Origin of the sequence: Dellaglioa algida DSM 15638 (assembly GCF_001434695.1) — a bacterium.
Lineage (GTDB): Bacteria > Bacillota > Bacilli > Lactobacillales > Lactobacillaceae > Dellaglioa > Dellaglioa algida.
Genome location: NZ_AZDI01000003.1, coordinates 57,672 through 115,342 on the forward strand (window position 1 = coordinate 57,672; position 57,671 = coordinate 115,342).

At 36.1% G+C, this 57,671-nt stretch carries 49 protein-coding genes and 1 pseudogene (2 of these 50 cut by a window edge); 11 read left to right on the top strand and 39 right to left on the bottom strand.

The window, feature by feature from the left end; genetic code table 11:
- Positions 1 to 8: the 5' portion of a nickel-dependent lactate racemase gene (larA, locus tag FC66_RS03495; protein WP_057974075.1), read on the bottom strand. The gene continues 1,267 nt to the left of window position 1, outside the view; only the first 8 of its 1,275 coding nucleotides appear in the window; its start codon is at positions 6 to 8; its stop codon lies beyond the left edge, outside the window.
- A gap of 303 nt (positions 9 to 311) precedes the next feature.
- Between larA and FC66_RS03500 the strand changes: the two genes are divergently transcribed.
- The 4 genes from FC66_RS03500 to FC66_RS03515 are packed head-to-tail and all read left to right on the top strand — an operon-like array spanning position 312 to position 3,524.
- Complete coding sequence (locus tag FC66_RS03500) at positions 312 to 977, top strand: Crp/Fnr family transcriptional regulator (protein ID WP_057973999.1); 666 nt, start codon at positions 312 to 314, stop codon at positions 975 to 977.
- Positions 978 to 991: 14 nt separating this feature from the next.
- On the top strand, positions 992 to 1,993 hold the full coding sequence (cbiM, locus tag FC66_RS03505) for a cobalt transporter CbiM (RefSeq protein ID WP_057974000.1): 1,002 nt from the start codon (positions 992 to 994) through the stop codon (positions 1,991 to 1,993).
- On the top strand, positions 1,971 to 2,783 hold the full coding sequence (locus FC66_RS03510; protein WP_057974001.1) for a CbiQ family ECF transporter T component: 813 nt from the start codon (positions 1,971 to 1,973) through the stop codon (positions 2,781 to 2,783). Before cbiM ends, FC66_RS03510 begins: the two co-directional genes overlap by 23 nt.
- A 15-nt stretch (positions 2,784 to 2,798) precedes the next feature.
- Positions 2,799 to 3,524 carry an energy-coupling factor ABC transporter ATP-binding protein gene (locus tag FC66_RS03515; RefSeq protein ID WP_057974002.1) on the top strand — a complete coding sequence of 242 codons (726 nt, stop codon included), beginning with the start codon at positions 2,799 to 2,801 and terminating at the stop codon, positions 3,522 to 3,524.
- A gap of 48 nt (positions 3,525 to 3,572) precedes the next feature.
- Here the strand turns inward: FC66_RS03515 and FC66_RS03520 are convergent, their stop codons facing one another.
- Entirely contained in the window at positions 3,573 to 3,938 is a 366-nt protein-coding gene (locus FC66_RS03520) for a winged helix-turn-helix transcriptional regulator (protein ID WP_057974003.1), read from the bottom strand.
- A 131-nt stretch (positions 3,939 to 4,069) separates the two neighbouring features.
- Between FC66_RS03520 and FC66_RS03525 the strand changes: the two genes are divergently transcribed.
- The gene (locus FC66_RS03525) at positions 4,070 to 5,251 is read left to right on the top strand and encodes an MFS transporter (protein ID WP_057974004.1); all 1,182 of its coding nucleotides are present in this window, start codon (positions 4,070 to 4,072) and stop codon (positions 5,249 to 5,251) included.
- A gap of 51 nt (positions 5,252 to 5,302) precedes the next feature.
- Here the strand turns inward: FC66_RS03525 and nhaC are convergent, their stop codons facing one another.
- From nhaC to FC66_RS03565, 8 genes are all read right to left on the bottom strand, one after another.
- The gene (gene nhaC, locus FC66_RS03530; protein ID WP_057974005.1) at positions 5,303 to 6,673 is read right to left on the bottom strand and encodes a Na+/H+ antiporter NhaC; all 1,371 of its coding nucleotides are present in this window, start codon (positions 6,671 to 6,673) and stop codon (positions 5,303 to 5,305) included.
- A gap of 396 nt (positions 6,674 to 7,069) precedes the next feature.
- Positions 7,070 to 8,686, bottom strand: coding sequence for a SulP family inorganic anion transporter (locus FC66_RS03535; protein WP_057974006.1), 1,617 nt, complete (start codon positions 8,684 to 8,686; stop codon positions 7,070 to 7,072).
- Between the two features lie 132 nt (positions 8,687 to 8,818).
- Complete coding sequence (locus FC66_RS03540; RefSeq protein WP_057974007.1) at positions 8,819 to 9,265, bottom strand: universal stress protein; 447 nt, start codon at positions 9,263 to 9,265, stop codon at positions 8,819 to 8,821.
- 18 nt (positions 9,266 to 9,283) lie between these two features.
- Positions 9,284 to 10,660 carry an Nramp family divalent metal transporter gene (locus FC66_RS03545; protein ID WP_057974008.1) on the bottom strand — a complete coding sequence of 459 codons (1,377 nt, stop codon included), beginning with the start codon at positions 10,658 to 10,660 and terminating at the stop codon, positions 9,284 to 9,286.
- A gap of 200 nt (positions 10,661 to 10,860) precedes the next feature.
- A complete protein-coding gene (locus FC66_RS03550; protein WP_057974076.1) occupies positions 10,861 to 11,508 on the bottom strand; it encodes a metal-dependent transcriptional regulator in 648 nt (215 codons plus the stop codon).
- Positions 11,509 to 12,864: 1,356 nt separating this feature from the next.
- Complete coding sequence (locus FC66_RS03555; RefSeq protein WP_057974009.1) at positions 12,865 to 13,293, bottom strand: MerR family transcriptional regulator; 429 nt, start codon at positions 13,291 to 13,293, stop codon at positions 12,865 to 12,867.
- 18 nt (positions 13,294 to 13,311) lie between these two features.
- Positions 13,312 to 13,521: a hypothetical protein gene (locus tag FC66_RS03560; RefSeq protein ID WP_057974010.1), complete on the bottom strand. Its 210-nt coding sequence runs from the start codon at positions 13,519 to 13,521 to the stop codon at positions 13,312 to 13,314.
- Positions 13,522 to 13,962, bottom strand: coding sequence for a GNAT family N-acetyltransferase (locus tag FC66_RS03565; protein ID WP_057974011.1), 441 nt, complete (start codon positions 13,960 to 13,962; stop codon positions 13,522 to 13,524).
- 125 nt (positions 13,963 to 14,087) lie between these two features.
- On the opposite strand from FC66_RS03565, the gene FC66_RS03570 reads away from it, so the two are divergent.
- A complete protein-coding gene (locus FC66_RS03570; RefSeq protein ID WP_057974012.1) occupies positions 14,088 to 14,936 on the top strand; it encodes an alpha/beta hydrolase in 849 nt (282 codons plus the stop codon).
- 280 nt (positions 14,937 to 15,216) lie between these two features.
- Here FC66_RS03570 and FC66_RS03575 read toward each other — a convergent pair whose 3' ends face one another.
- The 6 genes from FC66_RS03575 to FC66_RS03600 all read right to left on the bottom strand — a co-directional run bounded on the left by FC66_RS03575 (position 15,217) and on the right by FC66_RS03600 (position 25,118).
- Positions 15,217 to 16,761, bottom strand: coding sequence for an ABC-F family ATP-binding cassette domain-containing protein (locus FC66_RS03575; protein ID WP_057974013.1), 1,545 nt, complete (start codon positions 16,759 to 16,761; stop codon positions 15,217 to 15,219).
- Positions 16,762 to 16,782: 21 nt separating this feature from the next.
- Positions 16,783 to 18,576: a translation elongation factor 4 gene (gene lepA / locus FC66_RS03580; protein WP_057974014.1), complete on the bottom strand. Its 1,794-nt coding sequence runs from the start codon at positions 18,574 to 18,576 to the stop codon at positions 16,783 to 16,785.
- 176 nt (positions 18,577 to 18,752) lie between these two features.
- Entirely contained in the window at positions 18,753 to 20,648 is a 1,896-nt protein-coding gene (locus FC66_RS03585) for an ABC transporter ATP-binding protein (protein WP_057974015.1), read from the bottom strand.
- Positions 20,648 to 22,387 carry an ABC transporter ATP-binding protein gene (locus tag FC66_RS03590; protein ID WP_057974016.1) on the bottom strand — a complete coding sequence of 580 codons (1,740 nt, stop codon included), beginning with the start codon at positions 22,385 to 22,387 and terminating at the stop codon, positions 20,648 to 20,650. The genes FC66_RS03585 and FC66_RS03590 overlap by 1 nt, the downstream gene beginning before the upstream one ends.
- Positions 22,388 to 23,065, bottom strand: a complete 678-nt coding sequence (locus tag FC66_RS03595) for a TetR/AcrR family transcriptional regulator (RefSeq protein WP_057974017.1) — start codon at positions 23,063 to 23,065, stop codon at positions 22,388 to 22,390.
- A gap of 88 nt (positions 23,066 to 23,153) precedes the next feature.
- Entirely contained in the window at positions 23,154 to 25,118 is a 1,965-nt protein-coding gene (locus tag FC66_RS03600) for an ABC transporter ATP-binding protein/permease (RefSeq protein WP_057974077.1), read from the bottom strand.
- Between the two features lie 267 nt (positions 25,119 to 25,385).
- Between FC66_RS03600 and FC66_RS03605 the strand changes: the two genes are divergently transcribed.
- On the top strand, positions 25,386 to 26,270 hold the full coding sequence (locus FC66_RS03605; RefSeq protein WP_057974018.1) for a phosphate ABC transporter substrate-binding protein PstS family protein: 885 nt from the start codon (positions 25,386 to 25,388) through the stop codon (positions 26,268 to 26,270).
- A gap of 53 nt (positions 26,271 to 26,323) precedes the next feature.
- Here the strand turns inward: FC66_RS03605 and FC66_RS03610 are convergent, their stop codons facing one another.
- The gene (locus tag FC66_RS03610; RefSeq protein WP_057974019.1) at positions 26,324 to 27,742 is read right to left on the bottom strand and encodes a C69 family dipeptidase; all 1,419 of its coding nucleotides are present in this window, start codon (positions 27,740 to 27,742) and stop codon (positions 26,324 to 26,326) included.
- Positions 27,743 to 27,904: 162 nt separating this feature from the next.
- Between FC66_RS03610 and FC66_RS03615 the strand changes: the two genes are divergently transcribed.
- Both FC66_RS03615 and FC66_RS03620 read left to right on the top strand, forming a co-directional pair.
- Entirely contained in the window at positions 27,905 to 28,432 is a 528-nt protein-coding gene (locus FC66_RS03615) for a DUF1836 domain-containing protein (RefSeq protein WP_057974020.1), read from the top strand.
- On the top strand, positions 28,429 to 29,283 hold the full coding sequence (locus tag FC66_RS03620) for a DegV family protein (RefSeq protein ID WP_057974021.1): 855 nt from the start codon (positions 28,429 to 28,431) through the stop codon (positions 29,281 to 29,283). Before FC66_RS03615 ends, FC66_RS03620 begins: the two co-directional genes overlap by 4 nt.
- Before the next feature lie 119 nt (positions 29,284 to 29,402).
- Here the strand turns inward: FC66_RS03620 and FC66_RS03625 are convergent, their stop codons facing one another.
- The 7 genes and pseudogenes from FC66_RS03625 to FC66_RS03650 all read right to left on the bottom strand — a co-directional run bounded on the left by FC66_RS03625 (position 29,403) and on the right by FC66_RS03650 (position 36,855).
- Entirely contained in the window at positions 29,403 to 29,996 is a 594-nt protein-coding gene (locus FC66_RS03625) for a hypothetical protein (protein ID WP_057974022.1), read from the bottom strand.
- Between the two features lie 133 nt (positions 29,997 to 30,129).
- Positions 30,130 to 30,551 (bottom strand): annotated as a pseudogene (locus FC66_RS07870) (DUF3284 domain-containing protein).
- A 19-nt stretch (positions 30,552 to 30,570) separates the two neighbouring features.
- Positions 30,571 to 31,977, bottom strand: coding sequence for a glycoside hydrolase family 1 protein (locus FC66_RS03630; protein WP_057974023.1), 1,407 nt, complete (start codon positions 31,975 to 31,977; stop codon positions 30,571 to 30,573).
- Between the two features lie 66 nt (positions 31,978 to 32,043).
- Entirely contained in the window at positions 32,044 to 33,327 is a 1,284-nt protein-coding gene (locus FC66_RS03635; RefSeq protein WP_057974024.1) for a PTS sugar transporter subunit IIC, read from the bottom strand.
- Positions 33,328 to 33,354: 27 nt separating this feature from the next.
- A complete protein-coding gene (locus tag FC66_RS03640; RefSeq protein ID WP_057974025.1) occupies positions 33,355 to 33,672 on the bottom strand; it encodes a PTS lactose/cellobiose transporter subunit IIA in 318 nt (105 codons plus the stop codon).
- 18 nt (positions 33,673 to 33,690) lie between these two features.
- Positions 33,691 to 34,002: a PTS sugar transporter subunit IIB gene (locus FC66_RS03645; RefSeq protein WP_057974026.1), complete on the bottom strand. Its 312-nt coding sequence runs from the start codon at positions 34,000 to 34,002 to the stop codon at positions 33,691 to 33,693.
- Between the two features lie 132 nt (positions 34,003 to 34,134).
- Positions 34,135 to 36,855 (bottom strand): sigma-54-dependent transcriptional regulator, encoded by a 2,721-nt coding sequence (locus FC66_RS03650; RefSeq protein ID WP_057974078.1) that lies wholly within the window; start codon positions 36,853 to 36,855, stop codon positions 34,135 to 34,137.
- A 186-nt stretch (positions 36,856 to 37,041) separates the two neighbouring features.
- Here FC66_RS03650 and FC66_RS03655 point away from each other — a divergent pair, with 186 nt between their 5' ends.
- Positions 37,042 to 37,695 (top strand): TMEM175 family protein, encoded by a 654-nt coding sequence (locus FC66_RS03655; protein WP_057974027.1) that lies wholly within the window; start codon positions 37,042 to 37,044, stop codon positions 37,693 to 37,695.
- 7 nt (positions 37,696 to 37,702) lie between these two features.
- On the opposite strand, the gene FC66_RS03660 is transcribed toward FC66_RS03655, so the two are convergent.
- The 8 genes from FC66_RS03660 to FC66_RS03695 all read right to left on the bottom strand — a co-directional run bounded on the left by FC66_RS03660 (position 37,703) and on the right by FC66_RS03695 (position 49,310).
- Complete coding sequence (locus FC66_RS03660; protein ID WP_057974028.1) at positions 37,703 to 39,622, bottom strand: fructose-bisphosphatase class III; 1,920 nt, start codon at positions 39,620 to 39,622, stop codon at positions 37,703 to 37,705.
- 174 nt (positions 39,623 to 39,796) lie between these two features.
- Positions 39,797 to 41,779 (bottom strand): N-acetylglucosamine-specific PTS transporter subunit IIBC, encoded by a 1,983-nt coding sequence (gene nagE, locus FC66_RS03665; protein ID WP_057974029.1) that lies wholly within the window; start codon positions 41,777 to 41,779, stop codon positions 39,797 to 39,799.
- A 352-nt stretch (positions 41,780 to 42,131) separates the two neighbouring features.
- A complete protein-coding gene (locus tag FC66_RS03670; protein ID WP_057974030.1) occupies positions 42,132 to 43,505 on the bottom strand; it encodes an FAD-dependent oxidoreductase in 1,374 nt (457 codons plus the stop codon).
- A complete protein-coding gene (locus FC66_RS03675; RefSeq protein WP_057974031.1) occupies positions 43,502 to 45,022 on the bottom strand; it encodes an AcpB/EbpR/MafR family transcriptional regulator in 1,521 nt (506 codons plus the stop codon). The genes FC66_RS03670 and FC66_RS03675 overlap by 4 nt, the downstream gene beginning before the upstream one ends.
- Before the next feature lie 992 nt (positions 45,023 to 46,014).
- Positions 46,015 to 46,500 carry a methylated-DNA--[protein]-cysteine S-methyltransferase gene (locus tag FC66_RS03680; protein WP_057974032.1) on the bottom strand — a complete coding sequence of 162 codons (486 nt, stop codon included), beginning with the start codon at positions 46,498 to 46,500 and terminating at the stop codon, positions 46,015 to 46,017.
- A gap of 11 nt (positions 46,501 to 46,511) precedes the next feature.
- Positions 46,512 to 47,360 carry a YitT family protein gene (locus FC66_RS03685; RefSeq protein WP_057974033.1) on the bottom strand — a complete coding sequence of 283 codons (849 nt, stop codon included), beginning with the start codon at positions 47,358 to 47,360 and terminating at the stop codon, positions 46,512 to 46,514.
- A gap of 135 nt (positions 47,361 to 47,495) precedes the next feature.
- Positions 47,496 to 48,683 (bottom strand): iron-containing alcohol dehydrogenase, encoded by a 1,188-nt coding sequence (locus FC66_RS03690; protein ID WP_057974034.1) that lies wholly within the window; start codon positions 48,681 to 48,683, stop codon positions 47,496 to 47,498.
- Positions 48,684 to 48,845: 162 nt separating this feature from the next.
- Positions 48,846 to 49,310, bottom strand: coding sequence for a DUF2798 domain-containing protein (locus tag FC66_RS03695; protein ID WP_057974035.1), 465 nt, complete (start codon positions 49,308 to 49,310; stop codon positions 48,846 to 48,848).
- 173 nt (positions 49,311 to 49,483) lie between these two features.
- On the opposite strand from FC66_RS03695, the gene FC66_RS03700 reads away from it, so the two are divergent.
- Positions 49,484 to 49,852 (top strand): DUF1304 domain-containing protein, encoded by a 369-nt coding sequence (locus FC66_RS03700; protein WP_057974036.1) that lies wholly within the window; start codon positions 49,484 to 49,486, stop codon positions 49,850 to 49,852.
- 51 nt (positions 49,853 to 49,903) lie between these two features.
- Here the strand turns inward: FC66_RS03700 and dhaM are convergent, their stop codons facing one another.
- From dhaM to FC66_RS03735, 7 genes are all read right to left on the bottom strand, one after another.
- Positions 49,904 to 50,272, bottom strand: coding sequence for a dihydroxyacetone kinase phosphoryl donor subunit DhaM (gene dhaM / locus FC66_RS03705; protein WP_057974037.1), 369 nt, complete (start codon positions 50,270 to 50,272; stop codon positions 49,904 to 49,906).
- On the bottom strand, positions 50,269 to 50,853 hold the full coding sequence (dhaL, locus tag FC66_RS03710; protein WP_057974038.1) for a dihydroxyacetone kinase subunit DhaL: 585 nt from the start codon (positions 50,851 to 50,853) through the stop codon (positions 50,269 to 50,271). The genes dhaM and dhaL overlap by 4 nt, the downstream gene beginning before the upstream one ends.
- A 15-nt stretch (positions 50,854 to 50,868) precedes the next feature.
- Complete coding sequence (dhaK, locus tag FC66_RS03715) at positions 50,869 to 51,864, bottom strand: dihydroxyacetone kinase subunit DhaK (RefSeq protein ID WP_057974039.1); 996 nt, start codon at positions 51,862 to 51,864, stop codon at positions 50,869 to 50,871.
- Positions 51,865 to 52,043: 179 nt separating this feature from the next.
- Positions 52,044 to 52,907 (bottom strand): class II fructose-bisphosphate aldolase, encoded by an 864-nt coding sequence (locus FC66_RS03720; RefSeq protein WP_057974040.1) that lies wholly within the window; start codon positions 52,905 to 52,907, stop codon positions 52,044 to 52,046.
- Between the two features lie 162 nt (positions 52,908 to 53,069).
- Positions 53,070 to 54,803 (bottom strand): adenine deaminase, encoded by a 1,734-nt coding sequence (ade, locus tag FC66_RS03725; protein WP_057974041.1) that lies wholly within the window; start codon positions 54,801 to 54,803, stop codon positions 53,070 to 53,072.
- A gap of 8 nt (positions 54,804 to 54,811) precedes the next feature.
- A complete protein-coding gene (locus FC66_RS03730) occupies positions 54,812 to 56,599 on the bottom strand; it encodes an adenine deaminase C-terminal domain-containing protein (RefSeq protein ID WP_057974042.1) in 1,788 nt (595 codons plus the stop codon).
- Positions 56,600 to 56,623: 24 nt separating this feature from the next.
- Positions 56,624 to 57,671 carry the 3' portion of an NCS2 family permease gene (locus FC66_RS03735; protein WP_057974043.1) on the bottom strand. 287 nt of this gene lie beyond the right edge of the window, so only the last 1,048 of its 1,335 coding nucleotides appear in the window; the start codon falls outside the window, past its right edge; its stop codon occupies positions 56,624 to 56,626.

Genomic DNA, 57,671 nt, shown 5'->3' on the forward strand with positions numbered 1-57,671 from the left:
GATACCATTTTATGTGTCATTTCCTTTCCCTATGCTTGCTTTTATAACATTTGAATTATATCGTGAGTTACAAATTTAAACTCTCTCTTTTGGCGTTGCTATTTTATACGTTTAATTATTGTCTACATTTGTATCCTTTAAATCAGTCATTTTTTGTCATCCTTTGGCTCTATACTTTTGTTATGCAATTAGAACTACATGAATGTAAACAAATGTGTACAATTGTGATATAGGCGTTTTTTGTTTCTCACCTTGTCATATGTTAAAGATTAACGTTGTTTGTAAACAAATATAAAATTAAGGTGGCCCCCATGGTATTAACTGATATTGAATTTCTGATGAACTATTTAGAAGAAAAAAATGTACCTACAATTACTAAGAAGAGACACAATTATCTAACGTACAACGGTTTAGAAGAACGCTACACGTATATATTAAAAGAAGGTATCATCAAAAACAGCGTTATCTTACAGGACGGTCGCGAATTTAACTTGTCATATATTGCTAAGCCAGATGTTATTTCCTTGTTACGCGATGAAGTTTCTAAATATACGTCTTCTCCATTTAACGTCCGTGTTGAATCAAAAGAAGCAACCTTCTATAGAATAGATCGTGTCACTTTTTGGGAGTATGTTAATTCAACCATCGAACTACAAAATTACGTGAAGAACTATTATCGAAAAAAACTTTCAGAAAATATTTATCGTTCACAACGAATGATTATGAATGGTAAAAAAGGGGCCATCTGTGCCTTCGTTTACAGTCTCATCGATTTATTTGGTAAACAAATTAGTAATGGTATTTTAATCGACTTTGATATCACCAATGAGGATATTGCAAATTTCTGCGGTATTTCCTCCAGAAGCAGCGTGAATCGAATCCTTGTCGAGCTTGAAAAAGAACAAGTTATTTCAAAAATAAAACGAAAAATTGTTATCACTGATATCAGTTACCTCTTAGATTTCATCGCAAACTAATAAAGGAGATTCTCATGCACATTCCAGATAATTATCTTAGTCCTCAAACTTGTATAACCATGTTTGTTGCAATGGCACCAGTTTGGGCAATATCTGTTTCAAAGGTTAAAGTTCAAATTAAAGAAAAAAAAGAAACTGTTCCATTGTTAGGAATCGCTTCTTCTCTTTCTTTTTTAATTATGATGTTCAATTTACCCGTACCAGGTGGCACCACAGCCCATGCAGTTGGTGGAACGCTGCTCGCAATACTGCTAGGTCCGTGGGCCGCCTCCTTATCGATTACTGTTGCCTTATTACTACAAGCACTCTTATTCGGAGATGGCGGTATTTTAGCATTTGGCGCTAATGCGTTCAATATGGCTTTCATAATGCCCTTTGTTGGCTACTTTATTTATTCTTTTTTTAAACGTTTTAACCAAGAAAAAATAGGTGCTTTCATTGGGGCTTATGTCGGAATTAATTTAGCCGCATTAATTGTGGCTGTTGAGTTAGGTATTCAGCCACTACTTTTTCAGGACCAGGGTGGTAACCCACTTTATGCTCCCTACCCACTCTCAATTTCAGTACCCGCAATGGCATTAACCCATTTACTCGTTGTCGGTTGGGTCGAAGCTATTTTCACCGTCTTAGTCTTCTCGTTTGTAAAGAAAGTCTCTCCTAACTCTATTTATTTAGCCGGAAATCATCCACAGTCAAATGTAAAAAAAATGTTATCTCGCTTTTATCTTATAATTGGTGGGCTAGCCGTACTATCTCCGTTAGGTTTACTGGCTTCAGGAACGGCTTGGGGAGAGTGGAGTGCATCAGACATCCTACCCACACTTACGCAAAACGGTCTTAAGGCTCACATGCCTGCAGGGATGGCACATGGTCTAGATTTCAAGCCATTCTTACCCGACTATTCCTTATTCGGTGTGTCTTTACCGCTTGGTTATATATTTTCAGCTTTTTCGGCAGTCATTATTTTCATTATTTTATTTAAGCTGGTGACACATGAAAAATCAAAAATATCTTAATATGCCTGATTGGTTATCCTCACCGGAGAACTATTCACCCGTAAAACAAAAAAATACTTTCTTACAGCAAAATAGAGGTAGGTTACTAAATCTATTGAGTCTATTTTCAGATAAAACAGAAACGACCTCTCAACCATTAAATCGTCAAAACTCATTTATTCAACTTTTAACAACAATTACTTTAATTTTATTAACTTCTCTTTCAAGAAATATATCGTTTATTTGGATCATTTATATGTACCAATTTCTTCAAATTGCCTTGTTGCCAAAATTAAATATGTTAACGATATTAAAACGGATTCCGATTAATTTAGTTTTTGTTCTTTTGTTTATTCTACCGAGTTTTTTTTTAACGGATGCAAAAACTGTTATTTTTTTCGTACTCAAAACAAATTTAATTTTAATAATTGTTTCATACTTTATGAACACAAATACATTTTTTGATATTATAATCGTTTTAAAAAAATGTTATTTCCCAGATATTATTATTTTTATTATCGATATAACCATTAAATATTTAAAAATATTATCTGAATCACTCTATGCTATGACTTCAGCAATGGAATTACGATCGGTTGGCGTTAATAGGCATCAATATCAGTCTTTATCAAATTTATTTGGCAGCTTGTATCTAAAAACAAAAAGTACAGCTTTAGAAATGTACAGTGCAATGGAGGCTCGCGGATTTACTGGCAACTATCATTTTACTCGTACAAAACAAAGACTTAATTTGTCTGATATCACACAAACTTGTATCACTATTTTTTTAATTACACTTTTTTTTAATTAGAGTAGGGGGCTCATTATGTTTTCATTTTCAAATATACGTTATGGTTATACTGACAAACTTAGCTTGAATAATATTAATCTATCCATTAAAAAAAATGAATTCGTTTGTCTATTAGGCCCTAATGGTTCTGGTAAATCTACCCTTTTTAAATTATTGAATGGTTTAATTTATCCCAGTGATGGTCAGTACACTTTTAATGATCAACAAATTAACGCTCACTTTTTTAAAAATTCGGTAAATGCTAAAAAGTTTCATCAACAAGTTGGATTTGTTTTTCAAAATAGTGATGTTCAATTGTTCAATACAACCGTTTATGATGAAATTGCTTTTGGCCCCAGACAAATGGGCTTTCCTGAGCCAGAGGTTAATAAACGCGTAATTGATTGTCTGACCTTACTAAATATAAATAAATTAGAAAATCGTGTTCCTTACCATCTTTCTGGTGGTGAAAAAAAATTAGTCGCAATCGCCAGCGTCCTATCCTTAAATCCGGATGTATTGGTTTTGGATGAACCACTCACAGGTCTTACAGCTCAGGCTCAGGAGAATATCATTTCAATTATGCAAGGATTACATAATGCTGGGAAGACAATCATTATGTCGACACACAATTTTACCCAAATCAAAGATTATGTGACGCGTTTTATAGAATTTTCGGAAAATCATACTATCGTCTTAGATGCACCAACTAAGCTTGTTTTAACTAATTCTGACCTAATGGTTCATTTAGCCTCAATGTAAAAAAAGACACCAACATTATTTAAAATAATGCTGGTGTCTTTTTGGTTATTACGAAACTTTATCCCTATTCATTAAAACAACATGTTGATTATCCTCATTTAGTCGATCAATATGTTTCTCACCCCAAACGCATAACTTGTTTAATATCAGACTCAAAGACTCACCGTATTCTGTCAACTGATAGTCAACTTTTGGCGGCACTTGTTCATAAATGTGTCTTGAAATAATTCCATCTGACTCTAGTTCGCGCAATTGCTGTGTTAACATCTTCTGTGTGATATTCGGAATAGCGCGTTTTAATTCGCTAGTTCTTCTTTTTCCACCACGTAAATGACATAAAATAATTGTTTTCCACTTACCACCAATTACTTCCAATGTTGCTTCAACGCCAATATTATATGTTTTATTCTCCAATATAATCCTCCTATGGGTACTAAAAAGTGCCTATGGCACTTTTTAGTACGTTCTTGCCTTTTAACCTCGTACACGTATAATCATAAATTGTAGCATTATTTCAACAAAAATCAAGGAGGCTTTACACATTCATGGCAAAAAAACATATATCTCCATCTTTAACACTTCTAGCATTAGCAATTAGTGCTTTCGCAATTGGTTCGACTGAATTCATTAGTGTCGGCCTCATTCCATTATTAGTCAAAGACTTCGGTATCTCATTAAGCCAAGCAGGACTGACCGTTTCATTATATGCCCTTGGTGTCACAATAGGTGCACCCTTATTAACTATTATGACTGGTCAATTTGATCGTAAGAAACTACTTCTTAGCATTATGGGTCTTTTTATTATTGGTAATTTAGTTGCAGCATTTGCACCCACTTTTCTCATTCTATTGGTTGGTCGAATCGTTTCTGCACTTGCTCATGGTATCTTTATGACGATTGCATCTGTTATCGCAGCTGACGTTGTTGAACCATCAAAACGTGCCAGTGCTATCTCAGTCATGTTTACTGGTCTAACTGTTGCAACCGTGACTGGTGTTCCACTAGGTACCTTTATTGGTCAGCATACAAGTTGGCATGGATCATTTATTTTTATTAGCATTATTGGCTTAATCGGTTTGATAGCTAACTTTTTCCTTGTACCTGATGGTTTACCCATTCCAGGTAAATCTGATGCCCATGGCTTCATTCGCGTTCTTAAAAATAAATATTTATTGATTACATTGCTCTTAACGGCCCTAGGCTATGGTGGTACGTTCGTCGTCTACACATACATCACGCCACTTCTACAAATATCAATGGGTTACAGTGAGAGCGCCGTCGTTATTATCTTAATTGTCTATGGATTGATGGTTGCCCTTGGAAATACAATTGGTGGGCGTCTAGCAAACCACAATCCTCTTCAAGCCCTATTAAAAATGTTTATTGGTCTTGCGATTGTATTGTTCATTCTTTTCTTTACTTCAAAACTATCAATTTTAGGTTTATTAACTGTTATGGCATTAGGCCTATTCGCCTTTATGAACGTTCCCGGTCTACAGTTATATATTGTTCAATTAGCTGAAAAATATACACCTAAAGATATTACGCTAGCATCATCGCTAAATATTTCTGCGTTCAATGTTGGTATTACATTGGGATCCTTAATTGGTGGACAAGTTGTTTCTAAACTTAGTTTAGGAATGACCCCACTTTTCGGAACAGTAATGGTTTTAATTGCTATCTTTATGACTATGTACTTAATCAAGCTCAATAAAAATGAAAAATAACTAAAAACGAGCGATACCGAATTTTTATATTCGATATCGCTCGTTTTTAGTTTAAGCTTTCTCTTCTTTCAAACCAATGCCCGTCCAGCCACTGATAATTGAAAAAACTGGAGATAATAAACTAAAGAAGACAAATGGTAGGTAATCCAACGTTGGAACACCAAGCGTACTTGCCGCAAATGCGCCGGCAACACCCCAAGGAATCAAGTAATTGATTACTGTCCCACCATCTTCAAGTGCGCGACTCAATGCCAAGTTATCTAATTTAGACTTATCAAAAGCGGGTTTAAATGCCTTCCCTGGTAAGATAACTGATAGGTATTGTTCCCCAACAAATAAATTGACCCCAATTCCGGCAAATATAGTTGCCGTGATTAATTTACCCGATGAGTTCAACCGTTTAACTAAAGGTTCCATAACAACTTGGATGATATTAAAGTTCATCAATAACCCACCTAAAGTTAACGTTAAGATAATTAATGAAACAGTTCCCATCATACTTGAAACTCCACCTCTAGTTAACAACATATCCACATTCGCATTACCTGTTTTAGAAACAAAACCTGATTGAATTAATGCGGCAATACTTTGCAAGCTCGTATGTGGTTTTTGAATAAATAACATCACTAACGATACACCAATGTTGATAAATAACGTTGGAATCGCTGGGATTTTTAACCATGCGCAGACAAACATTAAAATAATTGGTAACGCGGCCCATGCCGTAATTGAGAAGTGGCTAGATAAGATTGAAATCGTCTGACTAATCTTATCCATATTTGCTTCCGAACTACCACTTCCGAGTATGAAGTATAGAATCAAAGAGACCACAAAAGCAGGAATTGTTGTCCACATCATATTTTTAATGTGTTTAAACAAATCAGACTCCCCAATAGCCGCAGCTAAGTTCGTTGAATCAGATAAAGGTGACATCTTATCTCCAAAGATAGCACCTGAGATGATTGCCCCTGCAACTAATGCGGGGTTAACACCCATTGTCATTCCCATCCCAAACAATGCAATCCCAACAGTTGAAATCAAGGTAAATGCACTTCCTATCGATAGTCCAATAATTGCACAGACTACAAAGACCGATGGAACAAAAAATTTAACACTAATTAAGTTAAAGCCCCAAATCATTAAGGTTGGAATAATTCCTGCCGCAATCCAAGTTGCGATTAATGACCCAATCAGGATAAAAATAAAGATGGGGATTAATCCGGTGCTCATTCCGTCCTTAATACCCGCGTGAACTTCTTCCCACGAAAAATGACGTATTCTAGCCCATAATATCAATAAGCCGATGACCAACATTACTGGCGTTTGTGGTGATAATCCAAACTTGATAACGCCAAATCCCATAATAATTAACATACCCATCAAAACACTTGCTGCTTCTGTAAACGATAATTTATTTTTCATTAGTAAACACTCCTATTTTTTAGTCGGTTCTAGTATTTATCATGAAAAATTTGATATCGAACCTTACTCCAATTTATATTTTGCATTTTTATTACCCCTTTTCTGGACAAAAAAAGTCCCTGACACAATATTAAATATTGTATCAGGGACGACTCTAGCCGTGGTACCACCCAGTTTAATTGAGAACACAAATTCTCACTCACTAGATGATAACGGTTCTAGATATTTATCCGGTATTTAAATAACGTTAACGTATTTGGTCCGTTTATCCTGATTGGTTCGCATCACCCACCAACTTTCTGACTCCCAGATAAAGAACTACTTTTGTGTTAACTTCATTTATTAAGTTGAATGAATCTTAACATGCCGAAATATTCTTGTCAATCAATCTATATTTTATAGAATTTCTTTTAGAACACGATCAACTGAGAAATAGAACGCATCTTTTCCTGCCGTCTCTTCAAATCCTGATCGTTCAAACATTTTCATCACGTTTGGTTGAACAGAAGAAAAGATGACTTCGTGATTTTTTTTCTGAGCATCCTGGTAAAAATCTTGAATGACGGCCATTGCTGTATTATCAATTGAGGGTACCCCACGTAACGAGAAGATAACTAAATCTCGTTCGTGAAGTGGTTGCAATGCCTTATCCAAACGGTCTGCGGACATAAAGAATAACGGTCCAGTGATATAAACAACAGCCCAGTCAGCCTTCAATCCTTCTTGTGCCGTTTCAACTTTACTTAAGTCAACGTCTTCAACCACAACATCCAAAATAGAACTCTTAGCCACAAAGATAACGATTCCGACCATTACGCCCATCATAATGGCCGTACTTAAATCAAAGATAACCGTACTAACCAACGTTAGGAAAAATAAAATTAGGGCGCTTTTAAATTTATTCTTAAAAAGATATTTAATGGCTGACCACTCATTCATGCGCCATGAAGTTACAACTAAAACCCCAGCCAATGCAGCCAAAGGAATCTGTGCCATAATTGGCGCCAATAAAAGCATTGAAACTAATAATGCGAGTGCATGAAAAATACCGGTTAATCGTGTTTGTGCACCCGATTTAATTGCCACGCTTGTCCTAGCAATTGCAGCTGTAGCTGGAATTCCACCAAAGAACGGTAGAATCATATTTCCAATACCTTGGGCAATTAATTCTTGGTTACTATCTAATGCCTTACCAGTCATACGACCGGCTGAAGCACCACACAATAAACTTTCAATCATCCCTAATAAAGCAATACTTGCTCCAGGAACAATTAAATTTTTAACAGTCTGAAGATCTAATGATCCCAATTGTAATCGATCCCCGCTAATAACGCTCGTTGGAATTTTACCAACAGTCGCAACATCTAACTTGAATACCATCGTAATGGCAGTCGTCACAATAATTGCGATTAAAGAAGCAGGTACCACTTTATTCCATTTTTTCGGAAAAATGAATAACGCGATGACGACTAAAACTGCCATCAAAGTTGTCGCCAGTTTAGGCTGGAATCCAAGACTAGAATAACTCCCAATCTTCTCAATTAAACTGCCTCCGGTTGAATGCGTTCCAAAAAAATTATCTAATTGACCGAACGCAATAATAATTGAAATACCCGATGTAAAACCCGTAATAACAGGCGCCGGAATAAATGTTGTTAGAACCCCTAATTTAAAAATACCGGCTAATAATAAAATAATACCCGCAATTAAAGTGGCAATAAAAACCCCTTTTAGTCCATACTGCGCAATTACACCCATTAATACAGCAGCCATTGCACCAGTTGGCCCGGATATCTGATAATAGGCGCCTGATAACGTACTGATCAGAATACCGGCTACAATTGCTGTTATCAAACCCGCAGCAGCTGTTGCACCACTTGATACACCAAAAGCTAAAGCTAATGGGATTGCAACCGCTGCAACCGTTAATCCTGCCATTAAATCCTTAGCCAACTTGGCCAGGTTATACCCTTTAAACTCATCTTTTAACATTGAAATATAATTTGATATCATCACTTTACTCCTAATTTTGTTATACATAAAAGCATAACATAAACCTTATATATAAATAAACAAGTAAACGTTTCCCAAATAAAAATGACTAAATCTTTAGTAGATTTAATCATTTTGTATAACTTATTCCTATTAACGAACAACCATTACTGAAACTGGTGCGTACTTAGCTACGTATGCTGCCTGGCTACCTAAATACTTACCAAATCCCTTGGTTACCGCTGATCCAACAACAACTAAATCAGGTTTCACATCAGGAATAACATCCTTAACAATTGTTTCTCCGGGTTCACCCTCGGCAAGAACAATATGGACTTCCTTAACACCTGCATCTAATGCACTTTGTTTGTATTCTTGAAGTTGTTTTTCAACCTTCAAGCGTTTTTCAGCTAACGTATCTTTTGTTAAAACTTGGAAAACGTTCAAGTCATCTGACTCTAGAACTGTAACAATGTGTAGCAGAGAATCATCATCTAAAGCATGACTAACCGCATTTAAGAATGCTAACTGTGCATCGGCCGAATTATCGACCCCAACAAGAATGTTCTTATGCTTTGGTAATTCAAAACTTTTTTTCATGTGATTTTTCTCCCTATTCTATAAAATTTCTTCGAAAAATTGAATAACTAAATTGAAAACTAATTGAATATTTAAAATTGTTAAACCGATTGCGGCAGCCCAACCAATGATTGATACCCATAGTGGATTAACAAATCGTTCACCCATGTATTTCTTTGAAGAGGTGAACCAGATTAATGGAATCATTGTGAATGGCAAAGCGACGGATAAGAATACTTGTGAATACACAAGCAGGTTATCTAGGACACCTTCAGTACCACCCCAAATAATTGCGGCGACCATAACGGGAATTACTGCGATTATACGTGTTACCAATCGACGCGCCCATAATGGCATTTTTAAATGTATAAAACCTTCCATGATAATCTGACCAGTTAAGGTTCCGGTAATCGTCGCATTCTGTCCTGAAGCCAATAAGGCTACAGCAAACAGTGTTGACAGTACGGGCGATGCAATCCCTTTAGCAATCGTATTATCACTTAATGCTCGGTATAAATCACCGAACGCTTGAAGTTGGTCTGCATGTCCGAAGAACAAAGCAGCTCCCAAAAGTAAAAGTAAACTGTTAACGATTGTTGCACCAAATAATTGAATATTTGAATCCCAAGTTGTAAAACGCACAACCTTTGCAACTTCTTCTTCGTCACTTGAATCGTATTGACGCGTTTGAGCGATTGAAGAATGGAGGTACAAGTTATGTGGCATAACTGTTGCACCAATGATACCTAAAGCTAATGTTAATTGATCATGGTTCATAACGATTGATGCTCTTGGTAAGATACCACCCATGATACCTGCTAAACTTGGTTTTGATAAAGCAACCAAGTAAAGGAAAATAATTAAAATTGATGCAATCAATGTCGCAACAATTGCTTCAATTGTTCTAAATCCTAATTTTGTTAACAATAATAGTAAGAAAACATCTAAGATGGTAATCATAACGCCCATTGTTAATGGAATTCCGAAAAGTAATTGCAAGGCGATCGCCCCACCAATTACTTCGGCAATATCTGTTGCCATAATTGCTAATTCTGTCATGATCCATAAAAGGAACCCAACCGGTTTGTTGGTATGATCACGGATTGCTTGTGCCAAATCCATTCTTGTAACGACCCCTAACTTAGCGGCCATATATTGCATTAACATGGCGATAAGTCCAGAGAAAATAACGACTGACAATAGTAAGTAGCGGTATTGAGCACCACCGATGATTGATGTAATCCAATTACCTGGATCCATATAACCAACGGCTACTAACGCACCCGGCCCACTAAATGCCCATAAGGTCCGTAAAAAACCGGCACTTTTTGGAACTTCGACTGATCCATTTACTTCTTCTAAACTAGCACTCTTTGTTGTGGTAGCCATTTTTGGTTCTTGCACTTCTTTCGACATTTTTCACCACTCCTTTAATTATTTTCTTTCTCAATTCCTTATTATACTCAAACTTTATACATTGTAAACAAAAAGTTTAGGTTAACCTTAAATCATTTTACCGACTATTAAATTTTTTTAATTCAATAAAAAAAGGCCGCTGATATCAATTTGATATCAACAACCTCTATGATTTTTAATTCAATTTTTTTATTATAAGCTTACTTAACAAAAATATAATGAGCAGCTTTATAACTGATATTTCTAACCTCGCCAGTATTTTCTAGCTTGATTTCAACCGGCCCTTCAAAAGGCGCATGCGAAACAACTGTTAATTTATCGCCAATGTGTAATTCTAGGTCATCTAAGTAAGTTAGCAAATCATGATTATCGATGAAACGTTCAATATTAACTTTAGTTCCATCTTCAACCGCTTCTAAAACTAAATGGCTATCTTCCTCATAGTTGCCTTCCTTATCAGGAATAACACCACCATGTGGACAATGCGTTAGATAACCCAAGAACTCATTTAAATGATCAAGTAAATATTCACTTGTCACATGTTCAAGTAATTCTGATTCACCATCAACATCTTGTAATTTGTAGTTTAACTTATAAACTAAGAAACACTCCCACAAACGGTGCTTACGCACTAAATCTTCGGCCAATAATATCCCAGGTTTCGTTAATGAAATCCCCGCGTATGGCGTATGTTCAACTAGTTCTTCTTTAACAAGTTTGTTGACCATTTCTGTAACTGATCCGGCCGCAATGTTCAGACTAAGCGCAATCTGTTTGTTCGATATTTTCTTTTGCGTACCGCCTAATTCAAAAATAATTTTTAAATAATCTTCCTTCATAGGTGTCATATTCGAGCTTTCATTTTTTGTCATTAGTTAATCAATTCACTTCCATTTTCTTAATAGTAAATTTATTATATCAGAATAACGGATGAATTGTAACTTATTTCTTAGGATAGCCTAACCTTTCAATCTAAAACGCCTAAACGTGGGAGCTTAGATTATTACTATAATCACTTCAGTATTATTTAACCGACAAAAGAAATCCTTACAGCTCACATAAATCTCATTACCATCATCAGCGATATCCATTTTTAAATACATTCATTTCATCTGTATTCAATTAACTTCTGTATTCAATTAACTTCTTACAAACGTAACACTCTCATCAATATACTTTATTGATAAAAACATATTAGGTATTAAGTCAACTTCTTCAATTTTCGTAATATTTATTCTTGTCATTTTTATGATTCCCATTTTTTTGCATTAAAATAGGATTCGAGCATTCTTTTTAAGAAATGTCTCGAATCCTATCTTTTTGTAGTAGGAAAGCCGAAACCCGTGTTACCGAGAGTCGATTTTGCTTGATTGTTAATATGTTTCGCCTCTATATCTTTATACTTATCTAGTTCTATGAAGTCGCTTTTACATGCATTAATCATACAATTTCGAATGACGCCCTTTGAGCGATTTGTCTATCCATTCGAGTTCAAACGTTTCTTCAAGACCAAATACCTGTGAATCCGATTATTCGTTCTACTAAAACTTGAATCATCAAACTTCGATATCTTGATTTGCTTTTTAATGCTCAAGACCGGCACCGTTTTAATACGCCTTACCCGACGTCTCTCAACGTCAATGACTTGCCGTACATTGTAAATTTGAAACACCATCTTAATTGATGTGTCCTGATTTGCTTTTTAGCGCTCAAGACCAGCACCGTTTTAATACGCCTTACCCGACGTCTCTCAACGTCAATGACTTGCCGTACATTGTAAATTTGAAACACCATCTTAATTGATGTGTCCTGATTTGCTTTTTAGCGCTCAAGACTAGCACCGTTTTAAAACCTCGTTCGACGTCTCACGACGTCGCTAATACCAAAATTCTAAACTATCGGAGTAAACATCATCTAACTTGATGTGTCTTGATTTGCTTTTTAATGCTCAAGACCGGCACCGTTTTAATACGCCTTGCTCGACGTCTCTCAATGTCAATAACTTGTGTTACATTTTTCAACTATCTTCAGCACTAAACATCGTCCAACTAACTCCGTTTTTAAAAACCATTAAGTGAGTTTAAAAAAGTGACTTCAGTTTTATTTTGTTCAGGGATTTCGATAGCTTTCCTTGCTACAAATAAAGTATAACACAAATGAAAACGGTTGCAAGTGTTTTGTTCATTTATTTTAAAATTCTTTTTTTATACGTCTCTAAGTTCAAAATGAGTCCCATCTTCATCAATAACTGCAAACAAACGTTGCTTCTCAGTCTGATCAAAATAACCCATATCAAACACGGTTTTATTACCTTGTTTACCAACATCCGAAACACGGTCAATTATAAAATGTTTAAATTGTTTAAAAATAGCCATTTTTCCATTAACACGTTCAATTGCCGCAACCAATGTATACCCTTCGTCTAATTCTGATTTTATGAGACTCACTTTTATAACCATATCCAGGCGGTACTCACGGGCTTTTGCACTATCATCTGCAATACTTTCAATGTATCCTTTTTGTTCCCAATAGCGTAATTGTCGTGTTGAAACGCCCGTCATTTTACTAATTTCACTAATACCGACAATCAATCTATCTTGTTTCATAAGATTTGTTAATGGGTTGTTATTCACTGTCCATACCTTCCATCTCTAGCTTTCTAGATACGTTTGAAACTTCTTATCAATTTCTGGCAAACTTTTCTGCAATGACTTTGATTGATTTTGTGTTCCGTCCGCCATAAATTTTAGATAGGTAAATAATATTTGACTAGCATCTTTGTGATACTTGTTTCCGAGTTCGCTCGCAAACGCATAACGTTCATCCGTTAACAATTTAGAAAATGCAGTTTCTTTTGCCATTTAAGCTCCTTCAATCGTTTTAACCATTGTGTGATGCGGGATTCCGGCATCCATAAATCCTTCTCCCTCAATCTCATAACCCAATTTTTTATAAAAATTTTGTGCTTGATCTTGCGCGCCTAACGTTAGGTATTTAATGTCATAAACGGTTGCAAACCCTTCGATAAACATCAATATATCTGTTGCCAAGTGCTGACCGCGAACGTCTTTAATAGTTGCCACACGTTGAATATGCCATGTTTCGGAATCTTCGACTATTGTGCGTGCCGTGACAACAGCTTTATCATCTTTGTAGCCTACAAAATGAATTGCCTCTGCCTCATTTTCGATTTCTAACTCGATTGGGACATTTTGTTCGCCAACAAAAACGATTTTCCTGATTGTTAGAGCGTCCTTGTATATTTGACTATCTAAATCTCTAGTTGATTTCACCGTAAACATATTATTAAACCTCGGCTTTCTTAAGTATCTTCGCATATAGCTTACCATAACTGGCTCTAAATTTGTACGACAAGAATCGTTGACCTATAATGAAGTAAATCACTTACAACAGGGGGAGATTATTAATGAAAAAATATGGCATATTAATTACTATCTTACTAATATTAGGATTAGGCACTGGACTCTTTTTATTGAACAAGACCCCATCAAAAAATGTCGTTACCGTTTCAACGAAAGCTACAAATCAAGTACCAACCTTGTACGTCCACGGTTATGGTGGGTCAGCCAATTCTACCAATGCTATGATCGCCGCCGCTGAAAAATCAGACAAGGCTCAAAAAGTTCTAACGGCAATTGTCTCTTCAACGGGTGACATCACTTATTCCGGTGACTGGCAGGAATCCGTAAAAAATCCCATTATTCAAGTCGTCTTCAAACGCAGCAATGCTCAGATACCTGAAGAAGGTGAATGGATTGGAAAAATTGTAACTCATTTACAAAAATCATATAAAATTAAGGCTGTTAATATTGTTGCCCATTCTATGGGTGGTTCGTCCGCAGTCTACTGGGCTGAATCTGTTAGAAAAGAATCAGATCCCAAGTTAAATAACTTTGTGCCAATCGCTGTTCCAATTAATGGTGTTCTTGGTATGAATGAAGAAGCTAACAAAAATGTTCTCTTAAAAAATGGTGAACCTAAATCAAAATCGGAGAACTACCAAAGTTATTATGAGAACCGGAAAAAATTCCCATCAAATACAAATGTCTTTGTCATTTATGGTGATATCGACGATGGTTCTAATTCAGACACTGCTGTCAGCATTGTCTCTGCACGTTCGATGAGTTACCTTTTAAAAGACCAAGTAAAATCATACAAAGAGCTAAAAATTACTGGTGAAAATGCTCAACATAGCAAGCTCCATAGTAATGACAAAGTTGATCAGGCAGTCATTCAATTCCTTTGGGGTAAATAAACGCTATACGAAACACTCATATCGTGTTACACTGAATATATGCGATGAGTCGAGTAAAATCAGACAACTTCGGTTGTTCCGCTGCGGCGGCTAGTGATTAGTTCGAAGATGGGGCATTTTTTACCTACCGCATTGTAGGTATGTCTGATTGTCACTGTTTTGTGGAATTCATACAATCTATTTACTTCGGTAAGTACCATATCAAGAAGCATCAACTTCGGTTGGTGTTTTTTTTGTACAAAAAAATAACCTCAAGACTTAATCTTAAGGCCATTTATTATTATTTTTGAATTCTAATTGCTTCAACATCAAATACTTTATCAATCCAAGATTCATAAAATGGAGATTCATGACTAACTAATAAAACATTACCAGGGAAACGACGAACTGCCCTTTGTAGCGCATCTTTTGTGTCATCATCCAAATGATTAGTAGGTTCATCCAAAATTAAAAAGTTACTTGGTTTTAATTCAACCAAACTTAACTTCACTTTCATTTGTTCCCCACCGCTTAGAATACCAATTGGTTTCATAGTATTAGCAGCGTTAATACCTGATTTAGCTAAACGACGACGAATTGTTTTAGGTTCCAAATCAGGGTATTCATCTTGAATAATTTGTAATGGCGTCATTTCTTTATTATCCCAAATTAAATCTTGATCAAAATAGTTTACGACAACAGAATCAGAAAATTCTGCCGACCCACCAAACGTTGGGATTAACTTCAGAATTGACTTAATCATAGTTGATTTACCAATCCCATTGAATCCTTTTAAGACAACCTTTTCTTGATGTGACAGTGAAAAAGTTACCGGTGATAACAACGGTGTTTTATAACCAACAGACAGATTTTTAACAGCCAACGTCGACGCAGATCCAGTATCCAAATAAGGAAAATCAAATTTACCTTTTACGATATCACTTGGTGGCGTGACGCGTTCAATTTTATCCAAACGTTTCTGTCTGGACTTAGCCATCGTGGCACGAGTTCCGGCTTTATTTTTACGGATATAAGCTTCATCTTTTTCAATTTGAAGACGTTGTTTCTGGAAGGCTTTCAATTGAGCTTCTTTTTTTGCTTCTTTTTGCTTAATCGCTGCCTTAAAATTACCACGATATTTTGTGATTTTTCCAAATGCAACATCGATAATCGTATTCGTCACATTTTGTAAAAATTCAAAATCATGGGAAATAACCATAAAACAGCCTTCAAATTGATTCAAATAATCAGTTAACCAATCGATATGTTCCGTATCTAAATAATTAGTTGGTTCATCCAATAAGATAACTTCAGGATTTTCTAATAATAACTTAGCTAAAATAATTTTTGAACGTTGGCCACCGCTTAACTCACTAACTTGATGGTCTTTTTCAATTGCATCCAGTCCTAGACCCGTTCTAACACGATCGATCTCAGTATCGATATCATAGAAATTCTTAGCCTCAAGCTCTTCTTGATAACGACCGGCTTTTTCCAACAACTTCTCATCCAAATTTTCAGCATAATCAGTATACGCCTGCGTTTGTTTATCGCTGATATCGTACAATCGTTGAAATGCCGTTTTCAAAAATTCAATCACGGTAATACCTTCAGCTACCTCAGCATATTGATCTAAATACCCAATTGTGGCACTTTTCTTCCACTTAATTTCGCCTTCATCGGGTAATTCTTGCCCCGTGATAATCTTAATTAACGTACTTTTACCGGCACCATTTTGGCCAATAATACCCATGTGGTCTTCTGTATTCAATTCGAAATGAGCGTCTTCATACAGTTGTTTATCCGCAAATTGATGGGAAAGTTGACGTACTTCTAAAACTCCCATTGTGTTCCTTCTTTCTAAAGACTAATTATCGTTATTAACTTCTAAAATGGCATTAAATACTTCTTGTGGTAAGTCCATTTCAGCCTTAGATCCTAAACGTTTATTAGCACTTTGACGGCGTAGCATATCCTGTTTAGCCGCATTCTTTTTATCGCTACCTGTTGTTGCACTCTTTCGAAGTGGTGGAACATTCGCACGCGCAATTGCCTTGTTTTCAACAACCGCTTGAACTGGCATTGGAAATAATTTACGTGGAATTGCATATTTTAATTGTTCTACTAATTTTTGACCAATCTCAACGGCATCTTGTCTATGGACCACAAATCCTAAAGCATCAACCGTTGCGTAATTAACTAGGACATCCATTTTAACAACATCGGCCGTTTGGTAGCCTTTGAACTGGGTTTCCATCGTTGCATAACCATGTGATAGTGATTTTAATTGATTAAAGAAATCGTAAGCAATTTCAGATGAAGGTAGCGCATAATTCAACTCAGTTTGACCTGAATTATAAGCCATATCTTGGAAAATCCCCTTACGTTTTTCGGCTAATTTCATGATATCGCCAACTTGTTCATCCGGAACAGTCATATGGACATCCAAGAATGGTTCTTCAACGTGGTCAATTTCAGAAAAATCAGGAAATTGAACGGGGTTATCAACGATAACTTCTTTGCCATTTTTCAAAATAACATGATACGTAACGTTAGGTGTCGTTGTTAAGACGCCTAATTGATATTCTTTTTCAAGACGTTCACGAATGATGCTTAAATGCAGCATCCCTAAAAATCCACATCTAAAGCCTAAGCCCAAAGCATCCGATTTTTCTTCCTTGTAATGGAATGACGAATCGTTTAAAGCTAATTTTTGAATAGCCGATTTTAATTCTTTATAATTATTATCCTTGGGGTAAAATCCAGCAAAAACCATTGATTCTGACTCTTTATATCCGGGAAGCGCTTCTGGTGTTGGGTGGTTTTGAGACGTCAACGTATCTCCAATTTTAACCAATTGAGGATCTTTTAATCCGGTGATAACGTAACCAACATCCCCAGCATGCAAACTATCCACAGCAACCATATCTGGTTTAAAGATTCCCGCCTCAACAACTTGGAAATCAGTCGTTTGTTGCATAAATCGGAGTAAGTTATTAGCCTTGAACTCACCATCAAAAACCCGAATATAAGCAACGATTCCTTTGAATGCATCAAAATGCGAATCAAAAACTAAGGCCTTAAGCGGCGCTTCAATGTCTCCGACTGGTTCTGGGATACGGTCTTTAATTGCTTCTAAGACCAAATCAACGCCAATCCCCGTCTTAGCAGAAATTAATAACATTTCATCTTCATCAACATCGGCTAATTCCATTAATTGGATTTTAGTTTCTTCCACATCCGCATTTGGATGATCAATCTTATTGATAACAGGAATAATTTTCAAATTATTTTCTTTAGCCAAGCGGTAATTAGCAACCGTTTGTGCTTGAACACCTTGAGTGGCATCCACTAATAAAATGGCCCCATCACTAGCAGCCAAACTTTTCGAAACTTCATACGAAAAGTCCACATGTCCCGGTGTATCAATAAAATTGTATTCAAAGGTTTCACCATTATTTGCGGTGTAATAACTCCGAACGGTTCTCGATTTAACAGTAATTCCATGTTCTTGTTCAACAGCCATCGAATCTAATAATTGGCTAGACATTTCACGTTCACTAACCGTTTGCGTTTCTTCCATAATTCGATCAGCTAAAGTTGATTTACCATGATCAATATGGGCAATAATTGAAAAATTTCTAATTTGTGATTGCTTCATTATGATTAAACCTCATTTTCTAAATAATCATCTACTATTTTAGAGTCTTTTTTATTATACGCTAAATTGGTGATAGAGTAATCTAAGATTGAGCTGTCCACATACTTGGCTAATTTCAGAACAAAAAATAACGACCATGAATTCAACAATTGTTAAAATCATACCCGTTATCTTATTTAGATAGTGCCATTTGTGAACTGACTGTTGTATAAGTCAGCATAGAACCCATTTTTAGCAATCAATGCATCATGATTACCGGTTTCAATTATCGAACCATTATCCATTACAATAATGTTATCCGCATCACGAATCGTTGATAAACGATGAGCGACAACAAAACTTGTTCGGTTATCTAATAAGGTATCCATTGCCTTTTGAATTAAGACTTCCGTTCGCGTATCAACAGAACTCGTTGCTTCATCCAAAATTAAGATTTCAGGGTCAGCTAAGAATGCACGGGCTATAGTCAATAATTGACGTTGTCCCTGTGAAATATTCGAAGCATCTTCGTTCAAGACAGTTTGATAGCCATCTGGTAACTGGCGAACGAATGTATCAACGTGAGCCGCTTTTGCAGCAGCATAAACTTCTTCATCCGTTGCATCTTTACGACCATATTGAATATTTTCCATAATTGTTCCGGTAAATAACCAAGTATCTTGAAGAACCATCGAGATTGATTTTCGGAGCTCTTCACGTTTTAGATTTTTGGTATCGACACCATTAAGGCGGATTGAACCTGATGAAACATCATAGAATCGTTCGATTAGGTTAATAATCGTGGTCTTACCTGCACCAGTCGGCCCAACAATTGCAACTTTTTGTCCTTCTTTAACGTCCAAATTATAATCAGTCATTAAAAGTTTCTTATCTGCATAGCCGAATTGAACATGTTCAAAGGAAATCTTATTACCGTTATCAGGAACAGCCGCATTATCGTTACTTTCATCCTTCAATTCTTCTTCATCCAATACTTCAAAAATCCGTTCCGCCGAGGCAACTGTTGCTTGAATCGTATTAGATAAATTGGCAATTTGAGTAATTGGTTGTGAAAATTGGTTCACATATTGTAGGAATGCTTGAACATTACCTAACGTGATTGTTCCCTGAGAGACTTTAATTCCCCCAACAACCGCAACAAAAACGTAGCCTATATTTTTAATAAAGTTCATTGCTGGCATGATTAATCCTGAGATAAATTGTGCCTTCCATGAATCTTTATAATAATCACTATTTTGTTTCTCAAAAATCTCAATGTTTTTTTCTTCTTTGTTAAAAGTTTTAACAACGGTATGGCCTGCATAAGTTTCTTCAACTTGATTATTTAAAAGGCCTAAACTCTTTTGCTGACCTGCAAAGAATTTTTGAGAACGTGGCGCAATCAGTGATACGACACCCAAACTTAACGGTACGATAATTAAAGCAATCAAAGTTAATTCCCAACTAATTGAGAACATCATATAAAGTACACTGACAAATGTCACTATACTCGTCACTAACTGGGTAAAACTTTGTTGCAACGTACCAGAAATATTATCCACATCATTTACAGCACGCGACATAATATCACCGTTGGGATGTGTATCATAGTAAGAAATTGGGACACGTTCCATCTTCGCTTTGATATCTTTACGTAGCGCATACACCGTCTTTTGAGAAATATTCGTCATAATCAGTTGTTGAATAAAACTGAATAAGGCGGATGCAACGTACATCGCACCAACTGTAAATAAAATATTTTTAATAGCATTAAAGTCAATTGGCAAAGAGGTTACTTTTTGACCCTGCTTAATTTGAGTAAATCCTTTAGTCACGCCAGAGAAAATTTCTGTCGTCGCTTGCCCTAATATTTTAGGTGAAACGGCTTGGAAGATAACAGAAATAATGGCTAAAACTAATACAACCCCAATTAAAAGTAACCAAGGCGACATGTACTTCGCCAAGCGTCCAATTGTTTTCCAAAAATTCTTAGGCTTTTCAACGGGCCGTCCGATATTACCGCCAGGTCCACCGCCACGTCCACCACGCATTGGTGGTGTAGCTGAGCGTCCTGCTCCATTATTATCTGTCATTATTCTGCATCCCCCTCTCTAATTTGTGATTGCATAATTTCTTGATAGGTTTTATTCGTAGCCTTCAACTCTTCATGTGTTCCTTTACCTACAATCTTACCGCCATCAATAACCAAAATTAAATCGGCACCGGTCACACTAGAAATCCGTTGCGCAACAACCAAAACGACACTGTCTTTAACATTTTCATCCGTTTTAAGCGAGCCACGTAACTTAGCATCCGTTTTAAAATCAAGCGCTGAAAATGAATCATCAAACAAGTAAACTGAAGCTTTTTTCACCAATGATCGGGCAATGGCAAGTCGTTGTTTCTGCCCTCCCGAGAAGTTATCCCCATCTTGTTCAACTATTCCGTCCAATCCATCCGTTGATTCTTCAACAAATGATTTAGCTTGCGCAATTTCAAGTGCATGCCACATTTCATCATCAGTCGCATTTTCGTTACCGAATTGTAAATTGCTGCGGATGGTTCCTTTAAAGAGAACCGTTTTTTGTTGAACAAGTGAAATTTGATCATGCAAACTTGCCTGCGTTAATTCGTAAATTGATTTACCATCAATTTTGATATCCCCTGATTCAACATCAAAGAGACGCGGAATTAAATTAATTAACGTTGACTTTCCAGAACCCGTTCCACCAATAATAGCAATCGTTTGACCAGCTTTTGCCTCGAAGTTAATATCCGTTAGCGCTGCTTTTTCAGCACCTACATATCGGAAGTTAACTTGACTAAATGACAATTGGCTCTCACCTAATTGACTACGATCAATTGTAACTGCGCCTGGTCTATCTTCAATTGAATCATTTTTATCTAGAACTTCATTAATACGCGCTGCAGCTGCCTGAGCACGTGGCAACATAACAAAGACCATCGATAACATCATAAAACTTGATAAGATTTGCATTGCATAAGTCATGAATGCCACTAAATTACCCACTTGCATCGACATATCACCAATCAAATGTCCCCCATACCAAATAATTGCGATATTGGTTGCACTTAGAACTAGGGTCATCATGGGTGACATTAATGCCGTAATTGAAAATACTTTACGGGCATTGTCTGTATATTCTTTATTCACACCGTCAAACCGATCTTGTTCATAACCATCCTGATTGAAGGCTCGAATTACCCGGACACCCGTTAATCCTTCACGGAAAACAAGGTTAATATGATCAATTCTTTTTTGTAACGTCTTAAATAATGGCACCGCGAAGGTCATAACCGCCGCAATCACAATAATCAAAATTGGAACAGCCACCAAGAAGATAACCGTTAATTCTTTTTGTTTATTGTATGCCAGAATGCTTGCACCAATTAACATAATTGGTGCTTGAATCATCATTCTTAACATCATCACTGTTACATTTTGAATTTGTAGCACATCAGTCGATGTTCTTGTGATCAAACTGGAATTACCAATTTGATCAAACTCGTAACTTGAGAAATGAAGTACCTTTTCGTAAATATTACTTCTCAAACTATGACCTAACTTTTGCGCTAATCGTGATGCTATAAAAACATTTCCAACTGCCGCCACAATACCAACTGCTGCAACACCTAACATGATGTAACCAACCTGCCAGATATAAGAAACATTACCTTGCGCAACACCTTTGTTAATCATGTCAGATGTTAATGTTGGTAAATATAAATCACAGATAACTTGAACAATCATAAAGACAAATGCACCTATAATCGCCCAACTATTAACACGATTTTTCATTATTTTTATCATTTAGTTCTCCCCCTTTCTTTTCGTAACCCCAATGGCTACCCAGTTCGCCATTGTTTCATATTCTTTTTGCAACTCTTCAACCGAAATTTCAGTACCTTCTCTTTGTTTCGCAAAATAATCATTAATCGTCTTCATAAATGGGCTCATCAACGAAAACATGAGTAAATTAATCTCTTCATCCGATGAAATTGTTAATAGAGAACGATCAATTTCACCCATCACATCAAAATCCGGTTTTTGGTTCTGATGAAATGGACCACCAAAATGTGGATGTGATCCACTATGAGGTCGATGATGCGGTTGCATTCGATTGCTCATTTTAAAATCCATTCTCACAAAGGCATTTTTAAAAAAAGCCGCATTCTCTCCTGACACTGTATCCGCAATCGTTTCAGAAAAGAAAGTTTTCATGGTTAAAACAATATCGCCATGATTTTGTTTTAATACTTCAACAAATCTCTTGCTCTGGTTCTGTCTAATCGTGTCAAAATAATAAAAATATAAATCTTCTTTATTTTCAAAATACTGATAAAAACTACCTCGCGGAATCCCCGCAATTTTTATAACATTACTAATTGAAGCTTCTAACAAGGGAACCCTTGAAAATTCTTCCTTTGCGGCATTCAATATTCGTAATTTTTTATCTTCATCCAAATTAAAATACGTTTTTTTAGGCATATTTTCTCCTTTACACAAAAAAATGACAAGTCGTCATGTGACAACTTGTCATATTACTAGTCTTTATTTAAAAATGCAACCTTTTTGTCTACTCTTTTCTTAACGATTCAACTGGATCCAGTTTTGATGCTCTGTTTGCTGGTAAGAAACTTGCAAACATGCTGATCAAGACACTAATTAAAATTCCAGAGAATGCATAACTTGCTGCGACTTTAACAATCGTAACATCAAATGTTGCAATCGAGAATGCATTTAACCCAAAGGCTAAGACGTAAGTTACTCCGACACCAATTAAGCCAGATGCCAACCCAATTAAGAATGCTTCTGAAACGAAAATACGACGAATGTCTTTTCGACGTGCACCTAAAGCCTTCATAACCCCGATTTCTTTTGTTCTTTCAACAACAGAGATATTCAGCACAACTAATATCATGATTGCAGAAACAAGCAATGATATTGCAGCTACGGCGGTTAACACATCCGTTAAGATATCCAACATTTGTGTAAACATTTCAGACATTTTTTCTTGAATTGAACCTGTGTATCCTAATGATTTTACTTTTGCCTTAATTCCGGCCGTATTAGCTTTGTCATTCGTATGCAAATAAACAACATTGGGTTCAATTTTTTCATTATTATCTTTAACTAACTGTTGTAAGTCCGCATAATTTAAGTAAACTAAACTGCTCGAACTGCTACTACCGGAAGCTTCGTAGATACCAGCAACCTTGACTGTTTTCTTGATTGTTTTTTCATTGTAAACAATCGCAATTTCAACTTTTTTGCCAACTATATTCTTACCTAATGTATCGGCAGTCGTTTTATCCAGTAAGACGCCATCTTTACCTGGCTTTGAACCTTGCGTAATATTTGATTTTGTGATGCTTGAATTCATTGTTCCCAACTGCATTAAGCTAGCTTTTTTACCTTTATATGAAACTGTATTTGTCCCCAACGAAATGGCTGTATACCCTTTTTGAAGTGAATCAACATGTTTCACGTTGGTTAATTTTTTAATATCTTTTTCGGCAAATGAACCCGTTTGACCGGTTATTGCGGCCATTTGTGTTTGTTGTTCCTTAGCTTGCGCCGCCTGTGCATTTGAAGCTGTTGTCGGTGTATTGCTCCCACTGCTACTTGCAGCGGTAGGTTTAGCCTTCATATGCACCTCTGTTACATTTGGATTCACATAACTCGACATTGTACTTTTAATATAACTTGTTACCCCTTTACCAAGTGATAACATTAAAACAACCGACATAATTCCAATACTTGAACCAATAGCAACAAGTAAGTTACGCGAGAACTTAGCCTTCATATTAAGCGCCGCTAATCGAATAGCGGACCAGAGACTTAAATTTTTAGGTTTTTCGCCTTTAAATTCATCTTCATTTGCATGTAATTCAAGTTGTTCTTGTTCATCATCAGAAATAATTGCACCATTATCAATGCGCACAACACGACTTGAGTAGGCCGCAACACGATCAGAGTGAGTAACCATTAAAACTAACTTACCGCGTTTTGCAATGTCTTTAATAATTTCTAAGACAGCATCCGTTGTTTCCGAATCTAAGGCACCCGTGGGTTCATCCGCAATAATCACATCTGGATCGTTCATTAAAGCACGCGCAATTGCAACACGTTGTTTTTGTCCACCAGATATTTGATCAGGTTTTTTCGTCATATGATCTTGTAACCCGACATCTGTTAACAGTTTTTTAGCGCGCTCTACACGTACTGTTTTATCAACATTCGATAGCGTCATTGCCATAGCAACGTTATCGATCAAACTTAAATGAGGAATTAAATTAAAGTTCTGGAAAATGAAGCCGATACTTTTTTTGTGAAAGTTAACTAACTCTTTTTCAGAAAATTCACCAATATTTTCGCCATTATACGTAATTTCACCGTCAAAACTTGAATCTAGTCCACCAATTAAATTCATTAATGTTGATTTACCACTTCCAGATTCACCGACAATTGAAACTAATTCACCCTTATCAAAAGATGCGTTAATATCTTTCAAGGCTTTAAAAGTTGTACCACCAGCCATATTATACGTTTTTGAAACGTGTTTAATTTCTAGAATCAATTTGATTCCCCCTTGTTTCTACTTTTCATTTATGACAACTTGTCATAACAGGATGATTTTTATTATAGATAACCCCATGATTAAAAGCAAAACATTTAACTTTTCCTTTACCTATTCTTTACAATTACTGGTACAAATCATTACACGATTCATACAGAACGATAACAATTACTTGATACTATAAAGGTGTTCTTAAATACGGGCGTAAAATAAAAGGAGAAATTAGTCATGAGAAAAAAAACAGCACTTATTTCAGTAGTCGCAATGGGTCTTCTATTATTAGCGGGGTGTGGTAAATCATCATCATCAAGTGATACATCAAAAATTACGGGTAAAATTACAATCGTTGGATCAACTGCCTTACAACCTTTAGTCGAAAAAGCGGCTGAAACCTATCAAGATGACCATTCAGGTTTAACAATTGGGGTACAGGGTGGCGGTTCAGGAACTGGCTTAAGTCAAGTTTCAACGGGAGCCGTCACAGTTGGTAACTCAGATATCTTCGCGGAACAAAAAGACGGTGTCGATGCCAAAAAGATTGTTGATCACAAAGTTGCCGTCGTAGGTATTGCACCAGTTGTTAATAAGGAAACAAAAGTCACTAATCTCTCAAAATCACAACTGGCTGATATTTTCTTAGGTAAGGTTACAAACTGGAAAGTATTAGGCGGTGCCGATCAAGAAATCGTTGTGATTAACCGTGCTTCTGGTTCAGGTACCCGTACAGTATTTGATAGTATTATTCTTCCAAAACAAACCGCTAAACAAACGCAAGAACAGGACTCAAACGGGACGGTTCAAAAAATGGTTGCTTCAACACCAGGCGCCATCAGTTATTTAGCTTTCTCATACTCAAATGACAACGTTCAGGCGCTATCTATTGATAAAGTACAGCCAACATCAAAAAATGTTGAAAATAACAATTGGAAAATTTGGTCTTATGAACATATGTACACTAAGGGATCACCAAAATATGCAACGGCTAAATTTATTAGTTATATTCAATCAGAAAAAATTCAAAATAGCTTAATTAAAAAGTTAGGTTACATTTCAATTTCAGATATGCAAGTTGAAAAAGACGCTAAGGGTAATATTGAGGAAATAAACAAGTAAATAATCGAAAAAAGTAGCGCAATTTAATGCGCTACTTTTTTTGTGATTTATTTTTATAAATTAGCATCCATATTAAAGGTTAATTTAGATAACGTTAAGCCTTCAGTAATAAATTGACCAATCATTGCCATCGTTCTTTCGCGCATTTCCGCCACAATCGCATAATTCTGTTTCGTTAAATAGGCCGTTAGGTCGTCCCCACTCATCTTTTCAGAAGCAGCATCAATATCAGCAACCATCGTCTTCAATTGTTGACGACAAGCTTTTAAGTAATCCACATCTTCTTGCACAAACTGTGCATAATGCGCTTCCGTTAACATTGAAACTGTTCGATACATCCAGTAAGCACTCGTCATATCCAATGTTAATGGTGTTTCACTATAACTTGGATCCGTATCCGTAGCATTTGTGTAGAATGGCACAAATGGTGCAAATGCTGGAACGCCTAAACAAATCCACATTAAGGCAGAATGCGCATCGTCAACGTCATTTCTTAATTGAAGAACATGTGCATTTTGCGTTCTGTTCATTGAAATAGGTCGGAAACGTAACCGATCTTCATCAGCACCATGACCAAATGGATCATACTGCGTTTCATTATAATGTGAGCCTAAAACGGCAGTTACATCCTCAACACTAATTTTTTTACTTGCGTAACAAATAAATGGTAACTCACTCGAAGTTGGTTCTTGCGCAATCTCGGGTGTTAAACAACGTTGACCGTACCAAACACGAGGCGTGTTGTAGTGACGGTCTTTTTCTGTGTCTGTCCCAAAGATATGACGGAAATTCCAACCCGTTTTATCTGGGTTCAAATGATGTTCCTCAACGTATTCGCGAATACCGTCCGACCACATAAAATTATCAGCATCATTAAAATCAATTTCTTGAATCGCAACTTGATTAGCTGCAACTGCGTACGCATCGTCTGGAATACGTTGCGCAATCCAGTGATGCCCAGTAACGATTTCCATGTACCAAACGTCATTTTTATCACTAAATAAAACGCCGTTTCCTTCTGGTGAACCGTATTTTGTAATCAGATTACCCAAGTACTGAACACCATGTTTTGCTGATTCAATATAAGGCGCAACCATTGTTTGTAATGAATCCTCTGCCAATCCGTTTTTAATTAAAGGATCATAGGCCAAAACACGTTCATTTGCATAAACACTTTCTGTAGCGCTCATTGCAACATTTTTTTCATTAATACTACTCTCATCAAAGACACCTTTACTTGCTACTTCAACGTTAGGCGTTGCCGTCCAACGGTACCCTTTTTCTGGTAATGGTGCGGTAAACCCATTTTTATTCGAAGTTAATGTTTCATGACGTCCTGCTACTGCAGGGTACATCAAGAATCGTTGTGGTGTAATAGGCAAAAACGTATCATCGTTTCTGGCAATCATTGTTGAACCATCAATTGTGGCCTTTTTTCCAACTAGAATTGTTGTACATGCTTGTTCCATCATAAATAATTCACTCCTTCTCATTATTAAATACCATTACAGTGTACAACTTTTATTCTTATATAGACATCATCTTTTTCATATACTTCTAAAAACAATTAAATCTAGTTTACAATACTAGGTGTAAATGATATTATAAAGTCATTACGTTAAGGGGGTTATCTATTGGGTCAAAAAGTACCAGAATCTTTTTTAAATTGGTTAGGTAGCTTAAAGAAGATCACATTACCAACTTGGCAAGATTTTCCAGAATTGGATTTATACATGGATCAATCTATAAAACTCGTGAACCAATATCTGGAACCACTGAATTTAGCACCCGTGACCGCTACGATGGTTAATAATTATGTAAAAAAAGAAGTTATGTTTAAACCAATCAAAAAAAGATACCGTAAAGAACATTTAGCAGCAATCGTTGTCATTACAATTTTAAAATCCGCTTTTCCGTTAACTGTCATTAAGAATGGTATTGACCAACTTTTAGTTGATAATTCAGCTGAAGATGCATATATGAATTTTGCTTTAATTTTTAATGAGCAAATTAAGTCATTAACCTTTGACACTAACTTAAAACCGGTTACAATTGAGACAACGATTATCGAATTAGAACAACGAACAGCCGCTAGTGCTGTTATAAATCATATTATTAGTGAAAAATTAGTTATGCTTATGAAGGAGGCAACTAAATCATGAAAGAAGAAAAAATTGCAATATTAGTCGATTCAGGGGCTGATATTCCTAAGGAATTTATGGAACAGGAACATATCTATATGGTGCCCATCTTAATTACATTTAGTGATACAACCTATTTAGACCGGATTTCTATTTCACCGGAAGAGGTTTACGAACGAATGGAAACTGAAATTCCAACAACGGCAACGCCTTCAGGTGGTTCGATTCAAGATATTTTTGAACAAATTAAAGCTGATGGTTACACGCATGTTATTTCAACAACTATTTCAAGTGGGCTTTCTGGTACCTATAACGCGATTAAAACATTCGCAAAAACGTCACCACTAAAAGTTGAGGTTATTGATACAAAGAGTGTTGGTATTGGTGGCGGTTTAGCTGGGATTTTTGCGGCAAACTTAATCAAAGAGGGTAATGACTTCGGCGAAATTGTTACCAAAGTTCAATTAGCCGTCGATGAAAGTAGTGTTTTCTTCTACTTACCAACGTTGCATTATCTTCAAGTTGGTGGTCGTATCGGACGCGTTTCTGGTATCATGGGCAATCTTTTAAATATTAAACCTATTATTTCATGTGACGAAAATGGTATCTACTACCCCGTTGCAAAAGCTCGTGGCGAAAAAGCTGCCTTAAAGAAATTTTTATCACTAGTTGATGATAAAATTGGCGAAACTGAACATTTTGATTTAGCTGTCGCCTATGGCAATAACAAACCTTTGGCTGAAAGCATGCTAAAAGAATTAAAAGAAAATTATCCAAATGCTGAACATATCTATTTCGGGGATGTTTCCCCAGCTCTTGGCGTTCATGCTGGACCCGGCGTTATTGGTATCGGCATTGAAGTTTTAGATTAAAAAATAACAAACGAACAGAAGCTATTGTTCTAAAAAAAAGAATCTTACTTTTTAGTAAGATTCTTTTTTTGGATTAATTTAATAGTCATCGACAGTGGTTATCATTTTTATAAAAAAACTTAATTCGATTTATTTTCAATAAGAAACTTCATGAATTTTTCTGTACATGTATTAATATATTCATCAACATCTTTTTCAGAAATCAACTGGGACTTTATTTGATTACTATCTAAAAAATCCTTATTTAAGTCATTAATTACCTCAGAAATATCATTATCTACTATTTCAGTAACGCCTGTCACCATTGCTGGTCTATACTCTAAAGGTTTTAATTTATATTTTTCTATAAGTCTACTATTGAAGTAATGAAAATCTGCATAAAATTTCTTTAGGGCTTGTTCTTTAGATTCATTTTTATTTTCAATAATGTCCTTTTGATATATCGTTTTCAACCATATATCATCAGAAATCAAATGTAAATAATACCCTAATTTGAATGGACTTAACGTTTGCCTATATTTATCCAAAAATATATCGGGAAACATCTCATGCACACCATCTGACTTCATTTTCATAAAATGAGTTAATTCTTTAGGGGTCTTTGAGTTTTTATTTACATCAGGTGCAATACTCCCAATTAAAAATTCTTCTCCAAAATTAGTTTTACTAAAAATATTATTTGCTATAGCATAGTGCATGATTCTTGATCCCATGTTTATCTCCTTTTTATCAGAATATCCATACAATAAAGAGCCCTAACCACTGGATGATTAGAACTCCTATTAGTTTCCACCAATACTAGCGCTGACGAAAAATTTAGATTATTGCCTCAGATTATATTTTTCATCAGCTAGTTGCGTACTTACCTTCAATTTGTTTCATCATTTTTTTAAAATTTCTCTTTTTGAAGAAACTCATCATCATACTCATAAAGACGTCATTCATTTGCTGCATCTTGCCCTTAGAAGTCATTGATTCTTTATAACTTAACAAGCAATGGTCGGCGTCAACCGCGGTAATTTCATATCCCACTTCAAACTTGTTACGGTTATTCTCAGTTTGAAAATGATAGCTTTCATTCTCAACAATTTTAGTTACTTTTAGCGCAGCTGTTTGCGTTTTTGAGAAGTTTTTGTGAATTCAAAATCCTCTAATTGGTTTCTCTTCAACTTACGACCCGTTTGTGTATGAATATCATATAATACGGATTCCATAATCTGATCAAACAAATAAGTCGCCGGCATTTTTAATTTTATTTCCATTTCCATAAGTCAGTGCCTCCACATTTTAGTCGCTAAATCCATTTTGTTCTGTCATTTCTTTAAACCAGTACCCACTCTTTTTAATTGTCCGCTTAGCCTCATTATCCAAATCAACACTAATAAATCCATAACGATTCTTATAGGCGTTCAACCATGACCAATTATCCATACAAGTCCACATATGGTACCCATGAACATTACTACCTTCTTCGAGCGCCTTATGCACCCATTTCAGATGGTCTTGAATAAATTCAATTCGATAATCATCATTAATTTGACCATCAGCGTTAATAAATCTAGCTTCGTCTTCAACGCCCATCCCATTTTCAGAGATAAAACAATTAATATTACCGTAATTATCTTTAATATTAATCAGCGCATCATAAATGCCTTTTTCATATATTTCCCAACCACGATACGGGTTCAATTTTTTCCCCGGCATATCATATACCGTATAGAAGTCTTCGGGCATCCAACCGTTCTCACCTTCTGGTTCAACCTGAATTTCTTTTGCTGCCGCTCGTCTTGGTTGATAATAGTTTACACCTAATAAATCAATCGTATTTTCTTTAATGATAGCTAAATCACTTTGGTGATAGGTTGGCATTAAGTCATACTCACCTAACCAATCAACGATATCACTTGGAAATGTCCCTTTAATTGCGGGATCTAAAAATGAACGGTTAAAGAAACCATCTACGAATTTAGCTGCCTTAACATCTGCCGGATTTGTATCATCCTTAGGATACGTGGGCATTAAGTTTAAAATAATCCCAATCGTACCACCTAAATTAAGTGCATGATACTTTTCGACCGCTTTAGCACTTGCTAAAGCCTCATGATAAGCCACTTGGACACCATGCTTTAAATTCCGTTCATCGGGTAAGTGCCACCCATATAAATAACCACCTTCGACGGGAACAATTGGTTCATTTTGAGTAAACCATTTCTTAACTCGATCACCAAATAATTTAAAACACTTTTCTGCATAATCGGTATATAAATCAACCACTTCACGGTTTAACCAACCACCATTTTCTTGTAATACCATCGGCATATCGAAATGATACAAATTAATAAACGGTTCAATTCCGGCGGCAATTAAATCATCAATTAAATGATTATAAAAGGTGACGGCTTCTGGATTGACTTCCCCCGTAAATGGATTTGGAATTAATCGTGACCATTGAATTGAAGTTCGATATGAATTATGGCCAGTTTGTTTCATCAGAGATATATCTTCTTGGTACTTTTGATAAACCATCGATGTTTTTTCCGGACCGACTTGATTAAAAAACTTTTCGGGAGCCGTTTGATACCAAGCATCCCAGATATTATCAGCTTTGCCATCGCCCGCAACGCGTCCTTCAGATTGTGGGCCACTCGCAGCGGAACCCCACCAGAAATCTTTTGGAAATTCATATTTAGCCATAGTAAACTCCTTTATTTAGCACAAAATCCCTCTACATAAATTACGTAAAGAGATTTGCTTTTTATTTTATTTGTTGTCCAAAGCTTCTTCTTCAGCTTTTTCGACTTCTTTTGTTGCTAAGATAACAAATGGTGCATAGATTAATGCAGAGATAACCACATTGACTGCGGCTAAAACACCACCTGCCATACTCTTAGTTGCCAAGATTCCGCCAATAATTGGTGGTGTAACCCAAGGGGGCATTACCGTGGCTGCTGGCACAATTCCGGTAGCAGTTGCCACATAGGCAACGGTCACAAGTACCATTGGTGTTAAGATAAATGGTACAAACATGATTGGGTTCAACACAATTGGTAATCCAAACATCATGGGTTCGTTAATGTTAAAGATTCCAGGAGCTGCTGACAGTGAACTAATCATTTTGTAAGGTTTGTTTTTACGACCAACGATGAAAATGGCAATAATTAAACCAATTGTTGCACCAGTTCCACCTAAGTTAACGAATGAATCAAAGAATGGTTTGTTAACAATAAATGGAATTGCTTTACCTTCACTAAGTGCTTTAACGTTAGCTGCAATAGCAGGTGCGTTAATTGTTTGCATTAGTGGATCAATCATATTAGCACCATGCAATCCAAAGAACCATAAGAATGGTGCGATGAATGCTAATAATAATGCTGATGGATATGAGTTTGCCAAGCCCATGAATGGTTCTTGAACAAGTTTGTAGAATGATGCAATAATATCAGTTACGCCGAATCCTTGGAATAATGTATTAATAAAGGCAAAGATTGTGACAACAATCATTGCTGGAAATAATGATGCGAATGCTTTTGCTACAGCAGGTGGAACACCATCAGGCATGTTGATAATTAAGTGTTTGTTACCACTTAAACGTTGGAATAATTCTCCTGAAATTAACGCAACAAGAAGTGCTACGAATAATCCTGTTGAAGTCATACCAGCTAATTGTAAGCCGCCAAGTGCAAAGAATGAAGCAACTGATACTGTACCAGCAGCCATACCATCTTTACCGTATGATTTTGCAACGTTATGAGCGACTAAGAATGCAATGAATAATGACATAATACCAAAACTTGCATTCCAAACACCGCCACCTAAACTTTTCCAAATTGGCGCTTCATTAACTATTTTAGGAAATAGTCCATCCATGAAATTTGTAAATCCGGGGATAGGAAGGTTATTAACCAATGTTCCTAAGGCACCCAAAATCATAAGAGGCATGATAACAACGAAAGCATCTCGAATTGCTATTAAATGTCTCTGTGCGCCTATTTTTGAAGCTACTGGGATGAAGTGAATATCCATCCATTTTATAAATTTATCCATGAGTAGTTCCTCCTTAAATTCTGATACTTACCCGATCTTTTTGTACATGTCCACTACCTCACCGGCTAAGTCTCTGAATGTAATTGCATTCATTAAATGGTCTTGTCCATGGACCATTAATAAACTAACTGGTACCGGATCCCCTGAGGCTTCTTGCGTTAACATTGCTGTTTGAGAATGATGCGCCTCAATTAATGATTTATCGGCATCGGCTAATTTAGCAGCCGCCGTCTCAAAATCACCTTTTTTTGCGGCATGGATTGCTTCCATAGAATCACTCTTAGCGTTTCCGCCATTCACAATCAACCCCATGATTGTTTGCATTTGTGCATCATTTTCATTCATAATTGTGACCACCCTTTTTTATTTAAGTAATGTTTTAGCTGTTGCGAGTACTTTTTCGCCGTTCATCATGCCATAATCTTGCATGTTGATGACTTCTACCGGAATATCTTTATCGGCAACTTTTTTCTCAAATTCGTCTTTCATAAAACGAACTTGTGGGCCTAGCATCAAAACATCAACTGGTTTTGATTCAAGCATTGAATCTGCTTCTGAAGCACCAACCGCAAAAATTTCTGAATCGTAATTTTCTGCTGCTGCTGCTTTTTGCATTTTTGATACTAGTAAACTTGTACTCATCCCTGCTGAACAAACTAACATAATTGTTTTCATAATTTACCACTCCTTTTTCTATTTATACTCTTATATACGCAAGTTCCGTGCCAAAAATAAAAGGTCTTAGAAAACGCTTACCGAAAGCGTTTTCTAAGACCTTTTATTTTACTTACACACTGTGGTTTGTGACTACACACTGATTTTATTCAATGTATTACCCATAAATATTTGGACAATATAGGCAACTTCATCATCTGAAATCGTAATATTATACATTTTTTCGACAATAATCAGTGCTGTTTTAACAATTTCCATCTGTAAATGTTTTTCAGCTGAATATTCTTGAATGTTATCAAACGGTTTAATCGGTTGATCTTTTAGTCTTGAATCTACTAGGAAAGCTAAATGCATCATAATACCCACAATAATTTCAGGATCGAGAACAATCTGTAAATCCGATTGAATTTTAATAATCATTGTTTGAATAGTATGAATTAAATCAGGTACCGAATTAACAGAGTTAATGCTGCCCTCTAACGCTGTAATCGTTTCCTGTGTTAAATCACTATCAGATAGCATTCGTTGTAAGACTTGTAATGTTTCATCATTGAAGATATCAAGAGCTGAGAAAAATGGCACTCTTTGATAAGAAACTTCAACGGTTCCAACAATCGCCTTCACATCATAATCCCGCATTAATGTGTTTATATGTTTTTTAAAAGCATCTTTTTCTAAATACTGCATTCGGATAACTTTTACTTCATCTTCATTTACAATTGGCACAATTCGATCATACAATCTGGCTGCGACCCCTTCACCAGTGAAACAAGCAACGATAACCGCTTTTTTTCTAGGACGCATATGGAAAAATTGTTCCTTAACGGATGATTCAAAAATATGTTGCGCGTTCGCGTAGATATCTTCTAGTTCACGTCCAGCAATCGCAATTCTTAACGATTCAAGGACGACCAGCGTACTGGTCATTGAAACTGCTCGAATATTAATTCCCGTTTCTTCACCTAACATTGAAGCGAAACTGGTTAACGAGCCCATATCCGTTAAAAGGAGTAGTCCTTTTTTCAACTGTTCTTGACTGTCTAATACGTAATCCCGAACTTGATCATAAATTTCTGAGACATTCACATCCAGTGGCATATTAATTGCCTTCCCTTTTGTTGTTCCCAGTAATTCCTGAGCCGTTTGTAACATTGAAGAAGCAGTTGATGCGCCATGCATTAATACAATGATACCGACCTTAATTTCATTTTGTTGTTTCTTTTCGCTTAAGTCGGTACTTAAAAACATTGTTATAAATCCAATTTCATCTAATGGAATCTCAATATCAAACTCATGTTCAATTCTATCGGCCATCTCCAAAGCCACACGAAATGCCTTTGGGTTTTTTTGGCGTAAGTTATTTAGGTCGGGATGCACGATTGCGACATTTTTTCTAATGCGTTCGATCGCGCTAACCAGATGTAATCCAAAAGCAAAACGCGCGCTTTCATTATACTTTTGACCCAATTTATTTTGGGCCAAATCGTAAACTTCATTGGTAACTGCCCAAACATCATCTGGTAATAATTCTTTACGGACGCCCTCACCAGATAATTGTTCAATATAATCTTTGAAATAACCCTTATTATCCGAATCAATTAACATTTTAAGATTTAATGACTTTAAATTTTGTTGATCAGTTTCACTGACCTTTTTATCAATTGTTTCATAGACAGTTGGTTTTTGGTCATTCTTTTCAACCGTCTCATTATTTTTAAACGTAACAACCTGTGTATTCTTTTCATTTGTTCTTTTTGCTATGCGATCCATTAAAACATCAATTTTCTTATATTTTGATTTACCTTCTAAACGCCCTTTTTGAACATTTAATGGGAGGTCCTTTAATCGAATATATAATGACGTTGCATCATGCGTTCTGAAATACAAAAAAGCCTTCGCACAAACAACTTTAATATCCCGTTGAATTTGGCCAATATTCGCCTCTGGTTCATACAACATTAAAGCAAGCATCGCATCACGTTCAACAATAATATCCTGATTTAACCGCCCAACTTCTTGTTCAAAGAAGTTCATAACCATTCCGTAACGTTCATCAATTGTCCGTTTTGAGATGGGCGGTAAAGTAATTGCCATCGGAATTCGACGATTGAACGTACTCAAAAAGTTTTCAGACGTCTCAGTTGTTGCGCCAATAATCTGGACGCTGGCCTCTTTAGTGATTGATGATTCACCCAAAGGTCGATAAAACCCTTTATCAATAAAGGTAAAGAGCATCTCTTGTCCCTCAGGAGGTAATCGATGTATTTCATCTAAAAATAAAATACCACCGTCAGCTTTTTCCATCAGTCCCTGCTTATCTTGATCAGCGCCCGTATATGCCCCCTTTTTCACACCAAATATATGTGCAAAAAGTAATTGTGGATTATTTGCATAATCCGCACAGTTAAATCGAATGAACGGTGCATCCCCTTTAACCATTTCTGACTCCAACGCAAATTGATACATACATTCAGCAAACAAGGATTTCCCAGTTCCAGTTTCACCAAAAATAATAGTGTGTAACCCTCTTGGTGGGTACAAAATAGCCGCTTCCGCCTGTTGAATCATAACTTTTAACGAATCATCCGAGCCAATTAATTTTTTGAAGCTCATTTCTTTTACACTTTTATCATTAATCTTTTTCTGCCGTATCTCTTTTTCTTCAACTGACGACCATTGATACAAGACAGGTCGTCCCTCGCTCTTAGTAACATCACCATTTTTGTACAAATCATTCAAATAACGACTGACATTTGCGCGGTTACACTCAAGCTCATCCGCAATTTGTGTCGCATTCATTACCGTTCCTTTATTTTTTAAAAGGTTAGCAATATCATTTTTTCGATCTCCCAAATTATCCACAACTCCCTACTTATTAACGAAAAACAAGAAAACGCTTACCTTGATTATAACGCAACCCCACCCTATTTACACACTAATCTTAAATTGTCTATAGAGGTACCTATTTAGTTGCAAAACCGTTACTGTAACGCTATTATAAAGTTACTTATTCCGAACCGATTTTTAGGGGGCTTTACTATGAAACTCGACCGCGTACAGGCCTTTAGCGATGGTGTTTTTTCAATTTTAATTACAATTATGGTACTTGAATTTCACATAGATAATTTTAAACCAGGACATTTATTCAATGAAGTACTTAACCAATGGCCAATATTTGGGACGTATCTCATTTCATACTTGTACGTGGGTACCTTGTGGTTATTCCATCATGATTATATTGCTGGATTGAAGATTACCGATAGAGGCTTAAATATTTTAAATTTACTGATGCTCTTTTCAATTACATTAATTAATTATCCAATGACGTTAATATCAGCCGTTCTGGCATCCGGTAATACGCCAGATATCCGTACGGCGTTCATTTTTTACGATTTGGTTGCACTGTTTATCTCGGGAACATTTTTACTGATTTATTTTTATGTTAACCAGCATTCTTATTTAAAATCAAAAGCAAAACCAGAATCATATTACCAATCGATTCGCTTTGATCCGCTTGGTTCAATGGCCATTTATGGGACATCAATTGCCTTATCGTTTGTTAATATTTGGTTATCTGGATTTCTTCTTGTAGCCGGTATTATCTATCATTTCATTGCTTATATTCGGATGAGTGCTAGTGAAGATCTTGCCGAAAAACTTGCATTAAACAAAAAAAATCTTACTGGTAAGTAAGATTTTTTTATTTGCTCCGTAAATATTTTTTTAATTCTACAACCCGTGCGGCTAGTTCTTGTCCCACGTCTGTCTCAGCAATGGTTTGTCTACTAACTTCACTATCAATAATGCGTTTCACAGAAATAATATCTGTTCCATTTTCAATTGAATCCCACATAGATGTAAAGGGTTGATGCGCAACTAATTGTAGCCCATATGAATTTGAGAGCAGTGTGTATCCCCCAATCCCAGTGGTTGCTTGATACGCTTTAGAAAATCCACCATCAATAACAATCATTTTTTTGTTAGCCATAACTGGTTCATGTCCACGTTTAACGGGCGTATGCCCATTAATTATTTTTCCATTATCCGGATTAAGTTCAAATTCTTCTAATAAATGACGACAAAAATCTTCATTGTGGCGTAATTCATAGTAGGCATTTGGTATTTCTATTTGAACCTCTTTATTATCAATGAAGTAACGTTCAAATGTTTTCATCGCATGTTTACCGAACAACGGCGACTTTGGTCCTTGCCAAAGATACCAAAGTAAATCCGTCTCAAGGTCAGTTGATTTTTTGGGCTCCGCATAACTTTTCCGTAAATTATCTTCAAAAAACAGTAACAACTCCGGACCGGCATATGATTTACCTTTTAGATCAAAGCTCTCAAGTTCGCCGTTTGGCATCACCGGGATACAACCGTGAACTAGTAAATTACCGTTATATCGTTTGAACATACTACCGCGCCTCATCATAAAATCTAAATGTTCCCGTAATTTAGTCGCGTGGATAAATGATTGGACTAATTTATCCATTATTTCTGCTTCATCGGCCGTTAATTCATACGGATTGGTCCAATCAACCGTCTGGAAACAAGTATCTTGCAACGAATAACGATTACCATCAATATCGATTTCTGTTCCGTCATTTATAATTTTATCCAATATGGCCCGATTATCCATATCAAAATCGGGGCGTCTTTGAATAATTTGTCCTTCTAATTTAAATTGAATAATCGCCATTGCTTGGTGCATTTTAGTCATCAAAAGCCGCTCATCTTCTGTGATTTCTTCTTGCGCTGAGTTAACTTTTGGTGAAAATGCCGGATTATCTTGATAAATTTTATCTGCAAATGAGGCTAAGTGTCGTAAGTTTATACCATAAGCATCTTCAACAATAGCTAAATTATTATACCTTGCACAAATTCTTAGCAGATTAGCAATGCATAGAGGTGAACCGGCTACACCACCTAACCATAAAATATCATGATTCCCCCACTGGATATCAACTGAGTGATAGTCCATCAAGGTTTTCATGATTTTATCTGGGTTAGGACCACGATCAAAAATGTCACCAATCACGTGTAAGTGATCAACAACTAAGCGTTGGATGGTATATGCAGTCACAGTTAAAAAGGCTTCAGCCTGATTTAAGTCAATCAGATTTTCAATAATCCGATTGTAGTAATCCCTTTGGTCTAATTCATTTGAATTACTATATAATAATTCTTCCGTTATATATAAAAAATCAGGTGATATTGCTTTTCTGACCTTCGATCGGGAGTATTTTGTGGCCGTTTTTTGTAATAACTCAAGCATCCTACCAATCGTATCTAGGTACCATTGATCTAATTCGGATTTCGAAGTCATTTGTTGCTTTTTGGCTATCAATTTTTCTTCAGGATAGTAAATTAAAATTGCAAAATCTTGTATATTGGCTTCAGTTAGACGACCATTAAACGTTTCTTTAATCTTCTGTTTGACATTCCCAGAACCATTTCTTAAAACATGTTGAAAAGCATTATATTCACCATGAATATCGCTAACAAAATGTTCCGTCCCTTTTGGTAAATTAAGAATGGCTTCCAGATTAATAATTTCAGTAACGATACTTTGTTTTGTTGGATATCTTTTTTCCAACAATGTTGCATAGTAGGAATTCATTCGAATGTCCTCCCTTTATTTTGTAATGCGCTTACAAACACTATACCACGCTATTTAAGCAATACCAATTATTAATTTTAAAACTATATCTATTATCAGATACGCTTACCTGAGCCAGACGATTAGCTATACCAAAAAAGCAGATTGGACGTACCAATCTGCTTTTAACTACCCTTATTTTGTTTGAACAATCGCTGAAACTTCATTAGCTTTGACCACTTCATTCAAATGCTCAAATGTTATGTCTGCGACTTTATCCATATTTGTGAAAACAACCATCATTGTTGTTTCTTTACCGGCATCCTTAATTGCATCCAAGTCAACGCGCGCAATTAAGCTGCCTTTTCCAACACTTTCACCTTCTGAAACAACCACTTCAAAGGGTTTTCCCTCGAGTTGGACAGTGTCAATCCCCATGTGCAGCAATACTTCTATTCCCGTTTCAGTTAAAATACTAACGGCATGTTTGGTAGGGAATATGCTCATTACTTTACCGGCAACCGGCGTATAAATTTCACCGTCAGTCGGTTCCACGGCATAACCATTGCCCAACATTTTCTCAGCAAAAGTTGTATCTTTTACGTCTGATATGCTCATTAATTGACCGTTTGAGACTGTATAGAATTCCTCACGTCCAAATGAACCGGGTGCAACTAGATTAGCTGTATCGTCCAATTTATCAATATTTTCTTGAAGGTCCTCGTTGCTAAGCGCGATTGCCTCAGCTTTTCCTTCATACAATTTACCCAGCTCGTCTGCAACAAATTGAACCTCTGTCCCAATCACGACTTGAATGTTTGTTTTATCAATAACTTTAAATCCGGCAGCACCTGATGATTTAAGCGCAGCTTCATTAACAAGACCAGTATCTTTAACCTGTAATCGGAGACGCGTCGTACAGTTATCAACGACCGTTAAATTATCTTTGCCACCTAACGCAGCATAAACAATTTGAGCCTGTCTTGTATATTTATCGTCACCTAATTCTGATGATAATTGAACATCGTCAGAGATGGGTTCTCGTCCCGGAGTCATTAAATTAAATTTTTTGATTGCAAAATTAAATAATGTGTAATAGATAATAGCCATAACAACACCCTGCACTAATAACATCAATGGTAAATTAGCCATGGGCACACGTACACTCAGGACGTAATCAACCAGACCGGCACTAAATGTAAATCCGGCGGTCCAATGCATAAATGCGGCAAACGCTAAAGATAATCCCGTTAACGCTGCATGAATCACATATAAAGGCCATGCAACAAACATAAATGAAAATTCTAATGGTTCACTTACACCAGTAAAGAATGACGCAAATGCGCCCGCTAACATCAATGATCCAACTTCTTTTTTTCGTTCTGGTAAAGCATTTTTGTAGATAGCGTACGCCCCAGCTGGTAACCCAAACATCATGATGGGAAAGAATCCTGCCATGTACATACCAGTTGTTCCTTTGACTCCTGTATTACTCCAAAAATTTCCAATATCGTTAATTTTAGCAACATCAAACCAAAACACTGAATTTAAAGCTTGATGTAGCCCCGTCGGAATTAATAGACGATTAAAGAACCCATATAGTCCGGCACCTGCCCAACCGAGACCAACCATGAACTTACCGAACGCGACTAACCACGCATAAACCAACGGCCATACAAATAATAATGCTAATGTTACAAAAATCATGACTAAAGCCGACATAATTGGTACTAGTCGTTTCCCACTAAAAAAGGAAATGGCCATCGGCAGTTTTACGCTGTGAAAACGATTGTACATTGCGGCCGCGATTAATCCCGCAATAATACCAATAAAGACGTTACCGCTAATAGAACTAAACGCCGGATTAACATCGGTAACTTTTATTCCCAACAACATTGCAACCGAAGTTGGTTCCAACATTTTAACGGGTATTTCAAATGCTACAACCCCTGCCAATGCGGCAGCTCCATCTTTATTAACTGACATTCCCAATGCAAGTCCAGCAGCGAATAAGAGCGCCAAATTGCCTAAAATAGCATTTCCGCCTGCCTGCATAAATGTTGCCGCAAACCAATTTTGCGGTAACCAATTCCCAATTCCAACTAATAACGCTGCTGCCGGTAAAACTGCGATTGGCAACATAAGTGAACGTCCCATTCTTTGTAAATAACTTTTCATAATTTATCCCCTTTTTATCTTATGAAATCTATCATACCTGTTAGACCAAAAAAATTCAAATAAAACCAAAAAAGGATTAAAGTCGCCTAAATGTAGCGTTTTCACAAGTTAAAAATGCAAATAAACATCTATACCAATTTATTTTTAGGCAAAAAAAAAGCTACTTAATTTGCATTAAGTAGACCATTTTCAGAAAATAAGCGTCCCCACACTAAATCTTCTTATCAATATTCTGTGTCCTAATCAATAAACTCCAGAAATCATTTATTTACAAGACTTATTATGCCATATAAAATTAAATAAAAAGAGTCAATATTTGAGTGCTAACTCACAATTATTGACTGTTTTCGTTCTATTTGCTTATACGACAAGGTTTTATCGTCCTAGCCAGTGCTACTTCATTTAAAGAATTTAAGGCTTTATTATAAGCTGGATTAAAATAAAAATCCATTGTAGCCAATTTAGCCATTGTCATTCGCATGTTAATGGCCACAGACATCACATTAATGGTATCCAAAATATTATTTTCTGAATAAATTTGTGCACCAACAATAACTTCAGTATCCTTTTCATAGATGACTTTAACAACAATTTTAGAATTGTTTTTCACATAATTATATTCAATTTCTTCTTCAATTGTGCTCGATAAAACATTTAATCCAATATATGGCGCATTTTCCTCGGTAATACCTGTAGTTGCGATATAATGGCCAAATAACTTCGTTCCCGTCGTACCTTGAGTTGTTTCAACTTTGATTGGTTTAAACAACCCTGTGCAGTTATATGCAGCTACAATAGCACCTTTAACGGCGTTATTAACGAGCGGTTGATAACTTCTATGTTGACTAACTGTCTGTCTAAACTCAACGTTATCTCCCGCAGCATAGATATGTTCATCACTCGTATGCATGTAATCGTCAATCTTGATTGTATTATTCTGATTAAGATCAATTGCGCCTCTTAAAAAATCATTATTTGGTTTCAATCCCACAGAGAAAACGACCAAATCGCAATCGATCTCCTGATCGGTTGTTGAAACACTGATGACCTTATCATTATTATCAACGTTGATAGCATGGACATCATTTCGTAAAATAAATTTTACGCCTTTTTCCTTCAGGTCGTTAATTAATCGACTACTAATTTCTTGATCAACGTAGTGTGTTAAAATACCTTCCATCGCTTCAACCATTGTGATGTCAACGTCTTTACCTTTTCGTCCTTCATAAATTGAGCTAGCTAGAGCTAAACCAGCTAGGCCAGCTCCTACAATCAAAATACGTTTACCCGCTGAATTTAACCGTTCTACAGCACGTTTTGATTCTTCCAAATCTTTATAAAGAACGACATTTTCATTATCAATTCCTTTTATCCTTGGTTTAACAACTTTTGAACCATTCGCCAGAATTAATTTATCATAGTCAACATAACTATATTGTTCGTCCCCACTAACAACGTACAAGCGTTTATCTTGTGTGTTAACGTTCAAGACCTCAGAACCGAGCATTAACTTAATCCCCTCGGACTTCAACAAATCAGGTGTTGCATAACTTGCATCGGCTAAATCATCAACCGTTCCGTCAAAGAATAAATTGATTCCGGACGAGATATAGCTGACATTTTCCTTCATTTCTACAATAAGGACATCAGCCTGCGCGTTTGCTTTTAAAATTGTTCTGGCGGCAGAGATACCTGCATGTGTACCACCAATAATGACATATTTCATCGTGATTCCCTCTCCAAACTTTGCGTGTTTATTTTTTTATCTTTATCAATTTCTAATATTTCATTTATAACGTCAGCGATTGCCTCGTCAGAACTAACCCCAATCTCCGACATGACATACAATGGTGATTCGAATTGTCCCTGACTAACGCCCATTCTATTCGTCACGATTAAATCATACGTCTCATCTTTTTGATAACTTTCTACCTGAACGTTCAAAATACCATGCAAAAGACGTTCCATAATAATCTTAGTTAATTTTTCCATAATTGGATCACGGTTAATTAATAATCCTATTTTTAAGACATCGTCAAATTCAAAGTTTAAGATATTCAAAATATATAGATACTGGTTTTGCAAATAATACAAATTATCCGGAGAATTCAATCCATTAAACTGTGCAACAGATTGATAAGCGGTTAATAGTTTCTGAATAATTTGCGCAAAATCTTCTCGTTCTAATGATTTTCGATTAAATTCAGTGATTGTTCGATTATAAATAAAACTCTCGCCCTTGAAGATGGCCAATTTACTGTATAAATTAAATAGTGTGTAATTAATTTTTACGTCATTTTTAAAGTATGTATACTTCTCGATATCTCTCCAAAAAAGATTAATGGCAACATGAATTGGTGTTTTTTTATCAATATCTACGTCTTTAATTTGTACATATAATTCTGAATCATTTTTAATTAAATTAAATTCAATTAAAAAATAGTACAACCCAATTGCATCTTCTTCCACAAAAGAAAGTGCATATTTTTTCAAGAACCTAAAAAAGCTTATTTTGACTTTACCGTATGCGGGATTATTTTTAATCAACTCACGAGAAACTGGTGTTAAAGATTCTTCGCGTTGTTCCTTGTACGAGTTCAACCGAATAAGAATTTTGAGCCATAAAAAAACGCTAAGTTTCTCATCGTCGCCCCAACCTAAATCATATTGTTTATTTAAAACATCTGTATAGGCGCTAATTGTTTTACTTCTGGATAGGAGTTCGGTGCGATCCGTAAAAGGCATCACCCTAATGAAAAACAAGTAATAAAAATAATTTAATTGGATTTTGGTCCCAACCAATCGGCGATTTTTAATTTTTAAATTAAATTCTGCTAATATTTCGTTTAATTCTTTAATTCGCCTTGTTATTGATGAGCCACTAATATGTAATTCGTTCTCGAGATCAATTAAATTCAATGTTTCATTCATGTATAAATACATAATTATCTTATATTTGTATGAATTCATTAAAAAATCATTACTAATATTAGATAAATTCGTTGTCCCATCAACGCTAAACCTTACATTGTTTGCTTCCACTTCAAAAAAAACATGTCCAGATGCGACAACTTTTTCAAGCCTTGTCTCAATATTTTTCAAATAAATGCGAAGTGAGTTACCAGATATTTCTAATAGTTCTGTTAACTTCTTTTTGCTTAAATATCCACCATGTGTTTGAAGCAGTTCCAATATTTGATTAGAAATTCTTTCTTGCTTATCTAAAAAGTCTTCCATATACATAAAAAAATCCCCAGCCTCATTTGACCATTTACCCAGATCGTTAAAAAAGGTCAATTTTTAATTTTAATGCTATTTATATGTTACCGCGAAATGAACTAAATTGGTATGAATAATTTTTTATTTAATTTAGCTCTTGCATTTTAGATAAACAATTGTTATATTGGATAAGTAACCTAATCAATAAAACTCATTCAGTACCTCCCCCAAGGTCTGAATATCAAAATCAATCCCCCAATTGATTTTGACTGTTTTACCCTTTTCGACACTGTAACTTACGTTATAGTGTCGTTTTTTTTGTTTAAAAATATTGATTACATCCCATATAAATTTAATTTCAACTTATTTTGGTCATACTTTCTTCATATTTACCTGTTATTATCTGTTTATACCTTAAATAAATAACTTTTAAACCTTAATTTGTTCCCCAAATTAAACTAACTAACTGATAATTAATTTCTCCCCGGATTTTAATTACTCCTACTCCTTTCCGTTATTACCATACCCGGTAATAACGGTTTTTTATTTTCAATGATTTCTAGATTATTTGAAAAGTTCAATTTAAAACCTTAAAAAGTAACTTTTTAACTGACGTATCTTGCAAAATAAATTATAAACTAACAAAGTTGTCACATCAGTATATTTTCATAAATAAACCTGTATACTATTGATATAGGCATAAAGCTAATTTATGTTTAACTTAATTCTACTATAAAATACGGTCATTTTAGTTTAAATGTTTCATTTAGATCTAACCTACTCCCCCCAGAGTCTCGAATAGATTAGTATTTTCATACCACTACTTAATAAGTAGTGGTATTTTTTCTTTTTAACGTCATATTTTCTTCACAACTACTTGTTATTATCTATTCATACCTTAATTGATAACTTTTAATTTGTTTCCCCGAACAAATTAAATAAGATAACCAACTTCTCCCCCGAAGTTAATTATCCCTACTTTTTTCCACCATTATCGTTCTTGATAATGGTGGTTTTTATTTATGTTCTATCTTCAACAATCGTTCTTTCATTTGAATGCCACCACGATATCCGCCCAAACTACCATCTTTTCTTATAACGCGATGACAGGGAACGACTATTAAAACTGGATTACGTCCAACCGCAGTTGCCACCGCCCGAATGGCTTTTGGTTTCCCGACTGATACCGCCAACTCAGCATATGTTCTTGTTTCCCCATATGGAATCAATTGGAGTTGTTTCCAGACTTCGTTCTGTAGTTTGGTTCCACTCGAACTGAAATCGATAGGTCCCGTGAACACTTGTAAATCGCCGGCCAAATAAGCTTGTAATTCGTCAATTACAGGTTGAAAATAACGATCATTTTCTTCAAACTCGGTTTCTGGATAGAATTTATTAATCTCACTCTTTAGGCCATTAGGCGACCCGACAAAACTTAACCCCTGGCTGGTCATTCCCAGCCAGTATCGTTCTGTACCATTAACCCAATTCATTAAATACATATTAAAAACTCCTATTCAATTCCGGATAAGTTAGCACCATGAACTTCTGCAATATTATATACGATAATAAATGCATTCGGGTCAATCTCATGCACTTTATTCAGCATTTGTTGATAGTTTTGATTTTCAACAATAATCATCAACATTTCCTTATCTTCGCCCGAGTATCCACCTTTAGCATCAAAGATTGTGAATCCTCTATCTACGTTGGCATTAATGTCTTCTTTCAATTTATTCAATCCTGCTTCGGTACTCATCACATATAAGACTTTTTTTCGGTCTAGTCCCGTTTCAATATAGTTCATAATAAAGTAAGTAATAACTAAAGAAAAAATAGCTAAAATAAAAGCTTCTATACCCGAAACAAATATATTGAAAATACACACAATTGCATCAATAACTAATAAACTAGATGCTGGTTTAATGTTAAAATATTTTTTTAATATCATGGGGGGAACAGTTGTCCCACCGCTAGATGCATCAATTCGATAAAGAATTGAAATCCCTACCGCAAAAACTGCACCACCAACAATAACGGCTAACAATCTATCTTCAACAACATTTATTTGAGGCGTAATAGCTAAAAATAACGGTAAAATGAAACTTCCCATCATTATTTTTTTAGTAGTTGAACGATCCAACATAAAATAAGCTAAAATCAGTAACGCAACATTAATACTCAATAAAACGACAGAAACATTCCAGTTAAAAGCTGTTTCTAAAAGAATAGCAATACCCGTTGCGCCACCAACTGCAACTTTTTGTGGTGCAAAGAAGAAATTAATGCTTATTGCAATGATTTCTAGCCCTATCAGCATGAATAAAAATTGTATTAAATGCGGTTTTATCTTATTTATCATAAATACCTCTTCTCATTATCGATTTGTATACCCTTACTATTTAGCATACTGAAGTTTATTCCGGAAAACAAATTTAAACCTTAGTAAACAAAAAAGCATCCAAAATTTTGGATGCTAAAGTGTAATATGAATCTTTTATTCGAATCCGTCTGTTGTCATTGTTGCCTTATATAAGTCAACAACATCGTTAACCGACATATCAACGTAAACGGCGCTATCTAATTGGCCAACCTTAACAGCTGATTCAGCCATCACCTTAAAGTTAGTATCGTCATTAATATCAACACCTGGTAATGTTGTTGGTACGCCTAATGATTTAACCCAATCATAAACTGCTTGAATAGCAATATCAGCAACTACTTGGTCGTTATCGTTTTGAATATGCCAAACATTTCTGCCAAATTTTGCAAATTTAGCAACTGTTTCAGCAGATAAAACAAATTTCATCCATCGGGGTGTTATGATACCTAATCCAACACCATGTGTAATATCATAATAAGCTGACAATTCATGTTCAATTGGGTGTGACGTCCAACCATCTTGATAACCTAATCGTACGATACCATTTAATGCCATCGTTGACGACCACATTAAGTTAGCACGCGCGTCATAATTATCAGGTTCTGCAACGGCAATTGGTGCCCATTTAATAACGGTACGCATAATACCTTCAATCATACCATCTGATACATCATTATTTTTTTCTTTATCAAAATATTGTTCTGTTAAATGAGAGAATATATCAATTGACCCCGCCGCAGTTTGCCATTTAGAAACGCTCATTGTTAAAGCTGGATCTAAGAATGATACAGCAGGCGTATTAGGACCATAAGTCCCCAACTTATCATTTGTTTCTGGATTTGAAATAACTGATCCGGCATTCATTTCTGTCCCAGTAGCTGATAATGTTAAGATATCAACAAGTGGTAATTGATCAAGTTTAAATCGTTTTGTTGAATCGAGTACTAAATCCCAAGGATCGCCTTCGTAAAATGCTGATGAAGCAATTACTTTAGAAGCATCGACAACAGATCCACCACCAACGGCTAAAACAACATCAATTTTATTTTCTTTAGCTAATTTTTGTCCTTCGCGAACTGAATTAATCTTAGGGTTTGGTTCGATTCCAGCCAATTCAATGATATTTAAATCACTCAAAATTTTCTTTACAGAATCATATAAACCTGAACGCTTAATTGACCCACCACCATATGTTAATAGTACATTTGGGCCAAACTGTGCAACTGCATCATGTAATTCTGTTTCAATACGGTTAGAACCAAAGCGGATGTCAGTTGTATTCTTAAATTGAAAATCTTTCATAATTATAATCTCCTTTGTATTTTGAAGTTACAGTCAAAGTTCTTTTCAATGAACAACTACATTATAACGCTTTCTTACAATTTCATTCCAATACAACCCTTTAATAAAAAAGGATTTACCTTTTTTCAGGTAAATCCTTCGGATAATAGTCTGTATTTCTAGTTAAACCGTTTTTTTCGCTTCATCACTTGCATGAATCATACTCAATATTTTTCTTGAAATTGGGCCTACAATGATTAATTGTAAAGGCACCGCAACAATAATATTATGTCCAATAGTAGATAAATATGCGGGCCAGAAATGGGTCGGCATACCACCTTCAATGAGTAATCCATAAAGTGACATAAAGGCAACCATCCCGCAAATCATCATTCCTGAGATTGCAAGAATCATTTGCCACATTTTGTCATGATTTAGGGGTAATTTATCAGCAATCGCCATCGCAATTTTACCGACAACTAATACATCTAAAATGAAAGCAACAATAAACCCTGGAATAAATCCAAGTAACAATGTTGTAACCCCTAGTTTCCCGACTAATAATAAATTGTACGCGCTCATTACAAAAACCATCATTGAGCACATTAACGTTGTAAAAATAATTCCCTCTTTTGCATTTGTTGGCATAATTAATTCTCCTTAATAGTATTAATAGAGATTATGTTACACATATTTAGTCGCCGTCATAAGTCTTTTTTTTGAATATTAAAACATTCTCATTGTAAGCGATTATATTGATTAATTGTAGTATCAATACCATTACGTTATACTATGTTCACAACTATTAAGGGGAGATTTTTATGTTAATTGCATTTATATTATCTTGGATTGTTGCACTTGAACACCTATTTATTATGATTCTTGAGATGTTTTTCTCAACTACTTCAACCGCTCAAAATGCTTTTGAACTAAAACCAGAGTTTTTAAACCAAAAAGAAGCCAAATCATTAATGGCTAATCAGGGACTGTATAACGGTTTTATTAGTATTGGTTTAATGATTGTGTTATTAATATTGTCTGGTGCCGCACTCAAATCAATGTTATTGCTTTTTACCGGTTTTGTTTTTATTGCCGCTGTTTTCGGTAGTTTAACCGCTGCTAAAAAAATCATTTTAGTTCAAGGACTACCCGCATTGTTAGCATTCATTGCCATTGCTTTAACGCTATAAACCAACTAAAATAACGTCAATCTTAATTGATTGGCGTTATTTTTTTGGTACTTATTTAATTTTCAATTCGTCTAATTGCTTTTCAATATCTGCTAACTTAACATCTGCTGCTATCAAAGACGCCGCAGTATAAGCACTTTCAACTAGCGCTGTGTCATATAAATGGACTGTTTTATCTGAAAATTCTATGACCATATTTAAATTCATTTTTGCACTGCCCAAATCATAAAAAGCCAGCAGTTCATCGGCTTCATTATTGTCAAAGGCGGCTTGGATTTTATTAAACGATGTCCCAACTTCGTTATCATCTGTTCCACCAGCAACCGTAATTGACACATCAGCCGCCACTTGGTCTAACAATCGCTTAACGCCGGCAGCAATTTCAGGAACATGCGACACAATTACAATACCGTATGTCATTCGAGTGCCCCCGTTTCCAATAATGTCTCAAATAGATAGCCACTCGACATTGATCCTGGATCAATATGCCCAATAGACCGTTCTCCAAGATATGAAGCACGACCTTTTGTTGCAACAAGAGCCTTAGTTGCTTCAACATCTGCGTTAATTTTTTCAATAGTTAATTGACCTGCCTTCAACTCTTCAAGAACAGGTGTCCAAACGTCAATCATTGTTTTAGCACCAACATCTGAAGCGCCACGCCGTTTGATGCCATCCAAACCAGTTGCAACTAATTCAGTGGGATTACTTGTTTCTTTACTTGCTTTAGACATCTCAATAAAAGCCGTTCCATAAAGTGGACCAGAAGCACCACCAACTGATTTAATAAATGCCATGGCCACATTTTTAAATAAATCTGATAACGTATCAAACTGTTGATTTTTCAATAATTCTTGAATTGCTTTGGCGCCCCGTGCCATATTATTCCCGTGGTCACCATCGCCAATTGGCGTATCTAATTCACTCAAGTAATCTTTATTTTCAATAATTTTATCAGAGAAAAGTTGAAACCATTTCGTCGTATTTTCAATTGTTAACATTTTATGACCTCTTTCTTACCAAGCGATTGTGTCTACTGCATAATTTAAATATGATAACCATTCATCATCTTCAATTTTAAATAAGGTTAAAGAAATTCCGGCCATCTCTAATGACGTCATATAGTTACCCACTTTAGTAAAGGCTACCTCGACGTTTTCATCAGCTAATTGATCAAGCGTGTCGTTCATAAAAACGTACTGTTCCATCAATGGTGTTGCTCCCATACCATTTACCAAAACTGCATACTTGTCATTAGGTTTCATATCAAATGCATCTTTCAATTTACTCAATAGTTCTTGTACCAACTCTTTAGATGGTTTTAATTTTTCACGACGATATCCGGGTTCACCATGAATTCCCACACCGTACTCTATTTCATCATCGGCAAGTTCAAAACCTGGTTTGCCAACTTCCGGAACAGTTGCACCACTTAACGCAACCGCAATTGTCTTAATATTTGGCATTACTTTTTGAGCAAGCACATCGATTTCAGCTAATGTTGCGCCTTTATCTGCTGCGGCACCAACTATTTTATGCATAAAAATTGTTCCCGCAACACCACGTTTACCTTGCGTATATAGACTGTCTTCCACTGCAATGTCATCGTCAACAACAACCATCTTCACTTCAATATCATCGATTTCAGCTAATTCCTTAGCCATATCAAAGTTCATAATATCTCCAGAATAGTTTTTCACAACACAAAAGACACCTTTTCCATGATTAGCTGCTTTGATTGCTTCATAAATCTGATCCGGCGTAGGTGAAGTAAATACCTGTCCGGCAACGGCACCTGACAACATACCGGGACCAACAAAACCAGCATGAGCAGGTTCATGTCCACTTCCGCCACCACTAATTATCCCCACTTTATCAATCATAGAAGCTTCATTACTTCTAATCATTGCTTCCGTGCCTTCAATTTTTTGTAAATATTGTGGATAGGCTCTAACCAATCCGCTGACCATTTCGCTTACAACATTTTTAGGATCGTTAATTATTTTTTTCATAATATCCCTTTCTTTACCCGTATTATGTACCCCCTTTATTATATTGTAAACGATTACAAATGGCCACTTAAATCGTCTTTTTATTTATCTCTTACTAACCGATATTCAATTTTGCACAAAAAAAGAGCTCTCAAAATCAAAATGATTTTGAAAACTCTTTTTTAGCAGAACTAAATAAATTATTTAGCTGCTTCTGTACCGAACCATTCAATACGATCTTCAACAAGTTCAGTAATTGCTTTTGTACCTGGTGCGAATAATTTACGAGGGTCAAAACCTTTACCTTCTTGGTCTTTTCCTTCTTCAATATATTTGCGAGTTGCAGCAGCAAATACTAATTGACATTCAGTGTTAACGTTAACTTTTGAGATACCCATTTTAACAGCTTTTTGGATTTGGTCTTTAGGAATACCTGAACCACCATGCAATACAAGTGGTGTTTTGATTACAGCAGCTAATTCTGATAAACGGTCAAGGTTCAAACCAGTCCAGTTAGCTGGGTATTGGCCATGAATGTTACCAATTCCACAAGCCAAGTAATCAATACCAGTAGCAGCAAGTGTTTTAGCTTCTTCAACATCAGCTAATTCACCAGCTCCGACGATACCATCTTCTTCTCCACCAATTGAACCAACTTCGGCTTCAACTGAGATACCTTTAGCATGAGCTAAAGCAACGATTTCTTTTGTTTTTTCTAAGTTTTCTGCAAATGGTAAGTCATGGCCATCAAACATAACTGAGTTGTATCCAACTTCGATACATTCTTTAGCTGCTTCATAGTTACCATGATCTAAATGCATAACAACGGGAACAGTAATACCCATTGATTTAACAGTATCTTGAACAAGGTGTAAACATAATTCGTATCCACCCATATATTTTGCAGCACCCATTGAAGTTTGGATTAAAACAGGAACACCTTTTTCTTGGGCAGCAGCAAGAATACCGCGAGTCCATTCCAAGTTGTTTGTGTTAAAAGCACCAATAGCATAACTACCGGCACGTGCAGCGTCTAACATACTTTTACCATTTACTAATGACATTTAAAGTCCTCCTAGATAAATTACAATACATTTGTATTGCATTTTTTAATACAGATATAGTTTAGCACATTTAATCATCAGATAAAACTTTCATTTTTTAAATAAAAATAATTAATACTTATTTTTGACCGGATATGAACGGTTATGACTGATTTAACAGTCTTATACACTCACGTCTTCAAATTCAAATCGACTGACATTAACTAATCCCATATCGGTAATTTTAAGTTCCGGAATTACGGCCAATGACATAAAGCTTAAAGTCATTACGGGATCAACATTATGATTAATTCCCAGTTCTTTATAGGCCACTTCGTTGAATTTTTCAAGTTGCGTCGTTACCCATTTCCCGGATTGATCACTCATTAACCCGCCAATTGGTAATGGAATTGACATTAAGACCTGATTATTTTTCGTTAAGATCATCCCACCTTGAATATCTTTTAATGCAGTAACAGCCAAAGCCATATCTTGATCGTTAGTTCCAGCCGTAATTAAATTATGTGAATCATGTGCAATCGAAATTGCGATTGCGCCTTCTTTGATTCCATAATCTTTCAGCACACCAGTAAAAACATTCCCGGTTTCATGGTGACGTTCAATTACCGAAATCTTGGCAACGGGAATGCTTGAATCGTAAACAAAGTTACCCGCGGCATCACGATTAACATCGATTTCTCTATCTAATGTTATTGCTTCATTAGGAATAACTTCAATTGCATGTACTCGATTGCTTGTTAATGGTAGAACTAATTTATCTTGGCTGAAATTAGCCAAATGGACTGATGACTGAACACTGTCGATAGGGTAACTTTTGGTTTCCAATAAATAAGAGCCCGCTTCGGCAACTTTTTCACCAGCAATGTAGACGCTCGAAACTGTCATCTCAGTTAAATCACTAATAATAGCTAAATCGGCCCTAAGTCCGGGTGCAACTGCACCTCTGTCTTTAAGTTCACAGCACTCCGCCGTATTAAGGGTTGCCATTTGGATTGCAACCAATGGATCTACGCCTTCTTCAACACAAATCTTCAGACTATTATCCAGATGACCTTTTTCAATAATTGTCTTCGCCTGAACATCATCCCCACACAAAACCGTTCTTCTAGAATTATTAGGCGTTACACCTTTTAATAAGGTTCTTAAATTATGCGTCACTGAACCTTCACGTAAAAATACATACATCCCTCGGCTTAAACGATCTTGCAATTCTTCAAGTGTTGAACATTCATGGTCATTTTGAATGCCCGCAGCAATATATGCATTTAAATCTTTTCCATAAACTTGTGGGCTGTGACCATCAATGCGTTTATTTAAATTTGTCGCAACGAGTAATTTATCGAGAATGTCACTTTCCGCATTGATTACACCAGGAAAGTCCATAAATTCAGCTAATCCTTTTGTTTCTCCACTTGTCAGCGGCTCAATCATATCTCCGGCCGAGATAACGGCTCCAGAATTTTCCATTTTTGTTGCCGGAACGCATGAAGGCAACATATATTGAATGTCTAACGCGGTTTCTTTAGCTGCATTAATCATATAATCTAATCCCGTTAATCCAGCAACGTTAACAATTTCATGTGGATCCGCCATTACCGTCGTTGTCCCGTGAGGCGTCATCAATCGCCCAAACTCTTCAGGAGAAACATAGGCCGATTCCACATGAATATGTGGATCAATAAATCCTGGAGAAATAAATTGTCCATGAATATCAACAACTGTTTTACCATTGTAGTGGCCACCAATACCCGCAATAACGCCATCAACAATGGCTACATCTCCGTCCATTAAACGCGCGTTATAAACATCAATAATCTTACCATTCGTTAGGACTAAATCAGCGGGAAGTCTTCCTGCGGCGACATCAATTAACTTCTTTAGGCGTTCCTTTTTCATCGTATCTCCTATCCTTTAAGAGGCATAATCTGAATAATTGGGTCAACAATTTTCAGTGCAACACAATCTACCATTCCTAAATCAGTAATGGCTAAATCCGGAATAGCCGTAATTGGTAAAAAGGACATATAAAACATTGGATCGGGTAATTCACTGCCCATTAAATCAGTTCCTTTTCTCAAAGCAATTTCACCCGCTTCAATTTTTCTTGGTGACAAGTCACTCATAATCCCGCCAACTGGTAAAGCCAAAAATGAAATGACTTCGCCATCAATCACGACAATTTGTCCGCCGCCCGCTTCAATTAACTTGTTCGTAGCAATTGACATATCATTCGCGCTTACACCCATGACAACAATATTATTATCGTCAGGCGCAGAAGACGACGCCATCGCACCTTTTTTAAGTCCCCATCCAGATGTGAATCCGAGTGATTGATTACCATTTTTACCAAATCGCTCTAACACGGAAACTAAGGCGACATCTTTTTCCGGACTAGGTTGTACAACGCCATCATTGATAATCAAATCCACATCTTTTCTTTTTCGAACGAAAGCTCCCTGACTATTAATCGTTTGAACAGTCGCCATTCCTGCCTTTTCAGTCACCTTATACTCAAAATCATTCGCAGATGTAAGTTCATGCTTTAACTTCCCTTTGAATAAGTCACTTCTAACTGGCGCAACTAGTGGTTTCAATATTTCTTTATTCTCAGCAACAACCTGACCGCGACTAATTACTAATTCAACATTAAATGAACCAGGCTGATCAACAATTAATATATCGGCTAATCGTCCCGGTGATACAGAACCCACTTGATCATCAATTCGATAAGCCTCAGCGCTATTGATTGTTGCCATTTGAATCGCTGTAATTGGTTCAACGCCAGCTTGAATCGCTAATTTAACAAGATTATCGAGATGACCTTTTTCCAATATATCAGTTGCTGTCACGTCATCTGTACAAAAACTAACGTGACGTGCTATTGCTGGATTAACCTCAGTAACGGCGCGAATATTTTCTGCCAAGAAATGTGTTACGGATGACTCCCTGATTAAAACATTCATCCCATTTCTAGCTTTTTCAACAAGTTCTTCATGTCCATAACTCTCGTGATCCAATCGAATACCGCTCGCCAGATATTCATTCAATTTAACGCCGGTTGCCATTGGTGCACAACCGAAGATTGGTAAGTGATTATTTTGCGCGTGAACCAAAGTTTTCAATGTATCCTCATCTTGTGTTTCAATTGCTTCTCTGACCGTTTCCCAAACACCGTAGCACTCTGTCCATTTTTGAATCGTTTCTTGAACATCCGCATCGATGTTGAAAGCAATTGTTGATTGTGGAATCGTATATGGTGTTTTATAAGGTGCACCCCAAAATAGATTAAGCGGCAAGCCTTCTATTTCTTTGAATACTTCTTGTACACCTTCCAGTCCGGCGACCGCGACCGTTTCATCTAGTCCAGAAACCACACTAGTCGTTCCAAATGGCACAACCGCATTAGCAAAACTAGTCATGCTCATTTTGCTACACTCAACGTGAATATGCCCATCAATTAATCCCGGCGTTATATACTTTCCAGTTGCATCTATGTGCTTTGTTTTATCACCGATATAAGCTTCAACATTTCCAACAGCAACAATTTTTTCTTTATAAATGGCAATATCTGCCTGATAGAACTCGGTTGTCATAACATTAACTAACGTTCCATTTTCAACGACTAAATCTGCTGAAATCTTTGCGGCTCCGGCTTTTATATAATCCTTTAATTGTGCTAACGTTTGTATCATTTAGTTTTCCACCTATCATTTTTATTATTGAAGAATATTTAAGACATAAAGCAAGAATAAGAAAACAAAAAGTAGTACATACATTACCGGCCCAACTTCTTTTCTACGACCCGCTGCAATCATTGTGACAGGATATAAGATGAACCCAAAAGCAATACCGTACGAAATATTATAAGTTAAAGGCATCCCCACAACCATTAAGAATGCTGGTACAGCTACTTCAAAACGACTCCAATCGATTCCTTTTAATGATTGTGCCATTAAGATACCCACGACGATTAAAACGGGCGCCGTAACTTGTGAAGTCACAACCGTTAGAAGGGGCGAGAAGAATAAGCTCAGTACGAACATTGCACCAACAACTAATGACGTCAATCCAGTTCGCCCACCAACGGCAATTCCAGCAGACGATTCAACATAAGCAGCAGTTGGTGTGGTTCCCAAAACAGATCCGGCCATCATTGAGGCTGAATCCGCTAATAATGCCTGACCAACCCTTGGCATCTTGTTGTCTTTCATAAATCCGGCTTGAGTTGCCAATCCAATTAACGTTCCTGCTGTATCAAAAAAGGCAACCATTAAGAAAATTAGAACAACTGACCAAAGTTGAAGTGAATCTATTTTATGTAAATTTTCAACTCCCACCCCAAATGTTGGTGCCATACTTGGAATAGAAGATACAATCTGTGTTGGTAATTTAATGAGGCCCATAACAAGACCTAGAGCAGTCGTCGCAATCATTCCAATGAAAATTGAACCGGGAACTTTTTTTGCCATCAAAACAACAATCACAACAAGTCCGAAAACAGTTAACCAAGTTGTTGGGACAGTCAATGAACCAATTGCAACTAAGGTTGATTTGTCTCCAACGATCAATCCACCTTCTTGCAATCCAACAAAGGCGATGAATAAGCCAATACCTGCGGCCATCGCTAATTTCAAGTCATGTGGGATTGCGTCTATCACAATTTCACGAATTTTAAACAGGGTAATAACCATAAAAATAATTGATGAAATCACAACACCAGCCATCGCCGTTTGCCATGGGATACCCATTCCAATAACAACTGAA

Excerpts from the sequence above, each read along its gene's own strand:
- FC66_RS03500 (WP_057973999.1), top strand. The coding sequence starts at position 312 with ATGGTATTAACTGATATTGAATTTCTGATGAACTATTTAGAAGAAAAA.
- cbiM (WP_057974000.1), top strand. The coding sequence starts at position 992 with ATGCACATTCCAGATAATTATCTTAGTCCTCAAACTTGTATAACCATG.
- FC66_RS03510 (WP_057974001.1), top strand. The coding sequence starts at position 1,971 with ATGAAAAATCAAAAATATCTTAATATGCCTGATTGGTTATCCTCACCG.
- FC66_RS03515 (WP_057974002.1), top strand. The coding sequence starts at position 2,799 with ATGTTTTCATTTTCAAATATACGTTATGGTTATACTGACAAACTTAGC.
- FC66_RS03525 (WP_057974004.1), top strand. The coding sequence starts at position 4,070 with ATGGCAAAAAAACATATATCTCCATCTTTAACACTTCTAGCATTAGCA.
- nhaC (WP_057974005.1), bottom strand. The coding sequence starts at position 6,673 with ATGAAAAATAAATTATCGTTTACAGAAGCAGCAAGTGTTTTGATGGGT.
- FC66_RS03535 (WP_057974006.1), bottom strand. The coding sequence starts at position 8,686 with ATGATATCAAATTATATTTCAATGTTAAAAGATGAGTTTAAAGGGTAT.
- FC66_RS03540 (WP_057974007.1), bottom strand. The coding sequence starts at position 9,265 with ATGAAAAAAAGTTTTGAATTACCAAAGCATAAGAACATTCTTGTTGGG.
- FC66_RS03545 (WP_057974008.1), bottom strand. The coding sequence starts at position 10,660 with ATGTCGAAAGAAGTGCAAGAACCAAAAATGGCTACCACAACAAAGAGT.
- FC66_RS03550 (WP_057974076.1), bottom strand. The coding sequence starts at position 11,508 with ATGACACCTATGAAGGAAGATTATTTAAAAATTATTTTTGAATTAGGC.
- FC66_RS03560 (WP_057974010.1), bottom strand. The coding sequence starts at position 13,521 with ATGGCAAAAGAAACTGCATTTTCTAAATTGTTAACGGATGAACGTTAT.
- FC66_RS03565 (WP_057974011.1), bottom strand. The coding sequence starts at position 13,962 with ATGTTTACGGTGAAATCAACTAGAGATTTAGATAGTCAAATATACAAG.
- FC66_RS03570 (WP_057974012.1), top strand. The coding sequence starts at position 14,088 with ATGAAAAAATATGGCATATTAATTACTATCTTACTAATATTAGGATTA.
- FC66_RS03575 (WP_057974013.1), bottom strand. The coding sequence starts at position 16,761 with ATGGGAGTTTTAGAAGTACGTCAACTTTCCCATCAATTTGCGGATAAA.
- lepA (WP_057974014.1), bottom strand. The coding sequence starts at position 18,576 with ATGAAGCAATCACAAATTAGAAATTTTTCAATTATTGCCCATATTGAT.
- FC66_RS03585 (WP_057974015.1), bottom strand. The coding sequence starts at position 20,648 with ATGACAGATAATAATGGAGCAGGACGCTCAGCTACACCACCAATGCGT.
- FC66_RS03590 (WP_057974016.1), bottom strand. The coding sequence starts at position 22,387 with ATGATAAAAATAATGAAAAATCGTGTTAATAGTTGGGCGATTATAGGT.
- FC66_RS03595 (WP_057974017.1), bottom strand. The coding sequence starts at position 23,065 with ATGCCTAAAAAAACGTATTTTAATTTGGATGAAGATAAAAAATTACGA.
- FC66_RS03600 (WP_057974077.1), bottom strand. The coding sequence starts at position 25,118 with ATGGCTGGTGGTACAACTTTTAAAGCCTTGAAAGATATTAACGCATCT.
- FC66_RS03605 (WP_057974018.1), top strand. The coding sequence starts at position 25,386 with ATGAGAAAAAAAACAGCACTTATTTCAGTAGTCGCAATGGGTCTTCTA.
- FC66_RS03610 (WP_057974019.1), bottom strand. The coding sequence starts at position 27,742 with ATGATGGAACAAGCATGTACAACAATTCTAGTTGGAAAAAAGGCCACA.
- FC66_RS03620 (WP_057974021.1), top strand. The coding sequence starts at position 28,429 with ATGAAAGAAGAAAAAATTGCAATATTAGTCGATTCAGGGGCTGATATT.
- FC66_RS03625 (WP_057974022.1), bottom strand. The coding sequence starts at position 29,996 with ATGGGATCAAGAATCATGCACTATGCTATAGCAAATAATATTTTTAGT.
- FC66_RS03630 (WP_057974023.1), bottom strand. The coding sequence starts at position 31,977 with ATGGCTAAATATGAATTTCCAAAAGATTTCTGGTGGGGTTCCGCTGCG.
- FC66_RS03635 (WP_057974024.1), bottom strand. The coding sequence starts at position 33,327 with ATGGATAAATTTATAAAATGGATGGATATTCACTTCATCCCAGTAGCT.
- FC66_RS03640 (WP_057974025.1), bottom strand. The coding sequence starts at position 33,672 with ATGAATGAAAATGATGCACAAATGCAAACAATCATGGGGTTGATTGTG.
- FC66_RS03645 (WP_057974026.1), bottom strand. The coding sequence starts at position 34,002 with ATGAAAACAATTATGTTAGTTTGTTCAGCAGGGATGAGTACAAGTTTA.
- FC66_RS03655 (WP_057974027.1), top strand. The coding sequence starts at position 37,042 with ATGAAACTCGACCGCGTACAGGCCTTTAGCGATGGTGTTTTTTCAATT.
- FC66_RS03660 (WP_057974028.1), bottom strand. The coding sequence starts at position 39,622 with ATGAATTCCTACTATGCAACATTGTTGGAAAAAAGATATCCAACAAAA.
- nagE (WP_057974029.1), bottom strand. The coding sequence starts at position 41,779 with ATGAAAAGTTATTTACAAAGAATGGGACGTTCACTTATGTTGCCAATC.
- FC66_RS03670 (WP_057974030.1), bottom strand. The coding sequence starts at position 43,505 with ATGAAATATGTCATTATTGGTGGTACACATGCAGGTATCTCTGCCGCC.
- FC66_RS03675 (WP_057974031.1), bottom strand. The coding sequence starts at position 45,022 with ATGTATATGGAAGACTTTTTAGATAAGCAAGAAAGAATTTCTAATCAA.
- FC66_RS03680 (WP_057974032.1), bottom strand. The coding sequence starts at position 46,500 with ATGTATTTAATGAATTGGGTTAATGGTACAGAACGATACTGGCTGGGA.
- FC66_RS03685 (WP_057974033.1), bottom strand. The coding sequence starts at position 47,360 with ATGATAAATAAGATAAAACCGCATTTAATACAATTTTTATTCATGCTG.
- FC66_RS03690 (WP_057974034.1), bottom strand. The coding sequence starts at position 48,683 with ATGAAAGATTTTCAATTTAAGAATACAACTGACATCCGCTTTGGTTCT.
- FC66_RS03695 (WP_057974035.1), bottom strand. The coding sequence starts at position 49,310 with ATGCCAACAAATGCAAAAGAGGGAATTATTTTTACAACGTTAATGTGC.
- FC66_RS03700 (WP_057974036.1), top strand. The coding sequence starts at position 49,484 with ATGTTAATTGCATTTATATTATCTTGGATTGTTGCACTTGAACACCTA.
- dhaM (WP_057974037.1), bottom strand. The coding sequence starts at position 50,272 with ATGACATACGGTATTGTAATTGTGTCGCATGTTCCTGAAATTGCTGCC.
- dhaL (WP_057974038.1), bottom strand. The coding sequence starts at position 50,853 with ATGTTAACAATTGAAAATACGACGAAATGGTTTCAACTTTTCTCTGAT.
- dhaK (WP_057974039.1), bottom strand. The coding sequence starts at position 51,864 with ATGAAAAAAATAATTAACGATCCTAAAAATGTTGTAAGCGAAATGGTC.
- FC66_RS03720 (WP_057974040.1), bottom strand. The coding sequence starts at position 52,907 with ATGTCATTAGTAAATGGTAAAAGTATGTTAGACGCTGCACGTGCCGGT.
- ade (WP_057974041.1), bottom strand. The coding sequence starts at position 54,803 with ATGAAAAAGGAACGCCTAAAGAAGTTAATTGATGTCGCCGCAGGAAGA.
- FC66_RS03730 (WP_057974042.1), bottom strand. The coding sequence starts at position 56,599 with ATGATACAAACGTTAGCACAATTAAAGGATTATATAAAAGCCGGAGCC.